A 57671-nucleotide genomic window follows, 5' to 3' on the forward strand; every position below is an offset into this window, starting at 1 on the left:
TCTGGGATGAGGTGTTCTAATTCCAGGTAGTATAATCCTATCATGACAAGGTTTTGAGCAACTTCTGTGAATATAAATTCCAATCAATTTGAGATGGGAAAGTCCAAATTATGGTCCGTTAATCTCCATAATCGCGTGGAGGGAAGGAAACGGCAAACTGTCGTGGTAACAAAGGGAAGACGAGACCCCGCAGGCACGAGGAGGCTCGGCTTTTCTTCCACAACAGGCTTGCCGTTTCACTGACCGGAACAAATTACACAAAAGCAACGGACTCCTCTCAGTTTCAAGTCTTCAACATAACTGCCATAAAGCTGAATAAGAAAATAGTGTAACCCCGAAGGATTACACTATTCCACAAGATACAGAACCGTTTTTCTGCAAATATTTTTGATGATATTCTTCTGCTTCATAAAAGTCGGAAGCCTGTGTAAGTTGCGTTACGATTGGTGTTTTAAATATACCTTTATTATTCCATTCTGTAATTTTTTCTTCAGCAATATGCTGTTGGGTCTCATCAGAGAAGAAAATTACGGAACGATATTGAGAGCCAACATCTTCTCCCTGGCGATTCTTCGTGGTTGGATCATGACATTCAAAGAAAAGATCCAATAACTCCTGGTAGGAGACAATATCAGAATTGTAATCAATTTTGGTTACTTCAGCATGACCAGTTTTCCCTGTTTTCACCTGTTCATAGGATGGGTTCTCAACATCTCCACCCATAAAACCTACCCTTGTTGCTTCTACACCATTTATGCGTTCAAAAAATGCTTCTACTCCCCAAAAACATCCTGCTGCAAATACTGCTGTTGCCATTTCACATCAATTCCTTTCCCTAAAACGCGAAACTTCATCTAAGAGAGAGATTGTAGCAACACAAAACCCCTCTCTTATCCAAGAAAGGGGTCGTAGTTATATCCGTACGATCCTCTCATCTCCCAAGATCACGTAGATCCTGCAGGAATTGGCACCGTCCCAACCATATCTTCGAGATACGATCGGGTGGTTGCCGGGCTTCAAAGGGCCAGTCCCTCCACCTCTCTGGATAAGAAGTTACCGTTATTCAAATTTTCGTTACTATTCATCATACATACATTTGTTAGCGAAGTAAAGTGATAAACACACAAAAATTTTATTTGTTTTATAGTATTCCATTATGCTTGCTCCTATGATTCATTTTATAATGAAATTAGATTTAAATTAAAAAGGAGTTTTTCATATGTTCAATCCAATAGCTACTGATCAAGCACCAGAAGCGATCGGTCCATACTCTCAAGCAGTCGATTTAGGTAACCTTGTTATGGTCTCAGGACAGATCCCTTTAGATCCGAACACACAACAATTCGTATCTGATGATGTAAAAGAACAAACGAAGCAAGTCATGAAAAATGTAGGGGCCATTCTAGAAGAAGCTGGCCTTACGTATAAAAATATTGCAAAGGCAAATATTTATTTAGCGTCTATGGATGATTTTGCTGTTGTAAATGAAGTGTATGCTAGCTTTTTATCAGAACCTTACCCAGCGCGTGCAGCAATTGAAGTCAGTCGCTTACCGAAGGGTGCAAAAGTGGAAGTAGAGGCAATTGCAGTAAAAGGGTAAAAGTGAAGTTTTGAGTCAGCCTCACGTTTATAAGAGAATGACTCTTTACCATTAATAAAACCAACTAAAAGATCCCATGCATTCACATGGAACGCATGGGATCTTTTAACTTATGTAACCTGCCACCCTAAGGGTTGGTTAAGTTCCCGCAGTCGTATTATAACGAGGGTGGCATTAATGTAACGATAGCATGGGCCAAGCTGTAAAAGCAACTTAGCTTTTGTGAATCTTTTAATCTTCATCTTTCACATCTGGATCTTCAGGAATCGGTTCATTGAGATATTCCTGAATTTGTTGTCGGTACTTCTCCATTTGCTCCAAGTGAGTGTTGAACTGTTCCTTGTTAATTAAGAACTGCTCACCATCATGAATGGCACGAATTCGATTATATTGTACGAGACTTTCTATATAGTCTTCAGGAAGGGAAAGAAACTCTGCAGTCTCTTTTATGGTTAGGTACATGGATTTCACCTTCTTCAATAAACTCTACTACAAGTGTATCAGGTTTATCTTGCATTCTCATCCATATGAACAAATGGTAACTCTGTATCCACTTCTCCTTCAATTCGCTTCTGAAGAGTAGAGTTTCCTTGTAACCATTCACCAAAATCAAATTCGATCGGCTCTTGATCTCCACCTAAGGCGATCCATGTTTTCATTTCTTTAGGGAAATAAGCAGATGTATGTATAGTTCCTGACCAATTTTTATACTGCTTTGAGAACACGCCCTGATCTGTATCGTTTAATAAACGAAATGCATGATACCCTTCTGATATTGTTTCCTTCTTTTCATTCATGGCATCCAATCTTTTATATGAGTCTTTAAGGTAGTTACGATTTTCATGCTTCATAATCTCATAATGATTGGTACATACATCTGATTGTCTTACTTCGACACCTCTAGGAGTTGCTTCTACTACATACGTTTCACCGCTTGCATCATACACAACATAACTAAATGAATGACGGTGAGGAATTTCCTTCAGCATTTCAACCGCTTCCTGAACGTTTGCACAACTTTCTAAAATCAATCGACCGATCATACAGCAAATAAACCCATCACCTGGCTTTTTGCGATGCATGAAGTTATATCCAAGCACGAGGCCTTTTTCATTCATTCCATCCATTCTACCTGTAATACGTTGTGTAGGCCCTGCTATGGCATAACCTTGGTCGGTTGGTTGGAAAAAAATATAACGCCCCTCATACGTTTTCGGCTGATAATCATAGTTTCGTATCAAATAATTTTCTCCCGTTAAAATTGAGCAACCTGAACGGACATACTCTAAACGATAGCCTCCAAACTCCATTAACACACGTTCCATTGGCCACTCCAGAGCATCACGTATACCTAGAAGCTCGTCCCATACACCAGGGGCAAACTTTGTAATGGTATCTTTCACTTCTTGCTCCTCAACCGTAAAACGCGGCTTCCGAATTCTCCATTGTTTTTCGCGATTCAGTACCGTTAATGAATCTTTTAAAAGCTCCCCTTGCATATATCCAAAGTCATAATGCGTTCCTCGAAATTGTAGAATATCACTATAGATTTTCTTCATGATGAATACCTCTTTTTGTCAGTTTCAATTATGTAGAGAGTATATATGATTGAATTCACGAAATAAAGTAATCAACTACAAAAAAAGCGCAATCCTTTTATAGGATAGCGCTCAATTATTAGCTCATGCTATATTCCAAGACTTCTACCTTTCTTAAGTTGGTATCGATCATTCTAGACCTTGTATCATTATGAGAAACCAATACATCTTGACCCTCTTCATCAAAACAATAAGCTATAGGAATCGAAAAACCACAATTTCTATAAGATCCATCAGCATGACTAGCCCCAATCACTAATGCTTTCCTAGACTTAGCAATTTTTCGAGCTTCAGAAGTCCACTCAACAAATTGCTCCTCACTAAACATTCCCACACCAATTGGGTTAAAGATGATGTCGTATTGATCTTCTGTTGGTAAGCCCTCTTCTCCTTGAAATACTTCTCGGCATAATAAATACCCCATATTTGCTTGCTGATCTATAGCTTTTGAAGGCATATAGAGATTATCATTTTCTGGAGTTTTTGCTCGATCTAAAATTACTTCTCCATCCGCATTTACAATAAAGGAACGGTCCAAGTTTTGATCATCTTTATACCCTGTAACAATAGTGGTTTCTATCTTCTTAGCCAAGCCAGCCACTTCATCTAATTTGCCACTCTTCACATAACTTTCTGGATACAAAATTACATCCACATGCTCATGCTTTTGTATTTCATATGTAAGTTGTTCTAAGTTTTCTTCTCTTTTAGGTTGTCCAACAAGAATTTTTATTGTGATTCACTCCTTCATTCCAAATTTAACGGATAAATCTACTTCCTCTTTAAACACGCCATCCTCATGAATGGTTAACAGAGTTTCCCTCACAGCGCGTTCGAACGATTCAACATGGTCTCCTAAAAATCGCCTCAAGCCATAGGATGTGGAATACAAGTTTCCAAGAATTGAATCTATTGTCCACTCTCTTTCAAATGTAGGGAATCGATATATTTCTAGAGTAAATGGAGATTGACGAATCACCTCTTCATGACTTTTAACGGGATGGGAGTACGTTGTGTTCCCCGCTCTTCTTTCCTCACCGTACCAATGTGTGATAATTTCATTAAGCTTTTTTTGCCATGATGCTAGTTGCTTTTCAGGATTATAATCATCAATAACGGCTACACCCCCACCTTGATTCACTCTACCGTATAAATCATCAAGCACTTGAGGTCGATCCATCCAGTGAAACGATTTAGACATAATAACAAGGTCAAAAACATCGTCATATTGTTCTTTAAATGAGCTAAGATCTCCTTGAAACCATTCTATATTCCCCATTCTTATTTCTTCATGAAGCCTCTTAGCCTCCGCTAACATTTCAGGTTCTAAATCAGCGCCTACAATTCGCTCACACCAATCGGAAAACCTCATCGTTAATTGCCCCGTGCCACATCCAAGGTCTAAAAGTGTTTGCTCTCCATTCAAATCGAATTTCTTAACCAAATACCTAACTAGTGATGAAGGGTACATTGGTCGATACTTTGAATAATAACCAGCCGCTCCTTTAAATAAATCATTACCATATGTATTCACTTGTCCCACTCCTGTGCTCTCATGATTTTTCCAAAACTATATCCACCTCTCTATTATTCAATAAAAAAGCACCACTTCCTTCCAAGAAGTGATGCTCACACTAAAATTATTATCATGTTCAATCATGCAAAATACTCTTTCTTCCGATAAACCGTTCCATCAGCTGTTGCCAGAAGCTCTCCGTTTTGATTGTTAATCGTCATTCGATAATGCCCGAGTTTAGGGTTTTTCGATACTTCTTTAGCCGTAGCAGTGAGAACATCTCCCTGTTTACCAGCTTTCATATAATTGATATTCACATTAATTCCCACGGCAATTTGGCCATGTGAATTACTCGCAATCGCAAAGACAAAATCAGCTAAAGAAAACATGACCCCACCATTAGCTGCTCCATGAAAATTTAAGTGCTCTTCGTTTATTGTCATCGAGGCAATGGCAAACCCTTCATCTACCTTTTCGATTGTTATACCTAGCTCTTTTGCGTAAGGGTCAGCATGTACAGTTTCTAATATGGTTTCGTTCATGATGAGCCCCCTCTCTACACCTCAACCTTTTCATCCGTGCGGTCTATAATTCTTACAGCTTTCCCTTGGGACCTTGGAATTGTCTTAGGAGGATGAACCTTCACATCCAGTGAGACGAGACAGTTACTCTTCATACAGCGCTGAATTTCTTTGGATAAAGATGTGACGCGCTCATGATCCATATCCCTTTTGATTTCATTATAGAATTCATCTTCAACTTCAACCTGTAACTCAACATGCTGAAGGCTTCCCTTCTTGTAAAGGTAAAGCTGATAGTGGGGCACAATTCCCTGAACAGGTAACAGATGATGTTCAATTTCAGAAGGGAATACGTTCACGCCACGTATGATTAACATATCGTCAATACGTCCTTTTACGCGTGACATTCGTGCTGTCGTACGTCCACAAGCACACTTTTCACGTGTAATAGAAGCAATATCTCCCGTTCGATATCGAATAACAGGAAAGGCTTCTTTCGTTAAGCTCGTAAATACCAACTCACCGTCTTCACCATCTGGAACAGGCGCTAATGTTTCTGGATCGATGACTTCAACAAGGAAATGATCTTCAGCGATGTGCAGACCATCCTGTGCTTCATGACATTCCATAGATACACCAGGACCTAGCACTTCACTTAATCCATAAATGTCACATGCCTTTAGGTCCAGTTTTTCTTCTAACGTTTTACGCATTTCCTGTGACCATGGCTCAGCACCAAAAATCCCGTATTTGAGTGACGTTTCACGAGGGTCTTCCCCTTGCTCTTCCATTCGCTCAGCTAAATTCAAAATATAAGAAGGAGTTCCACAAATAACGGATGGCTTAAAATCTTTAATAAGCTGGATTTGTCGATCAGAATTCCCACCAGATACAGGTACTGTAGCCATGCCAAGCTCTTCTCCACCGTAATGAAGCCCTAATCCACCAGTAAAAAGACCGTACCCATATGCATTGTGCAGGACCTCGCCAGGTTTTCCTCCAGCAATTGAAATAGCACGTGCAACGAGCTCGCTCCACATTTGGATATCCTTTTTCGTGTATCCTACTACCGTCGGCTTACCACTTGTACCAGATGAAGCATGAATACGTACTACTTCACTTTGATCAACTGCAAATAAGCCAAAAGGATAATGCTCACGCATATCTTTTTTGCTTAAGAAAGGAAGTTTTGTTAGATCTTCTAATGACGTTATATCTCTAGGGTGTACGCCAAGGTCATCAAATTTCTCCTTATAAAATGGAACATTCTCATAGACTTTATGTAATGTTTCATGCAATCTTTCTAATTGCAGTTTATCCATCTCTTGTCTGGAAACGCTTTCATTTTTGTGTAAAAACATACGGGTTTCCTCCTCAGCTTAGTGAATGTGAAAACTTATGAGAAATACTATATTTTTATGTCACAAATCCTATAATCCGTTATGAAATTGTAATGCCATTTGTACATAATGTAGCGCTAAGAAGAAAGAAAGTCAATATATTATTTTGAAATTTTATTATTTTCTGACAAAATAACAGAACCTGTACCATCCTGAAAATCGACATAATCCGGGTGGTGACAGGCACTTATTTAAAGGTAACTTTGTTTTTTCTCATAATAATTTCGAATCCCGTTTCCTAATACATAGAAACCAACTACAAATAACGTGATTGCGACTGCTCCTGAAAAAGGAATCCAGGGGCTGATAAAAATATCGTACGTTGCTTGCTTAAACAACACCGGCCACGCATGAGAGGTATTAACCATTTTAAAAGCGGGAGCCATGGTGGGAAGAGACTCTAGTTTATGTCGAATAAACACATGAATGAGCCCTAACTGACCAATTAAAAACATAACCCGACTAATATCTAATGTAAAATTAACAGCGACTTGTGGAAACAACTGAGGGAAAAAGTATCTCCTCAAGATCTGCATAGGAGAATTCCCTGAAACAATAGCCGTTTCAATGTAAGGCTTTTGAGAAATTTCAACGGTTTGTTTCAAGATGACATCTGCCACTCGCCCCACTTCAACCAAAGCAAGAATTAGGATCATCCATACAGCACGATACTCTGAATAGATCAAATAAGGCATATTTATAAGAAGAAGCACAATAAAAATCACGGGCACAAAAGAAAGCACTTGATTCAAAAACTGAAGTAAGCGATTCGCTGAACGATAATAATATGAAGACAATCCTAGTGGAACCGCTACAATATACCTTATTAAGACTACTGATAAAACCACTACGAGAACCTCTTTTGTCCCTATTATAAGTCGACTCACTATGTCTCTTCCGAGGTGGTCCGAACCAAACCAATATTCACCCGATGGGGGAAAAGGAGGAATAAGCATCTCCCCATCTTCCGCTTGGAGCATACCTTTGGTTTCTAGTTCTTGATCTACAAAAGGAAGATAAGGTCCTACAAAGGCTAATAAAATGAGAAAGACTAAAAATCCGATACCTATTTTCAATTGCCTATTACGCTTCATCCATACCACCCCTTTGTAGCATGATTCCAGTTGCAATTTTACTCACGATTTGTGTGAGCATCACAATCGTTGTAAACACTACAATAAATTCAATAACAAGAGCAGTTTGAATCGATTGATCCGCTCCAATTGCAAAGGTACTCCTTACACTTAAAGCCTTATAAAAAGAATAGGCAGCCCCTCTATAAGAGGTAATCAACTCTACTACAAACAAGTTCGATAGTATGTACAACATAATCGTATTTAAATGACTAATAATAGACAACCAACAATTACTTAACATATGGCGCCAAACAATCTTCCGCTTCCCCGTCCCCTTGCTCATCGCTGTTCGAATATAGTCCTGACTCGCTTGCTGTTCTAAACTAGCAAACGTAAGCCTTGCGATATAAAAGGTTGGGTAAATTGATAGAAAAATAATACTCACAATCTTATTGGATGCCTGCTCACTTCCATAAAGACTAATATGGGGTAACCCATAAGACGACAAGGTAATAATAGCAACCTGAATAAATAAAAGCAGAAAGAAATCAGGAACAGAAAGAAAAAACACCGTTGTTGGTTTGCCTAGAGGATCGTAACGCCTTGTTTTCACATTAAAATCATAAACACCTTTTAACAAGCCTACAACTGCACTAATGATAAAACTCGGGATAATCAACCATAAACTCTTCTTCACATAACGCCAAACCTCATACTCCACCGAATGCGTGTATTTGGTTGTACCAAGACTCTTGTTTTCCCAAGCATAGGTTACGATAGAAGATATATTATCTCCATAATCCTTCCAAGAAAATGTTGTAATACTCTCTTCATATTGTTTCACTTGATCAACTCGAGACATAGCAGGATCCACCTGAGGGTTCCCTCTTGGTAATAGTACGATAAGCAACAAAATGACTGTAACAAACAACCACATCAATATCGTTCGAATTCCTTGTAAAACCATCACTTTGTATCCCCTTTTATTTCCATATCATAGAAATGATTGTACTACTCACGAATAAAAATTGCTACAATTCTGACATTTTATCTTTAATTTATCCCTGTCTATAAGATACAAATTAGATGAATGATAGAAGGGGGGGGCCATTCATTTTTTCTAAACAAAACTTAAATTCTATATAAAAAGGAGCCCCTATTTGGACTCCTTTACCAGCTATTTTCTTGCTTCATGTACTTTAAGTTTCTTTCCTTTTACAGTAGTATTTTTCATGGCTTGCAATACACGTGGACCTTTCCCATTTAATATTTCAACATACGAGAGGTTTTCTTGTATCGTAATGATTCCAATATCATCTGCAGAAACGCCTTCTATATTAGAAATCGTTCCTACAAAATCAACAGCTCTTATTTTCTTTTTCTTCCCACCATTAAAATAAAGTTTCATAATATCTTTATTCAAATGAGCCTTTCGATCTTTTTCTATAGCAGGCTTCTGATCCAATTTCTTTTTAAAATCGTCACTCGCTTTTGCAATGGCTTCATTAGAAGGTGGAGTGACTTTAGGAATGGAGAACCCAATATAGTCTTGGATGTTTTCCAAAACCTCTCCCTCACTCGGTGTTACAAATGATATAGCTATTCCTGACTTCCCTGCACGTGCCGTCCGTCCTGTTCTATGAACGTAGCTTTCTTTTTCCAAAGGCATATCATAATTGATAACGTGTGTAATGTTCTCAACATCAATGCCTCTAGCAGCAACATCTGTCGCGACTAAATATCGAAATTTCCCCTCTTTGAAATCATCCATTACTTCAAAACGGTCTTCTTGAACCATTCCACCATGTAGTTTATCGACTGGATAATGCAGTCGATCTAATTCATCCATTAATTGATTTACATGCTCTTGCGTTCGGCAAAAGATGATACAACGATCAGGGTTTTCTACTGTGGTTATATCCTTTAAAAGTGAAAGCTTATCTTCTTCTAGGACTTCAATATAAGAATGATCAATATTATCAGTTGTCATTCTAGTTGCTTCTATCTCAATATGAAGGGGTTGTCTCATGTAATTCCGACTCAACGCTTCAATATCTTCTGGTAATGTTGCAGAAAACAGATAAGTCGCTCGATCTTTAGGAAGTTTTTGAATGATGGCTTCTACTTGGTCAATAAATCCCATGTTAAGCATTTCATCTGCTTCATCAATGACAAGGTAATCTAGTTTTTGAGTAGAAAGTGTTCCTTTTTCAAGGTGATCCAGCACTCTTCCAGGTGTTCCAACTACAACATGTGACTTTTGTTTCAACTCTAATTTTTGCCTTTGGAAAGGTTGCTTCCCATAGACTGCAGTTGCCTTAATCCTTTTAAATCGTCCTATATTTGTTATATCTTCTTTTATTTGTGCGGCCAGCTCACGCGTTGGGGTTAGAATTAAAGCTTGTGGTTTGTTCTCTTCCCATAACACCTTTTCACAGATTGGGATGCCAAATGAAGCCGTCTTTCCACTTCCCGTTTGTGATTTTACAACGAGATCTTTATTCATCAAGGCTTGTGGAATAACCTGATCCTGTACTTCAGTCGGAGTATCATATGCTAAACCCGAAAGAGCCTTTAGGAGGTCTTCACTTAATCCATAGTTTTTAAAATCTACATTCATTTTGTAGCCTCATTTTCTATATAGTCTACTTTCTCCTAACATCATACCATCAATCGATAGTAAAAAAGAGCCCTATCATGGACTCTCATCACAGAATATAAGTAGCTTATCGTTAATCTCGATTCTCAACTTTTGAAGATAAGAAACCTAATAGCCCTCCTAATAATGCACCACCCAGTACTTCAACGGGCTGATGCCCTAATAATTCCTTTAACTCCTTTTCACGTTCCACAAATTCAAAGCTTGGAAAATCTCCTGAGATCTCAGCCATACTATCTTCTAAGTCATTAACAAGCTGGGCAATTTCACCGGTATGGCGTCGAATCCCTTGTGCATCGTACATAACAATCACACCAAAAACAGTAGCCAATGCAGTTTCAGTATGACTGGCACCTTTATTCGTTGCGATATAAGTCGCAAGGGCTGACACACCAGCTGAATGCGAGCTTGGCATGCCTCCAGTAGTCAATACCTGCTTCAGATCCCAATCCCCACTAACTCTTTTATGAGTAAGGATTTTCAACCCTTGAGCAATTCCAATAGATGCAATCGCTGTTACAATCCCCTTGTTCATTTTTTGCATGAATTACACCCTCCGTTCTAAAACAAACTTCTCATTATCAATTACCCTGTTTAAAGAGTTTTATTCAGAACAGTGGGCATGCAAACATTATTCTATAGTATAAATACTAGATTGTAGTAAGAGCGCCTCAAAATCTTTTTCTGAAACTGGCCTGGAAAATTGGTAGCCCTGACCACTACTACACCCTTGTTCCACTAGCTTCTTAACCTGATATTCGTGCTCAATTCCTTCAGCCAAAACATGAAGATTTAAATTTAGTCCTAAATCGATAATTGTTTTTATCATAGATAAGTTTTTTGAATCAGTGAGATTATCTATAAAAGATTTATCAATTTTGATTACATCAATAGGGAGTTCTCTAAGCACATATAGTGATGAATAACCTGTTCCAAAGTCATCAATAGACAGTTTCACTCCAATTGACCTTAAACGATTCAATACTTCTTTTGATTCACTGACATTTTGTATAATACTCTCTGTAATTTCTAGCTCAAGATATTGTGGACTTAAGCCAGTTTCGTCTAAAGCTTTACTAACTGCATTAATAAAATCACTATGTTCGAATTGGCGTGCAGAAACATTAATTGAAATACAAAGAGGATCAAATCCTTTTTCCTGCCAATGCTTATTTTGTTTACAAGCTGTTTTTAAAACCCATTCGCCTATTGCTACAATATTACCGGTCTCTTCTGCTAATGGGATAAACTCTTGTGGTGATATAAACCCAAGTTTTGGATGCTTCCAACGTAACAATGCCTCCATACCTGTAATTTCCTTTGTGTACAAATCAACTTTAGGTTGGTAATAAAGCTCCAGTTGATCTTTTTCAATTGCTTTACTCAACTCGCTTTCAATGTAAACCCTTCGATTTATAATTTCATGTAATTCCGCATTATAAAATTGAAAATTGTTTTTCCCATTTTCTTTGGCAAGATACATTGCCATATCAGCACTTATAAATAAAGATTCTTGATCGCTTCCATTTTCGGGATAAACACTTATACCAATACTAGGTGTAACTGAAATTTCATATTCATTTACTAAAAAAGGATTAGTAAACTCTTTCAATACAGCCTCTGCTGTTTGCTGACAATAAAGGGCAGATGCATTGGGGAGGATTATGATATATTCATCCCCACCTAATCTGTATAAGTTATCGTAAACTTCTAATCCATCTTTTAAACGATTTGATACCTCTTTTAATAAGCCATCTCCAGTGTAATGACCAAGGGTATCATTTACATATTTAAAGCGATCTAAGTCAATTAAAAGAAGACCTACCTTATGATTTCTAAGTTGAGCTTCATCAATAACATTCATTAAATCTTTTCTAAATTTTGTTCGGTTTTTTAGTCCAGTTAATGGATCATGATAAGCCAAGTCTCTATATTCGTCTGTTAGATTTTCATTTTTTTTCATAATCAAAAATTGTCTTATAATGATTAGAAGAAAGATAATACACGCACCGATACTAAGAGCATTGAATTTCCATTGATAACTTTCTATTGCTAATAAAATAAAAAGTAATACACCTAAATAAGGCAATATTACCTTTTCTTTCTTGGAATCATCATTTAATGACCAATTTTCCTCTGGTTTTCCACTTTCTTTTCTAAAAACTCCCGCAAGGCCAATTAACATTATTGCAATGAGCCATAATGGTTCGATCAAGCCACCTACTTTGTATTCTCCAGTGAGGCGGAGGAAAATTAAACTTGAATCACAGATCACTTGGATGAAGAACCCACTTATAAGAATTAAAATAACCTTTCTATTATTACTAGTTTTCGATAGGTAATAGAGAGTTACTGTAACAAACAAGATGCTTAAATTTAACATTGGGTAAATTAAAATTATAGTTGAAATGGATATTGAACTATTTGTAATAGATATAATTGGTTTTATTAAATAATAGACACTAATAGATGAAAAAATCGTCATAAAAATAAGAATATAAAAGATATAATGATTATTAGAGTGCCTCATACTTAACAGTTGTGTTTTATAAATTAAAGCACCTAGAAAGATGATATACTCAAGAATCCATATCCAATTGGATACCCTAGGAAATTGGGAAGATCCCCCCCATATTTGAAAACACAGCCAAATACCATTGGAAATTACGTAAAGTAATGTACCAAGACATAATAATAACCAAAAGTAACTTTCTTTCTCAGAAGTTGAAGAATACACTTTATATAACCACGTAGAACTTAATGTACCACCAACTATTGAGATAATAGATACTCCTAATAACCTAATACTAGAATTATCACTAAATGTTATAATCCAACCATAAAATACAATGCTACTAATAATTAAGGTAAGTATTGCCAAACCTCTTGATGCTAACATAGTAATCCCTCATTATTTTTAAGTGTTTAGTATTCTAATAGAGACTCTAAATTCTCAATTTTGAGATATAATTTATAAGATAGCCATATATGGTCCTAAATCCCTATAAAGATGTAGGTCTTATTTTATCATATAAATAATACATATAATTGTATTTTTATTTAATTTTCAACAAAAAATAACAAAAATGCCTATTGCTCCCGATGCCTGTCAAATATAAAGAACTCGACAAACCCGGGGAATGATAGGCACTTTGATTGGCACTGTAATTTATCGCGCTAAATTATCCCACAGTTCATAAAAAAAGTAGATGTTCTCCATTACTGCTTGGTCATCTTTACCTTTAATCCCACCCTTTATTTGTGCAAAAACTCCACTTATTTCAAGTATAAATTCTTTCTCAACACTAAATTGAATTCGCCTAGTTACTTTTTTCCACGCTTCTTCTATGTATTTTATATGCTCTTCAGCATTTTCCCACTCTTCATTAGCCACTTCTTTTTCTATCTTCTTGACCGTTTCAACTAATCGATCATCATGGCCATAGGATTTCTTTAATATAGAGCCACTGTTCATGATAACGATAAAAATAGCAAGTGTAAGAATAGGGATGAGATATAATAAAAATTTCTTCATAACCTTCACCTCAAACTTTAATAAGGACCATCATAATCACTAAGGTCTGAATCTTTACCTACATGGTCTTCATATTGATCTGTGTACAATTGACCATTGGGTAATATTAAAGCGTAAGAAACGTTTTTTACGTCATCAATACCTTTTGATTTCAATTGTTGGTATAACCAATTTTCATCTTTATGCCTTTGTTTTAAATTCTGTTCAATGATAATCCCATCTTGAATGACCTCAGTTGATAAACCATTTGGTGTACTAGGTATCCTTAAATCCTTTGGTGTTACCGGGAGATATTCAGGCTTGGGTAGGACTGTTAAATTACCATTAATCTCTAAAATGGCATATTCAACTTCTGTTATATCAAAAATTCCTCTGTCACGAAGGAGCATCATTAATTCACTCAATTTAATGCGCATCTTCCTTAAGTTTTTCTCTAAAATTCTACCATTCTCAATAACGACAGTTGGTTCTCCATCCATAACCTTGCCTAAGTAACGATTCTTGATCGTAATGTATTGTAAAACACCAGTCAAAAGCGCATATCCAGCTAATCCCACCCAATGAGCCCAGGCTTTTGAAGAAAGGTCTGTAGCTAAGGTGGCTGCAATCGAACCAATTGTAATTCCGTTTATATAATCAAAGAATGTTAATTGTCCTACCTCCTGTTTACCAAGTATTCTGGTGAAAATTAAAAGTGTAAAAAAGGAAATAATAACCCTTACGATAACAACTAGCGCTTCATCGATCATGAACAAACCTCCTATCCATTTAGCCTTTTACTATTATTCCCAAAGTATATGAAGATAAGTCATAATAAAGAGTGCCTGTCACCTCCCGGATATTGTCGAACCTTTCGACAAACCTCGGATGGTGACAGGCACTGATAAAATACTATTTCTTATACCCTTTAAATAACCTTCCGCCAAAGGGTGCTAATTGATGGTCCACAAACCTGATGAGTTCATCTTTATTTTTGGATTTATGATACTCATGAATACAATTTGTAAAACCCTTAGCGATATTTGGATCAAAGTGTTTTAAACACCGAAACATCCACTTTCCTTCACCGATCCACTCTTGATTCGCTCTAAGGATAAATTCAGGAAGTTTTCTTGTGAGTTCACCCACACTATATGTATCTTCCATTTCTACTCTAGACCCCTCTAAGTCATAAAGCAGATCTGAAATGAAGTATCGAAACTCATCCATTTTGCTCGAGGACAAAGGACTGGGCCCTTCTTTTAAGTTTTCTTCCCCTTGTATCTTCAAAGTACTTGCATCTTCCTCACCTTTGATTACCACACCTTCAGAGCACATTCTACTCAATAGAGGAATTCCATACTGCTTTTCAAGGAATAATTCCAACTCAAGCGAATCGTCATTATATACAAAAGCTTCAATGGGTTTATCTAGAAATATATAAGATTTTCTAAACGTATCCTCATCTAGGATGACAATATCTAAATCTGAAGAAGGGGTATTATCTCCTCGAACAAAACTTCCGGCCAATAAAGCAGCACGACTACCAGGAAAATGAGTTCCTATAAATTCCCTTGCTATATGAAGGATCTCTTTGTTCATCGTAACCATCCTTTCTTTTATGGAAGCTTTAATACATCATTCTTATATGTATATTCAACTTACGTGTATCGATGTGCCAGGCACTTTTTTTAAGCGGATAAATGTTCTAAACTAATATATATGAATGATCTAAAGGAGAGTACTATATGAATAAGGAAGAAGTTAATCAAAAGATTGCAGAATTAAAAATGGAATATTTGAGGTTACAAGATGATATGGAACGATTAGAGTCATTTGGTCGATCCGTTGATAAACAAGAGCAAAAGTTGCTAGAAATTGAAAATGAGTTACAGTATTATAACAACTTACAAGATCAGTAAAGCTACTTTAAAGTGCCTGTCACCACCCGAGTTTTGTCGAATAGTGTACGACAAATTTCGGGTGGTGACAGGCACTTTTCTTAACCTCTATATAAAACCGTTAATCCCTTCAGGAAACTTCTAGCATACTTGTCCCCACACTCTTGATAATTTTTATGCCCCTGTTTTCTTAATAGAGCGCTTAATTCTCCTTTTGTCACGCTGACGCCTGCTTTATTAAAGACATCAAGCATATCCTCACTTGTTAATTTGAGTGCAATTTTCGATTTCTTAAGCAGGATATTATTGATATTTTCATCACCAGACAGCGCGGGTCTCTCAGGTTGTCCTGGTTTTGGCTCCTGTTTTCCTCTTTTCAAAATAATGAGGCCATTTAAAAATAACTCTATGGTCCCATTATCCACTGTTGAATCCTCTTCGTCATCAAGATTGTCATCATTACTATCTTTGGTGAGCATTTCACGTACTTCTTCTAATGTTACTTCCATATCACCAAGTTTAAATATTTTTACCATATCCTGATCTTTTATATCCAGAGCATATCTTAATCGAATTAACCGATCTTTATTATTCATCTATTATACCACCTTTACTATAAAGCGAAGTCCCGAGAAACTTTTATTACTCTCGGGACTCCTGCATACGATATTTCTATTTTCTTTTAAGCCATGACACACACTCAATATGCCCAGTCTGAGGAAACATATCGACAGGCTGTACTTCCTGAGTCTCAAACCCACCATCTTCTAAAATACGTAAGTCACGCGCTAAAGTAGATGGATTACAGGAAACATATACAATCTTGTTCGGCTTCATTTCAATCATCGCCTGAAGTAAACTTTCATCGCAGCCTTTTCGTGGCGGATCGACTACGATTACGTCTGGGTCAAGCCCTTGAGACTTCCACCATGGAAAAACCTTTTCTGCTTCGCCAACAAAGAATTCCGCATTCTCTAATCCGTTTAGTTTTGCGTTTTTCTTCGCGTCTGATACTGCTGGTCCAACGACCTCTACACCGTACACTTTCTTTGCCTTTTGAGCTAAGAAAAGGGAGATGGTTCCGATACCGCAATAAGCATCAATCACCGTTTCATGTCCTTGTAGATCAGCATATTCTAACGCTTTATCATATAATTGTTTCGTTTGATTCGGGTTGACCTGATAGAACGACTTTGGAGAAATCATGAACTCGATGTCACCAATACGGTCTTTGATATATTTTTCACCCCAAAGAATCGTCGTTTGGTCTCCCATAACTACATTTGTACGTTTTGGGTTCACATTGTGGACGATGGATTTTACATCAGGATAGGTTTGTCGGATTTCCTCTACAATGTCATTCTTATGAGGAAGCTCTTTTGTTTTCGTAATGATAACAACCATTACATCGCCAGTTGTTTGACCTGTACGAACCATAATGTGGCGAAGTGTGCCACGATGTTTCTCTTCATCATAAGCTTGGAGCCCGTGTTTCTCTGCGATACGACGAACAGCTTCTACCATACGATCATTCTTTTCATCTTGGATCACACAGGTATCCATATTGATGATGTCATGACTCCGTTTTCGATAAAATCCAGTTTTAAGGCCATCACCGTCTTTGCCAACAGGAATTTGAACCTTGTTGCGGTAACGCCATGGATCTTCCATCCCAATTGTCGGATGAACAGGCACATGACTCAGATGACCAACTTTATGCATAGAGCTTTCCACTTGATTGCGTTTCATGCTTAACTGCATGTCATAGCTCATATGTTGAATCTGACAACCGCCACATTGATAAAAGACATCACAAGGCGGTTCTACACGTTCCGGGCTTGGCTCCTCAACTTCAAGGAGCTTACCGAAGCCAAAATTCTTTTTTACCTTAATGACTTTAACCTTTCCTTTTTCTCCTGGTAAACCATAAGGAACGAAGAGTGGATAGCCATTAACTTTGCCTACACCATTGCCTTCATGTGTTAAGTCTTCAAATGTGAGCTCTACAGTTTCATTTTTCTGCACAGGTGGCTGTGGTTTTGACATCTATATAACTTCCTTTACCATCTTGTTATGGTACCGTGTTACGCTCGGATATTGTCAGTTTTGACAAACCTCGAGCGTAACAAGACACCTACTTTTTCTTTTTATTACTCCCATCGATCTCTTGGGACAAAAAATTCGAGGTGGCGATATAAATTGACAAATTCCCCGGGTAATAATCCGCCAAATTCCCCATCTATATTTAGCTGCATTTTTTCGTCTGTTATAACCTTTATACGATTTGCTTTTGCATAGATGACATTAGGGTCCTTAATATGGTTGCCTTTCATAGCTAAGGAAGCAAGGCGAATAAGTTCAGCTAGATTTACTTTCTTAATAATGAGTAAATCAAACATACCATCATCCATATAAGCGTCAGGAGCTAATTTTTCCAAGCCACCAACTGAGTTTGTATTGGATACAAGAAAGACCATAACTTCCCCTTCATACCATTTCCCATCATACTCAATTTGTACATGAGTTGGTCTAAGGGAAGGAATCATTTCGACCCCTTTCAAGTAGTACGCCAATTGACCAAGCATGGTCTTGAGCTTACTTGGTACTTCATAGGTTAACTCGGTTAGCTTCCCGCCACCAGCGATATTCACGAAGTATTGTTCGTTAACCCGTCCAATATCCAGTTCTTTTGAATAGTCGTCTAAAATGACATCAATCGCTTTTTTAATATTTCGCGGTACACAAATTGCTCGAGCAAAATCATTTGTCGTTCCAACAGGGATAATCCCTAACTTTGGTCGATGCTCATTTTCAGCAAGGCCATTAATTACTTCGTTAATGGTTCCATCTCCACCGGCTGCGACGACGACATCAAACTTTCGCTGAGCGGCTATTTCTGCTGCATGTGTCGCGTCTCCTGATCCTACGGTGCAGTGAGTAGATGTTTCATATCCCGCTTGTTCAAATCGTTGCAATATTTCTGGGAGCTCTCTCTTAACGGCTTCTCTGCCAGAGGTTGGATTGTAGATAATCCGTGCTCGCTTCATAGGTCTTACCCCCATCCAAGCCATATTTCCTTTCATCATCATACTTCTTTTTCCTTTATTTGAAAAGTTTAATCCTTTTATAGGATTTCCGATGATGAGGTATTTAACACATAGAAAAGCACGCCATAAAAGCGTGCTTTCCCTCATTTGTGACATGTTCTTATTCTATCGTTTTTCGATCTCTTCTAAGATGATTTTGTTAACCATAGGTGGGTTAGCCTGACCTTTGGTTGCTTTCATCGTCTGTCCAACAAGGAAGCCTAGGGCACGGTCTTTACCGTTCTTATAGTCTTCAATGGATTGTGGATTTTCATCAAGAATACCTGTGATAATCTCGCGAAGTTGTCCTTCATCCGAAATCTGCACAAGACCTTTGTCCTTAACGATTTTCTCTGGATCGCCACCGTTTTCAACTAGCTCAGCGAATACTTTCTTCGCAATTTTAGAAGAAATGGTTCCGTCTTCGATCAATTTGATCATTTTCGCAAGGCCTTCTGGTGTTAATGCAAGTTCATGAACCTCTTTGTAATTTTTATTCATGTAAGCAGATACTTCACCCATTAACCAGTTGGAAGCTTGCTTCACGTCAGCTCCAGCGTTGATCGTTTCCTCAAAGAAATCAGATAGATCTTTATTATTCGTAAGAACCATCGCATCGTATTCTGGAAGCTCTAGTTCTTTTACATAACGCTCTTTACGAGCATCTGGAAGCTCAGGAATTTCAGCACGAATGCGTTCTTTCCAGTCATCGTTAATATATAGAGGAACAAGGTCCGGCTCTGGGAAGTAACGGTAGTCGTCTGATCCTTCTTTAACACGCATTAAAATCGTCTTCTTAGAAGATTCATCAAAACGGCGAGTTTCCTGTAGGATTTCTTCGCCTGCAAGTAATGCTTTTTCCTGACGTTGTTCTTCAAACTCTAGTCCTTTTTGAACAAAAGAGAAGGAGTTCAAGTTCTTCAATTCTGTTTTTGTACCGAATTCCTCTTGTCCGATTGGACGGATGGATATGTTTGCGTCAGCACGAAGAGAGCCTTCCTCCATCTTACAATCCGATACGCCTGTATATTGAATGATATTCTTCAGCTTTTCCAAGTAAGCATATGCTTCTTTTGGCGAGCGAATGTCTGGCTCAGATACAATCTCAACAAGTGGTGTACCTTGACGGTTGTAGTCAACTAGGGAATAGCCATCATCACTGTGCGTAAGTTTACCCGCATCTTCTTCAACATGAAGACGAGTAATGCCGATTCGCTTTGTTTTGCCGTCTACTTCAATATCGATATATCCATTTTCACCTAGTGGCTGATCAAACTGCGAAATTTGATAAGCTTTCGGATTATCAGGGTAGAAGTAGTTCTTTCGGTCAAATTTCGTATCTGTAGCTATATCACAGTTTAAAGCCATAGCTGCTTTCATGGCGTAGTTAATAACTTCTTCATTTAAAACCGGTAAAACACCTGGGTACCCTAAGTCGATTGGATTCACGTTTGTATTCGGCTCGTCACCAAACATATTCGGACTCGGGCTGAAAATTTTCGATGCAGTTTTTAATTCTACGTGGACTTCAATTCCGATAATCGTTTCGAAGTTCATTATTGGGCACCTCCCAGGGACGGTTGTTGCTTATGGTAGTCAGTCGCTTGTTCAAAAGCATGCGCTGCACGATAAACTGTGCTCTCGTCAAAGTGCTTTCCGATGATTTGTAGTCCAATCGGTAAGCCTTCTGAAGAGAAGCCACAAGGTACTGAAATACCAGGAACACCTGCTAAGTTAACAGGAATCGTCAGGATGTCGTTTGCATACATCGTCAATGGATCATCTGTGTTTTCGCCAACTTTAAAGGCTGGTGTTGGTGTTGTAGGTCCAATGATCACATCGTAGTTTTCGAAAATGTCGTCAAAGTCCTTCTTGATTAACGTACGTACTTGTTGTGCTTTTTTATAGTAAGCATCATAGTAACCAGAGCTTAACGCAAATGTACCAAGCATGATACGGCGCTTCACTTCGTCACCAAAACCTTCACTACGGGAAAGCTTAAACATGTCTAGCATGTTTTCTGCCTTTTCAGAACGACGACCATAGCGAACACCATCGAAGCGAGCAAGGTTTGCAGATGCTTCTGAAGATGAAATGAGGTAATACGTTGATAGAGCATACTTAGAGTGCGGAAGTGTAACCTCTTCCCATGTTGCACCCATCTTCTCATATTCTTTGATTGCATTTTGAACAGCTGTTTTAACTTCTTCAGATACACCTTCACCAAGGTATTCCTTAGGTACAGCAATTTTTAGGTCTTTTACATCGCCTGTTAATGCTTCCGTGTACTTCGGTACATCAACATTTGCAGATGTAGAATCCATTTTGTCATGTCCAGCAATGGTTTCAAGAATATAGGCGTTATCCTCTACGTTACGAGTTAAAGGTCCAATTTGGTCAAGGGATGACGCAAAAGCAATCAAACCAAAACGAGATACACGACCATATGTTGGTTTAAGTCCTACAACACCACAATAAGCTGCTGGTTGGCGAATAGATCCCCCCGTATCTGACCCTAGGGAGAATGGAACCTCACCCGCAGCTACAGACGCTGCTGATGCACCACTAGATCCTCCTGGAACATAATCTGTGTTCCATGGATTACGTGTTGGGAAGTAACTGGAATTTTCGTTAGAAGAACCCATCGCAAATTCGTCCATGTTCAGCTTTCCAACTGTAACAGATTCAGCGTCATTTAACTTTTGAACAACATGAGCATCGTATAAAGGATCATATAGGTTGTCCAAAATCTGGCTTGCTGCGGTTGTACGTAAGCCTTTTGTTACAATGTTATCTTTAATCGCGATCGGCATACCAAATAACAAGCCACGTCCTTCTTTCGTGCCTCGTAATTCATCTAGTTCTTTTGCACGCTCGCGTGCGCCTTCTTCGTTCAGTGTTAAAAAGGATTTTACTTCTCCATCAACTTCTTCAATACGCTTAAAGGCTTCATCTAAAAGATCATTAACGGAGATCTCTTTGTTATGTAGCCACTCTTGTATTTCTGAAAGCTTGTGATCAAAAAGAGACATGCGTTGTACCTCCTATTCCAAAATGGATGGCACTCGGATTTGGCCATCTTGTTTTTCCGGTGCGTTTTTCAATGCTTCATCTTGCGTAATCCATTTCTTCGGTTCATCTTTACGCATGACATTTTTCAAATCTAAAACGTGTGTAGTTGGTTCTACACCCTCTGTATCTAATTCATTTAACTGTTCAGCCATCGAGATGATATCGTCTAGCTGCTTTGTAAACTTATCAGCTTCTTCTTCAGAAACATGTAAACGCGCTAAATGAGCAACGTGCTTTACTTGTTCTTTATCAATGCGTGACATTGTTTAACCTCCATTCGTATCGAACATCACATAATATATGATGATACCAAAATTACCGTATAACAATCAAGAAGACAGATGTGAATGAGAACTGTCAAATTCCTACTTATTTAAATGTTTATGTTTTTTAAAAGTGGATACATAATAAAAGACCCCTTCTTAAATAGAAGAGGTCTTTATGTGAAATAGAGATATTACATATTTTTCGCTTGGTCGAATTCAGCAACGATTTCATTACTTGGACGACGGCTCATAAGACTAACAACTATAGCAACTAGTGCACATAGAATGAAACCTGGAACAATTTCGTAAAGCCCTGTCCCTAATTGTTTCCAAATAACTACCGTAGCTGCACCTACAATAATACCTGCGATCGCTCCTGGTGCAGTAAGACGCTTCCAGAATAGTGAAAGCAAGATTATTGGACCGAATGAAGCTCCAAATCCTGCCCATGCATAACTTACAAGGCCAAGCACTGAACTTTCTGGGTTGTAAGCAAGTAGGATAGCAATTAGTGCGATTACACCTACAGAAATACGACCTACCCAAACAAGTTCACGTTCAGATGCATTTTTACGAAGGATAGCTTTATAGAAGTCCTCCGCTACAGCTGAAGATGATACAAGTAACTGAGAGTCAATTGTACTCATAATTGCAGAAAGAATTGCTGCTAATAGAATACCTGCAATGACTGGGTGGAATAAGATTTGAGAGAATGCAATAAAGATTTTCTCAGGGTCATCTAACATCTGAACTCCACCATCAGTTACAACTTTCACACCAAATTCAGCTAAGTTTCCAGCATTAGCAACATCACTTACATAAGCTAAACCAACAAAACCAGTAAAGATAGCACCGTAAAGACCAAGGATCATCCAAGTCATACCGATGAAACGAGCTTTTGGTACATCTTTAGAAGAACGTAATGCCATAAAACGCGTTAAAATATGTGGCTGACCAAAGTAACCAAGTCCCCAAGCCATAGAAGAAATAACGGCTAATACGCCAACACCTTTAACCATATCAAGACGGCTAGGGTCGATTTCCCCTACTGTTTGCATAACTTGATTCCATCCACCAAGTTCGCTAATAGCAACAATTGGTACAGCGATAAGAGCAATGAACATTAGGATTCCCTGAACGAAGTCCGTCCAACTTACTGCTAAGAATCCACCTAAGAATGTGTACGAAATAATAACAATAGCACCGATCCATAGGGCTTGTTCATACCCTAAACCGAAGGATGCTTCAAATAATTTTGCTCCGGCAACCATACCAGAAGACGTATAGAATGTGAAAAATAGTAAAATAACAAGTGCGGAGATAACGCGCAAAACGTGCGAGTTGTCACGGAAGCGATTTTCAAAGAAGTCTGGCACTGTGATTGAATCGTTGGCAACCTCCGTATAATTACGTAGTCGACGCGCAACAAATTGCCAGTTTAAGTAGGCACCAATAGCTAGTCCGACACCAATCCAAGCACTGGATAAACCTCCAGCATAAATAGCTCCAGGCAGTCCTAGTAGCAACCAACCACTCATGTCTGATGCTCCGGCACTTAATGCGGCAACACCTGGTCCTAGGCGGCGTCCTCCTAATACATAGTCTGATAAATTACTAGTCAAGCGATAAGCTGCTAGACCAATTAAAAGCATTCCAATTAAATAAATAATAAACGTAACTAACGTAGCAGTACTCATTGGGTACTATTCTCTCCTTCCAGTAAATAAAGTAATCGTTGATAGAATAATTAAAATTGGCATTGGAACAAATAACCAAAACCATGTAGCTCCTGAAAGAGCAAATTCTTCTCCCATTTAAGATCCTCCTTTTCCCACTTTACTTGAATAAATTATACATCGCCATACAATTTTCCTTCAATTCAGAAAATAATATCATAATTATTATTGACGATGCACTTAGGAAATACAAAAAACACTATAACATATTAATATTATTCGAACATTCAAAAAATTTAAATAATCGTAAGTGTACGTATAAATATTCATAACATGTATTATATATGTCCAATATACACACTTTCGCCTATATTTATAGACTAAAACGAATAAAATTAAATCAAAGTTTTTCAGATTTCATTGTTTTTCCAGTAGATTATAAGATTTTAATAAGAAACGGGTACACCCTGCGCTAGCTAGCAATAATCACTTAACATGAATTCGTTTATAAATAGTACAAAATCCCCCCTTTCTAATTAATCTATGAAGAAAGAGGGGGTTTATGACTTTATAACATTTCAGATGTTGTTTTACCTTGCATATGATGTAGAAGGTATCCAGGCCCACCAGCCTTGGAGTCTGTACCGGACATATTGAATCCACCAAATGGATGATAGCCTACAATTGCCGCTGTACATCCACGGTTGAAATATAAATTACCTACCATAAAGTCTTCACGAGCTTGCTCAATATGAAGACGGTTATTTGAAATAACAGCTCCCGTTAAACCATATTCGGTGTTATTTGCAATATCGATCAACTCATCGAAGTCTTTCCCTTTAGTAAAACCTAAAACTGGCCCAAAAATCTCTTCTTGCATCACAACGGCTTCTGGATCCAGGTCAGCAATAATCGTTGGTTGAATGAAGAATCCTTTTGAGTTGTCTCCCTCACCACCAGTCATTAGCTTCCCTTCTTTACGCCCCGTTTCAATATAACCCATGATTTTATCATAAGCACCTTGATCGATTACAGGCCCCATAAATGTTTTTCCATCGTGTGGATCTTTTACCGTAACTCGTTCTTCTGTTAACTCAACAACACGCTTTAGTAAGTCATCATATACATCTTCATGCGCTACAACACGTGAACATGCAGAGCATTTCTGTCCACTGAAACCGAATGCGGAATAAACAATTGATTCTGCAGCTAATTCAAGATCTGCTTCATTATCGACAACGATAGTATCTTTCCCACCCATTTCAGCAATAACGCGCTTCAACCACTTTTGCCCTGGTTGAACTTTCGCAGCACGCTCATAAATACGAGTTCCAACTTCACGAGATCCTGTGAAAGAAACAAGGCGAGTACGTGGGTGATCAACTAGATAATCCCCTACTTCAGCACCTGGTCCAGGTAAGTAGTTTATGACACCAGCTGGTAATCCAGCCTCCTCTAATACTTCCATCATCTTATAGGCAATGATTGGAGTCAGGCTTGCGGGTTTTAAAATAACCGTATTTCCGGAAACCATCGGCGCTACTGCTGTTCCACACATAATCGCAAAAAGGAAATTCCATGGCGAGAATACTACACTCACACCTAGTGGAATGTAATCGAATTGGTTGTTTTCAATAGGTCGGCTATTAGCATGTGCCCCGTCTTTAATTTCAAGTATCTGCCGTCCGTAGTATTCCATGAAATCGATCGCTTCTGCAGTATCAGCATCAGCCTCTTTCCAAGGCTTACCGCCTTCTTTTACAAGATGAGCTGTGAATTCATGTTTACGACGACGTACAATAGCTGCAGCTCGGAATAAAATATCTGCTCGCATTTCCGGTTTTGATTTACGCCACCACTGGAATGTATCGTCCGCGACCTTCATAGCCTGCTCAGCTAATTCTTTGTTAGCTTTAGATACATACCCGATTATTTCCTCTTTGTTAGCAGGGTTAAAAGATGTGATTTTGTCATCAGTGTAGATGCGCTCTCCGCCAATAATAAGAGGATATTCTTTCCCAAAATCCGCCTCAACTTTCTTTAATGCTTCTTCCATCGCTTGACGATTTTCTGGTAGAGAAAAGTCAGTGAATGGTTCGTGTGTGTAAGGTACTACCATGTTTAACAGCCTCCTTAGAATAATAATTCCAATATACTGCTTCCATGTTGCTATAAGTATTGATGAAGCGCTTTCAAAAAATTGCTCCACGCACTAAGATTCTTTGATGAATCCTTATGTGTAAAAACAGCAGTACATCTTTGAAATTAGACGTTTTACAACTTTTTACACGTCTAATTAGATTTTAGCACAACTTTATGTGTATGGCGTGTGAGAAGGTTTTAGAAGAGAAGAAAAGAATACTTTTAACCTTCTATTAAACCAAGGTACCTTAGTCGTTCTCCATTCATTTCTGCTAAATAGACTTGACCATGGTGTCCTCCCTTTACCCACCTATTTCTTCATAGGTCGATTGCTTAATCCACTTATCTAATTTTGTTTTACTAAAATAGAACTTTCCATTGATTTGAACATACGGAATATAATCATAAGTGGGATATGAAGAACGCTTCATTCGTATTAACCTTTGAGAAACAATAATTTTATCAAGCTCTTTTGATGTTAGGCTTAAATAAGCAGCAGCTTCCTCAAGTGTCCATAATCCCTTTTCCATATTCAGAATGGAAGGTTTTGAGGGATCTTCTTCATGCTCAACAGCTTCCGCCTTGTTATCTACTTTTGCTACACCATGCAACTGAAACCCTAAATAAAAGATTGATATACATAATAATAAAATTGTTCCACTAATAAAGTGTTTAGCCATATTCCCGCCGCCTTTTCTATTTTCTAATTTAAGTTGATTTGAGTATTTGTTAAATGTAACATATATCTTGAATTATCTGTAAATTTTATAAAGGAGGATTCACATGGGGGTTTTGAATTACTAATATCTGAAGTTACTCAATAGGCAAGCTAATTCATAACCTAAAGGAGTGCTTCAAATGGAATGGACGCGTGAGTTTTACGGTAAGATGTTTAGTTGGGCTGAATCCGAAACAGTTGGCATCTTCAATGATTTAAGAGAAGATTTGGTAGATAAGCTTGAAGTTTATGGCGACCAACCTATTGAACATATTTTAGAGTTAGGGGCTGGAAGTGGACAATTTGCAGTGGCTGCAGCCAAACGAGGATATAAAGTTACGGTTATTGAACTTGTCCCTAAAGCGATTAACCTCATGGAAAAACTTGCTTCTGAACATGGGGTAGAACAAAACCTCCATATTATATACGGAGACTTTTATAAGGTGGATATAGCAGGTCAGTTTGATGTGGTTTGCTATTGGGATGGTTTTGGAATCGGTTCAAATGAAGACCAACAGCGATTATTAAATCGTGTCTCCCAATGGTTGAAGTCTGATGGTATGGCTTTAATCGATATCTATACACCTTGGTATTGGGCGAAAGTTGCTGGAGAGGAGATGGAGATCGGCCATATCGCCAGACGATATGACTTTGACCCTGTGGGATGTAAAATGATCGATACTTGGTGGCAAAAGGGTGAGCCTGAAAGTAAAGTAACTCAATACCTTCGTTGTTACTCACCTGCTGATTTAAACTTATTAATGAAAGAATCTGATTTACAATTAGATAGAATCAAAGCTGGTGGAGAGATGAATTATGAATCTAGAGAGTTTATCTCAGAAACCTCTTTAGAACGCGCTATGTCTTATTTAGCAATATTGGTTAAATCGTAAAGGAAAAGAAGGGGGATGGCCCCTTCTTTTTTCAGGCTAATTATTCTATGTATTTGTTTAGTAAGTCTTATTGATTTTTTTCATCTGTTTTCTTTTTTGCAATCCAAAACGCCAAGATCATTAGAGGAATTGCAATAATCCACGGAATATTAATATGACTTTGTGTAATGATAGCTAATAAAAATAAAAGCGCAAAAGCTACAATTATGTATAAACAACCTCTTCCAAACGTCTCCACCTAACTCCCTCCTATCTATAAAAACCTCCGTTAAGAACCATTCTATAATAATAGTTATATTTTGGTAATCTCGTACACATGTATGTTGATTTTACTTTTACTAAATAAATTTTATTATTTAACCTTAAATACAGCAGCTTTTTCAGGTGCCTGACCCCCACTGCTTTAACGCATTACTACAGCGGGGGTCAGGCACCAAAAAAGGCACCAAAAAAAGGCTAGCTTGATAGCTAACCTCTTAATGCTTGTGCGAAGTCTTCTTTTAGGTCTTCGATATCTTCAAGTCCAATGGAGACGCGGACAAGTCCATCTGTGATGCCTAGTTCTGCTCGGCGTTCTTTTGGTATGGAGGCGTGAGTCATTTTAGCAGGTACAGAAATTAAACTTTCTACCGCTCCTAGACTCTCAGCTAACGTAAAGTAGCGTAAGTTTCGCAGGAGCTTATCAGCATTTTCTGAGCTTCCTACGTCAAATGAAATCATTCCGCCTCCACCACGTGCTTGTTTTGCGTGTACATCATGACCACCATGCGATTCAAGGCCTGGATAATAGATATTGGATACTTCAGGATGCTCTTGTAAGAAGGATACGAACTCTCTTGTATTGGATTCGATCTCTTCCATGCGAATCCCTAATGTTTTAATACCGCGCATTAATAACCAAGAATCCTGTGGTCCAAGCACGGCTCCAGAAGAATTTAGCACAAAGTGAAGCTCTTCTGCTAGTTGCTGAGAATTTACCACAACTAATCCAGCAACAACATCACTATGGCCACCAAGGTATTTTGTAGCACTGTGTAACACGATATCTGCTCCCTGATCGATTGGGTTTTGCCAATACGGTGTACTGAATGTGTTGTCTACGATAAAGGTAAGATTATGCTCTTGTGCTAGTTCAGAAACAGCCTGAAGATCTGTAATTTTTAATAATGGATTTGTCGGCGTTTCTACATAAACTGCTTTTGTATTCGATTGAATTGCGCTTTTTACATTCTGAACATCTGATGTATCTACAAAAGAAACCTCAATGTTAAAACGATTCAAGACTTTGGAAAGTAAGCGATACGTTCCACCATACACATCATCTGTGAAAATAATATGGTCGCCGCTCTTGAACATCATTAAAACGGAATTAATGGCAGCCATTCCGGAAGCAAAAGCGAATCCAGCATGCCCACCTTCGATATCCTTAATTAATTCCTCAAGTGCAAAACGAGTTGGATTTCCAGTACGAGAATACTCATACCCTTTGTGCTGACCTACACCATCTTGTTTATACGTACTTACTTGGTAGATCGGTACTGAAACCGCACCAGTTTGCTCATCACCGGTAATTCCACCATGTATTAGTTTTGTCTTCCGTCTCATATCATCACTCCTCATATATCCCTGTACTTAAATAACGTTCACTGCTATCTGGAAAGACGGTTACGATATTGGTTCCTGGCTTTGCATGTTGAGCTTCCTTTAGAGCTGCTACAAAAGCAGAACCAGAGGAGCTCGCTACGAGTAATCCTTCTTTTCTTGTAAGTTCTTTTACAGCACGAAAAGCATCATCATCTGAAATCGTATGAATGGCGTCAAAGTGATCGGGTTCCATATAACTCGGTAAAAATTCCATCCCGATTCCTTCTGTTCGGTGTGGACCGGGTTCACCACCATTTAAAATGGAGCCTTCAGGTTCGACGATAACCGTTTTTGTAGAAATGTTTTGTTCCTTAAGATAGCGTGCGGTTCCAGCAAATGTTCCACCTGTACCGCCACCCGCTACAAAAACATCAATACTTCCATCCAGTGCTTCATAGATTTCTGGTCCAAGCGTTTCATAATACGCTAAAGGGTTTGCATCATTATTAAATTGCTGTGGGCAATACGCATTTGGTGTGTTTTCCGTTATTTGCTTTGCTTTATCTATAGCACCCTTCATCCCCAGTTCAGTTGGGGTATTAATCACTTCAGCTCCAAGAGCGCGCATTAATGTTTGTTTTTCTACACTGAACTTTTTGGGAGTAACAAATATTATTTGAAACCCTCTTCCAATTGCAGCAAGCGCTAGACCAATACCTGTATTTCCTGCTGTTGGTTCAACGATTGTTCCACCACGCTTTAATTTCCCGATTTCTAACGCATGATCAATCATTTTTTGTCCCAGTCGATCTTTAATACTACCTCCGGGGTTAAAGTACTCAAGTTTAGCAAAAATACGAACCCCCTCAGGGATGTCGACATTGGTCAACTCAATGAGAGGGGTTTTGCCAATCAATTCTTGAACGCTTTTTACATAGTTCATCGAACAAGCTCCTCACTTTTCGTCTGCAAAAACTTGTGTCCACTCGTTACGTTTATCAAGCATATCTTGAGCTAGCGCTTTTGCTCCTTCAAGACTGTGACTTGCTGCAAAACCGCACTGAACTTCGTTGCAGGCTGGAACTTCTGTTGCCTGGAGAACATCTTTAAGTGTGCTCTCAATTACACTCAAGATATTTTCGTAGCTATCGTCATTTAAAAGTGCAATATAAAACCCTGTCTGACATCCCATCGGTCCAATATCCAAAATGTGATCGTGATGGTTTCGACTGAACTCTGCCATCATGTGCTCCAAAGAGTGAAGAGATGGCATATCCATGTGCTCTTTATTTGGTTGCTTAATTCGGAAATCGTACTTATAAATCTTATCTCCACTAGGTCCTTCTGTAATTCCAACTAGTCGGACATAAGGTGCGGCAACTTTCGTGTGATCAAGGTTGAAACTTTCCACATTCATTTTTGGCATTCTCTAACCTCTCCCTTTTCATTTAATTGGTTTACTCTATATCTATTTTCGTGTTGCAGTCATAACCCACACGTATTTGTTTTTTTGTTCAAACTTCACTTCAAAGTCATGTTTTTCGCAAATCGATTGTAGTGTGCTGATTTCGGAGTAATGCTCTTCTGTTAAATCATCGGCAAGATTGTGGTGATAAGAGGCAATCGCAGTCTCAATCATTTTTCGTTTTGCTTTCTGATCTTCAAAGGATGTATCAGCAAAAACGATCACACCGTCCTCTGGCAAAAGTTCACGATATTGTTTAATCGCGACTTCCTTCTCTTCATCTGTTAAATGATGAAAAGCATAAGAACTTACGACGGATTGAATTGGGGTATCAGGTAATTTGAAATGAATGAAATCTCCGTCCTGAATCTTAGCTTCAGGTACCTTCAACTGCCCGATTTTCAGCATTTCCATAGACGGTTCAACACCGAATACGTTGTAGCCTTTATTTATAAGTTTCCGTGTTAGATTTCCAGTCCCAACACCAAACTCGATGACATTTGGACCTACTGTATGTTCAACAACAGAATCTAATATATGGTCATAGTTCTCGAATACTTCACGATATTCTATATCTTCACCAGAGACAGTTTTGTCGTAAGATTTAGCCCAGCCATCAAATAGGTCAACAAATTCCCTACCCATGTCTCCACCTCATTTGATTTGGTTTTATTTTTGACAATCCCTATAAGTTTACTATGTTTTAAAGGATTAAGATGAGTATAGCATAATTTTTTATGGAACGTAAATGGGCAAGGGCCTAAATTGGAGGTATTGATTACCTCTTTATGAGCGAGATGCGATAGATTTGAGCGGAGTTTTTTTATTATGAGCGATGCGGGCTAGGTATGAGCGGCTATCCTTTTTTATGATCGATCTGTAAGCTTTATGAGCGGAGTCTCCTGTTTATGAGCGATGCGAATAAAATATGAGCTTCAGGCGATCTTCATGTGATTGCAGGCGCTCTCATTTCATTTTCGGGCGACACTTGTTGAATTGCGGGCGATAGCTAGTGAGATTCAGGCGATTTATTCTTATTTGCAAGCGATAATCAAATTTTTCAGGCGGTCCGCCTAACAATAGCATCAGAACATACAAAAACCCCCTCTCAGCTTATTAGCAAAGAGGAGGTTCTAGTTATTGCCCGTAAATGTGGACGGTTGGTTTTTCATCACCTGGTTCTCGGAAGATCAGGCTTTCCTGTCCATTGTGGGATTCGATATTCACTTCTAAGGCAAAGTAGGTCGGAAATTTCTCAACAATAAGGGAATACACATATTGGGAGATTCCAATCACTTCAGTTTTTCCTTTAAACTCGATTGGGATATCAATCGTGAGTTTGGCGAGTTCATCGTCCTTATAAAACCCTTTTCCTACAACACCAATGTAGTTCGGGAAGTATTCTGCAATTTTAGCTTGAAAATCTGCAATCAATTCTGAGTCATCACGATGCTCTTCTTTTGCTTCATCTGAAGGGAAAAGGACATAGTCTTCCTGAATTGGCTGCCATTCTTTAATCGTCATATCGCTGCCCTTGACAGTTGTCTTCGTCATGAAATTACCAGGGACCATAGAGCCGCGCTCCTCTTGGCGATACAATGCAATCATAATAGGGACGTCGGTTAACGCTTCTATTTTGCGAATACGTTCAAGAACGGTTTGTGCCAACTGCTTCCCTTGTTTTAGTGATTCTTCACGACTTATTTGTTCATAATGATAAGCACCGTATTTAACTGGCTGAAAGCGATACGTCGAACGTAAAGCTAGCCCTATCGAAATGCCTTCAACCTCAACGGTTCCGTCTTCATTTTTCTGAAGGAAGTTATGCTCAAGAATGTGGGAGAGATAGCGAGGGCGATCTCGGTAATCTTCCTCTGTAGCGTCATCCTTAAGGGAAGGATTTAACCCCCTTTGTAATTCTTCTGCAGATAACTCTTGGCTTGCTCCTTCTAATAACTCATTCACTTGTTGTTGCGTTAATTTGCGCTCCAACCAATCATAGAGCATATCTTCTGTCAGATACTGACCTTCCTGAAAGAAGTAATCTTCAGGGTCAAATACATCTTTGGAATGACGTCTTAAACCAATTTCCATCTCTTCAATATCAAGGCGATTTGCAACTTGGTTCATGAGCACACCCCTGGCTTTACCAGGCTTGTATTTTTCTAATGGGCGGTAATAATCCTTTGATATGCTGTACTTCGCCACAATCGCCTTTTCTCGTTTATCATTCTTTTGATTTTCCTGTATGACTTCCTCTTGCTCGTCATAATCGGGAGCACATCCTGTTACCAACAGGAATAAGCTTAACAAAATAAATGCGACCCGCTTCATGGTCCCCACTCTCCCTATTCTTTTAACGCTTCAATAAATCGCTCTTCATCCCAAATATCTACACCTAATTGTTCCGCTTTATCATACTTGGAGCCCGCATCTTCACCAGCTAAAAGAATATCGGTGTTTTTGCTGACGCTACCGGTTACTTTCCCACCGAGCACTTCCACTTTTTCTTTTGCTTCGCCACGTGAATACTGCTCCATTTTCCCCGTGATTACAACGGTTTTCCCCATAAAAGGTGAATCTTCAGGTTGATCGGATTTCTTTCTTCCTAAGTACTCCATATTCAATCCAAGCTCTTTTAGCTCTGCAATTAATTCAGTTACTTGAGGCTTTTCAAAATAGCGAACGACTGAGTCTGCCATTTTTTCCCCGATTTCATTTACTGCAATTAAATCATCAAAGCTTGCATTCAACAATCCATCTATCGTTTCAAATTCTTCGGCTAACGTTTGAGCCGCCTTAGAACCAACAAAACGGATCCCAAGCCCGAATAAGAGACGTTCTAGCGAGTTCTGTTTGGATTCGTTAATCGCTGATAGTAAGTTATCAGCTGATTTCTCACCCATACGCTCCAACTTCAACAGTTCCTCTTTATCTAACTTATAAAGATCAGCTATATTGTGAACGAGATTCTCACGGAAAAGTTGTGCAATCACTTTTTCGCCTAAACCATCAATATTCATGGCATTACGAGAAACAAAATGGATCAAGCCTTCACGTAATTGCGCTGGACAGTTTGGATTCAGACAACGAAGGGCCACCTCTTCTTCTAAATGCTCTAGCTCACTTCCGCACTCAGGGCAATGATCAGGCATATGATATTCCTCTTCATCACCTGTACGCTCTTCCGTTACAACACGAACGACCTCAGGAATGATGTCACCCGCTTTTTTAATGACAACTGTATCTCCAATTCGAATATCCTTCTCTCGGATCAGGTCTTCATTATGTAGTGAAGCTCGTTGTACAGTCGTTCCGGCAACTTTCACTGGGTTCAGAAGTGCTGTTGGTGTAACAGCTCCAGTACGACCAACGCTTAGTTCAATGTCATAAAGCTTGGTAACCGCTTCTTCCGCAGGGAATTTCCAAGCAATCGCCCAGCGTGGATTTTTCGCTGTAAAACCTAATTCCTCTTGTTGATCTAGGTTATCAACTTTAATTACAATTCCATCGATTTCATAACTTAACCCTGGACGATCTTCAGTCCATTTATTTACATAGTCAATCACTTCATCGATGTCGTTACACTTTTTCCACTCTGGATTGGTTTTAAACCCTAATTTTTGTAAGTATTCTAAACGCTCACTATGAGATTCTAGTTCACCTGCATCCCATTGGCCTACACCATACAAAAAGATATCCAGATTACGGCTAGCAGCAATTTTCGGATCAAGCTGACGTAACGAGCCAGCTGCTGCATTTCGTGGGTTAGCAAAAGGCTCTTCTTCACGTGCTTCACGCGCTTCATTTAATGATAAGAACGAACGCTGGGGCATAAATGCTTCTCCACGCACTTCAATAGTTTCATCTTCTTTAATGCGAAGAGGAATGCTTTTGATGGTTTTTAGATTTTGCGTAATATCTTCACCTGTTGTTCCGTCACCACGAGTAGCCCCTTGTACAAACAAACCATCTTCATAACGTAACGAGATGGCAAGACCATCGATTTTAAGTTCACAGACATAATTGACGTCTCCATCTACACCTTCTCGGACACGTCGGTCAAAATCACGAAGCTCTTCCTCATTAAACGCATTTCCAAGACTCAGCATTGGGATGGCATGCTGAACTTTTCGGAAAGCATCAAGTGGTTTTCCTCCAACACGCTGAGAAGGAGAATCCGGTGTTAGCAGTTCCGGATTCTCTTCCTCTAGCTTTATGAGTTCTTGCATTTTTTGATCATATTCATAGTCCGACACAGATGGTTGGTCTAGCGTGTGGTATTCATAATTGTATTGTTCGAGTTCTTCTCGTAATGCTTCAATTTGTTGTTTTGCTTGATCTTTACTCATCTATTCACTCACCTCAAGGTTTACCCTTTCGTAATTGGGGCAAATTTCGCTAGGACACGTTTGATTCCGGTTGGCGCTGGAAAGGCGATATCTAACTCCATAGAGTCTCCAGATCCTTGTACTTTCACAACGGTACCTTCTCCCCATTTTTTATGGGAAACTTTATCACCCGTTGCCCAAGAGACACTCTCTCCACCAGTAGATGGCTTCTTGTTCATCGTTGCTTTACGTTTAGGCTGCTGTTTCGCTTTTGGTGCCTGGTTCATGCCACCGTTCAGACCGCCACCTGACATAGAATTGAATCCTTTTGGGGCTGGGTCGCTGAAACCTCCTCCACCAAATGGAGACGAGCCAGCTGATTCATCTCTTCCTTCAATCAGATCCGCTGGAATTTCATCAATAAAACGACTGATTGGGTTCATATTCGTCTTACCAAATAGCGTGCGCATTTTCGCATGAGTTAAAAACAGTTGTTTCTCAGCGCGCGTAATGCCTACATAAGCCAAACGGCGTTCCTCTTCCATTTCCTCTTCGTCCATTATTGAACGACTATGAGGGAAGACGTTTTCCTCCATACCAATTAGGAATACGATTGGGAACTCAAGACCTTTTGCAGAGTGAAGCGTCATGAGTGTTACTTTGTTATCAGCAAATGGGTCATCGTCCACTTTATCGATATCTGCAATAAGGGCTAAGTCTGTTAGAAATGCAATTAAACTCTTGTCCTCGTTATTCTTCTCAAAGTCCTGTGCAACAGACAAGAACTCGTTAATGTTTTCAAGACGGCTTTGAGCTTCAAGAGACTTTTCATTTTTTAGCATCTCTTCATAACCGGTTTTCTTTAAAACATCTTCGACTAGATCTGTAGCCGAAAGAAAGTCCTGTTGTTGGTGCCAGTTCTTAACCATGGAGCCAAACTCTTTTAATGCATTCGTCGCCTTTTTGCTCAGACCAACGAATTCAACTTCTCCTACGGCTTCGTACATCGATAAGTCATTTTGCGCCGCGTACATTTGCAAGTTTTCTAAAGAAGTTTTTCCAATGCCTCTCTTCGGTTCATTGACAATACGAGAGAAGGAAATATCATCATTCGGATTCGAAACTAGACGAAGGTAAGCTAGAATGTCCTTAATCTCTTTACGATCGTAGAACTTCGTGCCTCCGATTATCTGATAAGGTACGTTTGCTTTTACAAACGTTTCCTCAATCGTACGAGACTGCGCATTCGTACGATATAAAATTGCTACATCTTTGTATTTATAATCGCCTGAGCGGATATATTCTTCTGTTTTATTCACTACATAAAGAGCTTCATCACGCTCGGTTGGGGCCTGATAGTATTGAATGTTTTCACCATCATCATTATCCGTCCAAAGATTTTTCGGCTTACGACCAGAGTTTTGTTGAATAACCTCGTTCGCTGCATTAAGGATGCTTTTCGTTGAGCGATAGTTCTGCTCAAGCATAATAACCTTAGCGTTGGGATAGTCACTTTCAAAGGATAGAATATTTGCGATATCCGCTCCACGCCAACGATAAATAGACTGGTCAGAGTCACCAACAACACACAAGTTTTGAAAACGATCTGCTAAAAGTTTTACTAGTTGATACTGTGCGTGGTTTGTATCTTGGTACTCATCAACGTGAATGTATTGAAAGCGACGTTGGTAGTATTCCAAAACCTCTGGAACACGATCGAATAACGTAAGCGTCTGCATGATGAGATCATCAAAGTCGAGTGATTGGTTTTTGCGAAGTGTTTTTTGATACTTCTCATAAACTTTACCCGTTTGCTGATCGTAGTAGCTTCCAACGGTCTTATTGTAATCTTCAGCTGTTTTTAATTCGTTTTTGGCACTACTGATTGTACCCAGCATTGCGCGTGGATCAAACTTTTTAGGATCGAGGTTTAAGTCTTTAAGGACCTGCTTAATGACGGAAAGCTGATCAGTCGTATCGAGAATAGAAAAGTTACGATCAATCCCAATACGATCAATATCTCGACGTAAAATGCGTACGCACATGGAGTGGAAAGTCGAGATCCACATTTCATTTGCGTCAGGTCCTACGATATCTGCAACACGTTCTTTCATCTCACGGGCTGCTTTGTTCGTGAAGGTAATGGCGAGTACATTTCGTGGAGATACGTCTTTTTCACCGAGAAGATACGCAATACGATGAGTCAGAACGCGTGTCTTACCACTCCCGGCGCCTGCCATAATTAGGAGAGGACCTTCTGTTTTCTTTACGGCTTCCTGCTGTTCTTTATTCAAACCACTAAGTAAATCATTTTGTAACGGGTTCAAGGGAAACACCTTCCTTTAATCTCGTTCTTTTATCGCTTTAACTGTTTTAAGGGCTGCTTTTTTGTTTTCATAAATAATATTGCCAACCACAATAACGTCAGCATGTTCCTTCATTTCAAGAGCTTGCTCTTTGGATGTGATACCTCCGCCATAAAACAGGAGTGTATCGTCTAGCTTGTCCTTTACTTTTTTGACGAGTTCAGGATCCCCATAGGTTCCGCTGTATTCCATATAAAAAATCGGCAATCGGAACATTTTTTCAGCCATTTGCGCGTAGGCTATGGTATCTTCCTGGTCTGGCATTTTGCTGTTGGTCACCTGATAGGCTTTCGCTTCAGGATTCAAGATGCAATAACCTTCAACAAAAATTTCGTCCCAGTCCATAATGTCTCCGTATTCTTTCACGGCCCGATGGTGAAGATCCATCGTCCACTTTTTCTCTGAACTATTAAGGACAGTAGGCACAAAATAATAATCGTAGCCAGGTGTAATCGATTCAAGGTTAGATACCTCTAGAATCACCGGTACAGTGTAGCGACGAATGCTTGCTAAGAGGGAGAGAACTTGATCGAGCGTAACGTTGTCCGTTCCTCCTACAATAATCGCATCCGTTCCAGACTCACAAATTTCTTCTAAATCTTTATCTGATATCTCTTTATTGGGATCAAGCTTAAACACATGCTCCCATTGCTTCATGTCATACATGGGTGTAGCCTCCGTTTTACATTTTCCATCTGTTTATTATATCAAAAATCGGTGTAGCAATCGAAAGGGGAACGGTAGGAATTTGTAGAATTAATAAATAAGGATTGATATTTTTTCCAAAAGAGTGAGGAGGTGGAGGATCATGAAACGGTTTTTGTTTTATTTTGGTTGGACGATTTTGATAGGAGTCATAATGTATCAAAATGGATACCAGCTATATCGCCTCAGAATGCATATGAATGTAGAATATGAACGTCTCCCTTATGTTATAGGTGTTACGCTGTTTCCAATACTTTTAGGCTTGGCTATGAAAATACCTGGAAGTTGGTTAACTAGAAAAGAAACAAAATGGGGATTTGATTGGATTAAATTCTTAGCAGTTGGAATCCCTACCGCTTATATTGCCTTACTCTGGGTTTGGACCCATCTGCAAATCGAAGAATATTTACCTTTTATTACGACTAAGTGGTATTATTATAGCACTTATCAAAGGTTAGCTGGCATCGTTTTTGGTTACATTCTTTTAGACAGCCTTCGTGTTCCAAAAGATTAAAGCTGTTCGAGTGCAGACTTGTGCTAGCGCAGGAGCTGTGCTACTATAGATTCACCAAAATCAATATTTACATATGATGACGGAGAAATAGTACTTGATCCCTCTTCACAAAAGCGATCCAGGGGTGGTGAAAGCCTGGAGAACGGATGAAGGAAACGGCACTCCCGAATATGCACGTATAAAGTGGATGCTTTTTTATAGCATCAATCAGGGTGGAACCGCGGGTATAACTCTCGTCCCTGGGCAACACGACGCCCAGCGATGAGAGTTTTTTTATGGTCTCGTGTTGCACCCGTATCTTTTTGTTGGTTCGATTTATAATACTTAATTAATAAGGAGGACATGAATATGTCAGTAAACATGGAACAGTTAGTATCTCATTCCAAGCACCGTGGTTTTATTTTTCAGGGGTCTGAAATCTACGGCGGACTTGCGAATACGTGGGATTATGGTCCATTAGGCGTTGAGCTTAAGAACAACTTAAAACGCGCTTGGTGGCAAAAGTTCATTCAAGAGAACCCAATGAACGTTGGTTTGGATGCTGCAATCTTAATGAACCCGAAAACTTGGGAAGCTTCTGGTCACCTTGGTAACTTCAATGACCCAATGATCGACTGTAAAGAGTGTAAATCCCGTCACCGCGCAGATAAGCTGATCGAAAACAAGCTTGAAGCAGAAGGTAATGAAATGGTAGTCGATGGCCTTCCTTTTGATGAAATGGAAAAGCTAATCGAAAAGCATGACATTGTATGCCCAACTTGTGGCGAGCAAAACTTCACTGGAATTCGTCAGTTCAACCTGATGTTCCAAACGCAACAAGGTGTTACAGAAGGTGCTACGGATGATATCTACCTTCGTCCTGAAACAGCACAAGGTATCTTTGTGAACTTCAAAAACGTTCAGCGTTCTATGCGTAAAAAGCTTCCGTTTGGAATTGGCCAAATCGGTAAAAGCTTCCGTAACGAAATCACACCTGGTAACTTTATTTTCCGTACTCGTGAATTCGAACAGATGGAAATGGAATTCTTCTGTAAGCCTGGTGAAGAACTTGATTGGTATAAGTACTGGAAAGACTTCTGTCACAATTGGCTAACATCTCTAGGCATTGCGGATGAAAACCTCCGTCTTCGTGAGCATGATGCAGATGAGCTATCCCACTACTCTAATGCAACCACTGACATTGAGTATAAGTTCCCTATGGGATGGGGCGAGCTTTGGGGCATTGCGTCTCGTACCGACTATGACTTAGGTAAGCACGCTGAACATTCTGGCGAGGACTTCAAGTACATTGACCAGGAAACAAACGAACGTTACATTCCTTATGTAATTGAGCCAGCTCTAGGCGCGGACCGCTTAGCACTAAGCTTCATTGCGGACGCATATGAGGAAGAAGAGCTTGAAGATGGATCTTCTCGTACCGTTATGAAGTTCCACCCAGCTGTTGCGCCATATAAAGCAGCGATCTTCCCTCTTTCTAAGAAAATTGGAGATCAAGCGAAAGAGATCTTCGCTGACCTAAGCAAGCACTTCATGGTCGACTACGATGATGCAGGATCTATCGGTAAACGTTACCGTCGCCACGACGAAATCGGCACACCATTCTGTATCACGTACGACTTCGACTCTCAAGAAGACGGTCAGGTAACTGTACGTGACCGTGACACAATGGAACAAACCCGCATGCCAATTAGTGAGCTGCGTAGCTTCTTAGAAGGTAAAATGGATTGTTAATTTTTGGGAAAGCTTTCGATCTGAGGGGACTCAGGTCGAGAGCTTTTTTTTGCTGGGTGGAGGGCTCTTTGCTTCCGTGCGGAGCTCCCCTACTTCTGCGCTGAGCTCCCCCTCTTCTGCGCGAATCTCCAAATCTTCTGCGCGGAGCTCCCCCCTATCTCATCCAAAAGTCGTAGAATCCATCAGACCTATGAATGGTTGGATGATCTCATAGCAGTTGATAGGATAAAAAGTAAGAAGGAGTGACCAGCATGAGTGAATATCAAGAATTACTAAAAAATAAGGATTTCGTGAAATTTTGGATTGGAGGAACGGTTTCGAAGCTTGGAGACCAACTTAATGTTGTTGCAATCTCATGGCTGATTTTAGAGGCGACAGGTTCAGCTAGTTTTATTGGGATTGCGCTTTCTGCTTTTGCTGTGCCCATGATTGTAACAAGCTTTTTTATGGGAATATTACTTGATCGTTTTTCCCGAAAATACTTGCTCATCCTTGATAACATAGCTAGGGGAATCTTATACTCCTCCATCACAATAATCTATTGGTTAGAATTATTTTCTCTCCCTGCACTGATGATCATTATGTTCATGGCAGGAATTCTATCAACCATTTCACGCGTAGGATCTGCTACGGTTATCCCTAATCTAGTTCCAGATGAGCAACTAGAAAAAGCAAATGGATTATCCCAAATTACTTGGCAGCTCGCCTACTTAAGCGGACCAGCGCTTGGCGGTGTGTTAACTAGTATTATAGGACCTTCCTACACTCTGATCGTTGACTCATTAACATTCTGGATTTTCAGCGGACTTATGCTAACTATTCCTGCTTATAAATATTACGAAAAAGATAACCAACAAGAGGATGAACATAAGAGTTCAGATTGGTTCCAAGAAGGTTTCCGCTTCCTGATAAAACGAAAAGATCTCCTTATCATCACAATCGCTACGACAATGTTTTATTTTACATATGCGCCAATGGAACCTGCGCTACCTCTATTTACACAGGTAGAGTTAAACCAAGGAGCTAGCATATATGGCGTGATTAAGTCTGTAATGTCAGTTGGGATGATTGTTGGAACGTTGATTTGGGGGTACTTTAAAATAAAAGCAAACCCCTTGTTCACAGTGAGTGTGATTATACTCTTATGGGGCATTACCAATATGGCATTCGCATACTCGAACACTATTTTTCTAGCTTTTATTACAATCTTTTTCGCGGGATTTGTCTTTGGTCCTTATAATCTAGTGGTTACAACTTATAAACAACGTACCATTGAAGACAGGAAACATGGTCGCGTCTTTGGCGTTATGAACAGTGTATCTGCAGCAGGGCTCCCTCTTGGGCAGGTTGCCGGAGGTTTCCTGGTAGATGCGACTACGGCTCAGTTCACCCTATTTGCAGCAGGGTTGTTAAGCGTCTTGGTCGCTATTCTTGTCGTGTTCAGCATAAACGCGTTTCACATTAAGCCAATGACAACAGATAAAAAAACGCTCTAGGCGACATAACACCAGAGCGTTTTAATGATAAAAACTATTCTTCTTTATGAATACGATCAAGCGCCATCGTATAAGCATCGTTTCCGTAGTTAAGACAGCGTTTTACGCGGGAGATTGTTGCTGTTGATGCGCCTGTGTCATTCTCAATTTTATGATACGTATGGCCTTCACGTAACATGCGTGCAACTTCTAAGCGCTGAGCTAGTGACTGGACTTCATTCATAGTTGCCAGATCATCGAAAAATTCATAGCATTCTTCTACACTTTCTAGAGCAAGAATGGCTTGAAATAGTTGATCCAGTTCTTTTCCTCTTAATTTATCAATTTGCATGTTGGACACTCCTTTAATTATTGCGGACTCGTGAATGTTACAGACTGTTGAATACCAGGACTTTCTGGTACGATGTTTACCCATGTCTTTCCTGGTACAAAACCGAGCTTCTTCCCATCCTTAAATGGGATGATACGCCCATCTACGTTCTTCCAAGAAACTTGTTGCACTTTCCCTTTTTGAATCAGATAACCATTACCGCCTGATTCTGTATCAATGGCACGGCGTAATTTACTATCAATCACCTGATGACCCGTTTCTACGATAAATACATTATCAACTGTTGTGGGTTCTTTAGAATTTAAATCGGCTGTTTTAGAGCCATCGTTGAAACGTGTATATTTTTGTGTATCTTGATTATATTCGAATTTCACGGTTTCACGAGGTGAGTCCGAATATGTAATATTGATCGTTGTAGCCTCATTCCCACTGATATTCTTGATTTGTTCATCATTCAAGAATGGAAGTGGTTTATGCTCTTTCTCCACCTCGTATCCTTTTTGCTTCGCAACGTCATACACATTACGAATCATTAAATAAGAGTTGTGAGGCGCATAGCGGAAGCTTTCACGCTTAAATAAATGGCGGTCATTATCATAATACATCCCATTGATATGATCAATATAGCCTGCTTTCAACTTATCTTCAATGTATTGAGCTGCTCCGTGATAAAGATACAGGGCATTATATCCTTTAGCGATTCTGAAATAATATTCTCGCGCACTACGGACAGGTCCTACAAGCGGAGGCTTTTCAGTATGATAAAAAGCTAAAAACCTGGTGATCGGTCCTTCTGCTAATATTTCATAAACCATGTCTGCCTGATTTAGACCTGTTTGAGGTCGTGCTTTTGAATGGTTGTTAACCATAACAGAGATAATTCGATGATTTACAGGCTCATCAGTCCCTTTCCCTGTTAAAGGATAAATATGAGCAAACTCAGGCTCTTTCTTTTCTTCTTTCTCTTCCTTATTCTCTTGCTCATCTTTATCAACAACTTCTACAGGATCCTCTTTTTCTTGATTTTGTTCCTGCTTTTCATTATTGTCTTTTTGACTTGATTCTTCATTTTCTTTACTCGATTGTTCACTACAGGCTGCCAGTACCAATATGGTTACCATTGCCAACAATAGCATCCATCGTTTTTGCATTGTTTGTCACACCTTCTTGTAAGACTTTCTCTTTGTAGAACTTGTCCAAAGAGGCCCCTTCCTCTGTGAACAACATTTTATACTTTAATCCTCTTCTATTTTAACGCATTATCGCAGGAAAAAGTACCTCTTTCTTTTTAACATCAATAATTCCTTTAGGTGTTATGCGAATAAAAGGTAAATGCGTTGATGATAAAAATAAGAGTGTGTACACCGGATCCTGATATGGATACCCATGCTCTTCTAAAAGCTTCTTCAAGCCCTTCTCTTGTTCAATTAATGCTTCCATTGGTACATCAGACATCATACCTGCAATATGCAGCGGAATTTCGTAGACGACTTGCCCTTCATGGACAGCTACGATTCCTCCACCAATTTCTTTCATCCTATTGAAAGCAAGTTTCATATCCTTTTTATCTTTACCGATTAACACCAAGTCACCCGTATTGGAATAAGAGCTAATCAGTCCACCAAGCGACGTTGTAAACCCTTTAATCATAGAATTTACTTTCCATTTCCCTTCTCGATCTAACAAAGTAAGATAGGCTTCGTCTTGTCCGGGTGGGGTTTGGACAGTATAGGGCTTTAATATGACTTCATTTTGCATATGTAAGCCAACGGGAATTGAAAACTGAAGATCATGATCGGTCATATCCCAATCTAATTGTAACTTATCCATTCCATGCTCTGCCCAAGGGAACGAGTCTTTCCACTTTTGAACATCTCCGTAACCTTTCACCCATTTCCCTCTTGCCATAACGGACACTGGTCTCGGTTGATCCTTCGCTTCGAGAAAATTGATATGAGCAACACGACCCGGACCAATTGAGCCGATTCGATGCTCCATCCCAAAATATTTAGCTGCATTATAAGAAGCCATACTATATGCTTCATGCGCAGGAATATTGTTCTCTAATGCAATTTCTATACATCGATCCATAATTCCTTGTTCATAAAAGGAAGGAGTTGATCCATCAGTCGTAAGCATGATGCGATCATAGGTATCAATGCCAAGGTCATTCATTTCTTTTAAAATCTTTGGAAGATCAGGACGAATTGATGAATAGCGAAGAGCAGCTGTGTATCCTAGACGGAGTCGCTCAAATACTTCTTCACCTGTCATGGCTTCATGATCACCATCCGTACCTAGAAGTTTCATTTTTGTTAAAGTTCGTTCTGATGCTCCAGGGAAATGACCTTCCACTGGTTTACGAGCTCTTTTCGTTTCTTGCATCCAATGGAGTACGCGGTCATCATCCTTTAATACGTTTGGCCAGCATGTCAGTTCTCCGCCTTGTAGTACAGCGTCATGTTGCAGCCAATCTAATACATCTTGATCTCGTAAAAATACTTCGTCATTTTGTAATGAGGATTGGGAGTCAAACCTGCTCCACCAGTATAATGAAACGGGTAAATCGTTCAATCCTTCCAATAAAGAAAACGCTTTCTTTTTCTTTAATAAAAAAAGCAACACAAGGTTGTCATTAATTAATGTGGTTGTCCCAGATTGGGATGCATATTGTGCCAATCGATGGGGATTATATAACTGAAACGGATGCGCGTGTGGCTCAATGTAACCTGGAACGAGGTACTGATTGGAGCAATCAACGTATTCTGTCTCGTCACTCTGAGATGGCAATTGATCTCCTACATAAACAATGCGATCTTCGTAGATCCATATATGAGCCTTCATCCAACGTTTCATGTACACATTTAGATACGTAGCATTTTGCAGCACAATCGAAGGAGCAATGGAACCATCCATAACAGCTACATGCTCTCGAAGTTGTTTGTTGCGCCAGCGGTAACGGTGTTCATTCATCGGCCTTCCTCCATTGTTTGATTCGTCTTTTGGGAGTGTGCTAGGCATTATAGACCTAGTATTTTCCATACATTAGTTTTATTTTTTAATGGTAACATAATTTTCAATTTAACGCATTAATGTTTTGAAGGGAATGGTTTATTGATGGTACGTCCAAACATTGGAATCATTAACGCAATGATTCGCATAACAATAGGGTTAACTGTAGTGGCATACTCAACAGCACGTATGGTGCGCCAACCATGGAGACAGAGTTCCATGATGTATGCCATGATTGGGGCTATGAAAGTAGCAGAGGGGATCGTTCGTTATTGCCCTGTTACTGCTATGGTACAACAACAAGCCGATCAAAAGAAAGAAAAACATGATGAAGACAGTGGAATTAATCCATCGTAAATGAAAAAAAGAGTACCGTGATGCTCTTAACTCAAAAGCATCACGGTACAAAAAACGAAGGAGGTAAATCATATGAATATAGCTGAATATATGACAGATATGACATTTGTAATCGCTTTGATCATCGGTAGTATTGTCGCTATTTTGTATATTTATATCCGGAAACGGAAGTCCTAATGGCCTTCCTTGCAATATCTCTACGATAAAAAAACGTACTCGGTACTTGTGATTCTTGAAGTGTGTTATAAATGGATTCGATTGTTTCTTCCAGCGTCTCACCTTGAGCACTTAATAAAAACACACGTCCTCCATCACTCACAAGCTGATTATCCTCTTTTCGAACACCAGCATATATAGGAATTACAGAGTGACTCCCTTTTATATCAGGTAAAAGGTTTCCTTTTTGATATTCCCCTGGATAACCCGCTGAAGAAACGACAACACCTGCACAGAAACCGTCTTTCCAAGTTAGTTGAGGGTCTTTGCCTGACTGAACATCCTCTAATACTTGTATCAAGTCATTTTTAAGCAGAGGAAGAACGACCTCTGTTTCTGGATCCCCAAATCTCGCATTAAACTCAATTACCTTTGGACCATCTTGGGTTTGAATACATCCCGCATAAAGAATCCCGGTAAACGAACGATTTTCTTTTTCAAGAGCATTTGCCGTTGGTTCAAGAATTTCTCTAATAGCTGTCTCGATTACCCCATGGGATAAATGAGGTACAGGAGCATAAGCCCCCATTCCTCCTGTATTGGGTCCTGTATCTCCATCAAAAATTCGCTTGTGGTCTTGAGATGGAAGTAAAGGATATACGTTACGACCATGAACAAAAGCCATTAATGAAAATTCTTCACCTTCTAAAAACTCTTCTATGACAACTTCTTTCCCAGCATCTCCAAACTGACTTTGTTCCATTATGATATCAATTGCTTCAATGGCTTCTTCTACACTCGTCGCTACTGTGACACCTTTACCAGCAGCAAGCCCATCCGCTTTTATAACAATGGGCGCACCTTGATCTTTTACATAAGTTTTGGCTTCATCCGAAGAAGAGAAGGATTCATATTTTGCTGTAGGGATATCGTACTTCTTCATAATATCCTTAGCAAAAGCTTTACTGCCTTCTATTCTCGCAGCTTCTTCAGTTGGGCCAAAGATCGCTAATCCCGCTTCTCTAAACTGATTTACAATCCCATTCATTAACGGTACTTCTGGCCCAACAACTGTCCAGGCCACCTGATTCGTTTTAGCAAAACGGATTAATTCAGCCACATCTGTTTCTGAAATAGAGACAAGCTCAGCCTCTGTCATTCCTGCATTCCCCGGAGCTGCATAAACCGTATCCACTCTAGGACTTTCCACTATTTTCTTCACAAGACAATGCTCTCGACCACCACGGCCAATAACGAGAATATTCAAGCTCCCCACTCCTTCACCTAGTGTTTGAAATGACGCATACCTGTAAAGACCATTGCTATACCATGCTTATTACAAGCATCGATTGAATCCTGGTCACGTTTGGAGCCACCTGGTTGAATAATCGCTTTCACACCCGCTTCCGCTGCTGCTTCAACTGTATCTGGCATTGGGAAAAATGCATCACTAGCAAGAGCACTAGCTTCAGCTTTTTCACCTGCTTGCTCAAACGCTATTTTTGCTGCTCCAACCCGGTTCATTTGACCTGCTCCAACGCCAACGGTTTGTTGTCCTTTCGCTAAAACGATCGCATTCGACTTCACATGCTTCACAACTTTCCAGGCAAATTGCAGATCTTCCCACTCTTGCTCTGTAGGGCGTCGATCAGTTGGCACCGAAACCGTGACATCTTCTAATGTACCTTGATCAGCATCCTGCACAAGTACGCCTCCACGAACACTTGTGATAAGTGAAGTAGCATCATCACTATGATCTGTATCAATTTTCAATAAGCGTAAGTTTTTCTTCTCTGTTAATAACTCCATCGCTTCTTCTGAAAATGAAGGGGCGATTATGATTTCTAAAAAGATTTCTTTCATTTTAGCTGCAGTCTCTTGATCGACTTCACGATTTAAAGCAACGATGCCTCCAAAAATCGAAACTGGATCCGCTTCAAAAGCTCGAGAGTATGCTGTGAAAAGATCATCTCCTACGCCTACACCACAAGGATTCATATGCTTCACGGCAACAGCTGCTGGCTGTTTATATTCAAGCACCATTTGTAAGGCTGCATTTGCATCCTGGATATTGTTATAAGAAAGCTCTTTTCCGTTTAATTGTTCAGCATTCGCAAGGGAAGCCCCTTTATATAATGGATCTTTATAAAATCCAGCTTTCTGATGTGGATTTTCTCCGTAACGGAGATCTTGGACTTTTTCATATGTAACAGAGTATTGCTCAGGTGCCTGTTCACCTTGCGACTCTTGAAAATATTGCGCTATCAAAGTGTCGTAGGCTGCTGTATGCTGATAAACCTTCCCAGCCAAACGTTTACGCTCTTCATACGTTAAATCTCCTTCTTTCATACGCATGATCAGCTCAGGATAATCACGAGGATCAACTACTACTGTCACACTTTCAAAGTTTTTAGCCGCAGCACGTAACATAGTTGGACCACCAATATCGATGTTCTCTATCGCTTCAGCTTCTGTTACCCCTTCTTTAGAGATTGTTTCTTTGAAAGGGTATAAGTTCACAACCACTAAATCAATCAGATTAATATCTAACTCATCTAACTGTTTCATGTGATCCGATTCATTACGTTTCGCTAATAAACCTGCATGTACATTAGGGTGTAACGTTTTAACGCGACCTTCCAAAATCTCTGGGGAATTAGTCACATCAGAAATAGACATCACATCGAGTCCCGCTTCTTCTAGCGTTCGTTTCGTTCCTCCAGTTGATATTAATTCATACCCCAATGTAATCAATTGCTTTGCAAAATCTACAATTCCTTCTTTATTGGATACGCTTAAGAGTGCACGTTTCGTTTGTGGCATGGTTTAATCTCTCCTTCTACACATCTATGAATAACGATTGGATATAACTCGTGCTCGATTTTTTGTATTTTACGTTGTAAGGATTCTCGATCATCATCAGGCGTGACATCAACAGATTCCTGTTGAATGATCGGCCCAGTATCCATCCCCTCATCAACAAAATGAATGGTTACACCAGTTACCGTCACCTTCGCCTCAAGCGCTTGCCCAATGGCATCCTTACCAGGAAAAGAAGGAAGTAATGATGGATGGACATTTAGAATCTTCCCTTGATAAGCCTCAAGCATCGTTTCACCCAGCAAACGCATATAGCCTGCTAAAATCAGCCAATCCACTTCGAGAGCTTCTAATCGTTGTACAATCATTTTTTCATAAGCTTCCTTATTCGAAAAGTTTTTTGGCTGAAAAACTAGAGTTTCAATACCGAGCGTTTCTGCTTTTTGGATAACTGGAGCATCAGGTTTATCGCATACCAATAACTTCACATTACATGGTAATTCTCCCCCTAAAGCTTTTAATGCGATCGTATCAAAATTCGATCCACTACCTGAGGCAAAAATCGCAATGCTTTGTTTCATCGGTAACGAACCCCCGAGCTGTATGTTACTTGGCCGATCGACCATGCTTTTTCCCCTGAAGCGTGTAATTCTTTTAACGCATCCTCCACATCATCTGGTGAAACTGCCACTACCATACCGATTCCCATATTAAATACACTGTACATATCCTGTTCATTCAATTCACCTGCTTGTTGCAAAAAGGAGAATACGCTTGGAACTTCCCAGGCTCCTTTTTCAATTAATGCCCCATAAGAAGACGGAAGAATCCGAGGAATATTCTCATCAAAACCTCCACCTGTTATATGGGATATCCCTTTCACATACACTTCTTTTTTCAAAGCTTTAATGGCTTCCGCATAGATCTTTGTAGGGGTTAGAAGTACTTCAGCAAGTGATTGATCAAAAATACCATAGTCTTGATTGAGATCCATTCCTTTGTCATGAATCACTTTTCGAACAAGGGAGTAACCGTTGGAATGTATGCCGCTTGATCCTATTCCGATCAGGACATCCCCAGGCTCAATTTCATGACCTGTAATAATATTCTGTTTCTCAGCAATACCTACCACAAAGCCAGCAAGGTCATATTCCCCTTCAAGATACATCCCAGGCATTTCTGCTGTTTCACCGCCAATAAGGGCACAGCCTGATTGAACACAACCTTCTGAAATGCCTTTTACGATTTCTTCTATTTGTTTGGGATCATTTTTTCCACAAGAGATATAATCAAGGAAAAAGAGAGGGTCAGCACCTTGAGCGATAATATCATTCACACACATCGCTACGGCGTCAATCCCGATGGTGTCATGTCGATGAGTATCAAAAGCAATTTTCAGCTTCGTACCTACACCATCTGTCCCTGATATCAGAACAGGTTCATCATATGTCAGAAAAGATAGATCAAACATACCTCCAAATCGACCGATCTCCCCCATAACTTCCGGTCGTTTTGTACGCTCGATATGTTTTTTCATTCCTTCAACGGCTTTGTATCCCGCTTCTACATCTACTCCAGCTTGTTTGTATGATTCTCTCACAACGTCACCCCTCTACGCTTTTTCATATGGATGGACTGTTTCCGGGAAGATTTCAGTAGGATAAGATCCTGTAAAACATGCCTGACAATGTCCATGCATAAGGCTTTCTTCACGTTTTCCAATCGACTGTTGCAAGCCCTCAACAGATAAAAAGGCTAAACTATCTGCGCCAATCATGTCCCGAATTTCTTCCACATTGTGCTTACTAGCAATGAGTTCCTCTTTTTCTGAAGTATCGATTCCGTAATAGCATGGATTTTGTATGGGAGGTGCACCGATTCGTACGTGCACTTCTTTAGCTCCCGCTTCTTTCAGCATTCTTACAATTCGTCTACTCGTTGTACCACGTACAATAGAATCATCCACCATCACGACACGTTTTCCTTCTACGATTCCTCGCACAGCTGAAAGCTTCATTTTGACACCTTGTTCTCTTAATTCTTGAGAAGGCTGAATAAAGGTACGTGCGACATAACGATTTTTGATTAAACCGAGCTCATAAGGAATACCTGAGTATTCTGCATATCCAATGGCTGCTGAAATACTAGAGTCTGGTACCCCTGTTACAACATCCGCTTCAATCGGAGCTTCAATGGCTAACTCTTTCCCCATTCGCTTACGTGCAGAATGAACATTAATGCCATCAAGATTGCTATCAGGACGAGAAAAATATACATACTCCATCGAGCACAACGTTCGTTGAATAGGAGCAGCAAATCGCTCAGATTGAATGCCATTTTCATCAATGATAAGCATCTCGCCTGGTTCAATCTCCCGAACATAATCCGCACCAACTACATCAAACGCACAAGTCTCTGAAGACACAACATAGGAATCTCCCATTTTCCCAAGCGACAACGGGCGCAACCCTCTTGGATCAAGAGCTACAAACAATTGGTCCTCCGTCATCACAACAAAAGCATAGGCCCCTTTCAGCATTGTGAGTGCCTGCTTAATACTTTCATTAATAGGAAGGGACCCACTTCGACGAATAAGGTGAGCCACAACTTCTGTATCTGAAGTCGTTTGTAAAATACTTCCCTGCGCTTCAAGTTGACGTTTAAGCGCATGTGCATTTACGAGATTCCCGTTATGAGCTAAGGCAAGGCTATTTTGTTGAGAGCGAAATACAAGGGGCTGCACATTTTCATATCCGTCCCCACCTTGAGTGGCATAGCGAACATGTCCGATTGCTCCATGGCCATTCAGTCGCTCAAACCTCTGCGCATCAAATACGTCTGTAATTAAGCCAAGACCTTTTTCAACTTTCAATTGCTCTCCATCTGTTACGACGATTCCAGCACCTTCTTGACCACGGTGCTGAAGGCTATGCAATCCATAATAGGTGATTTGTGCAGCATCCTCATGACCCCATACAGCAAAAACGCCACATTCTTCATTTAACCCTTTGATTTCAGTTGGCACGGAATCGCCTCCTTCCAGGCTTGTTTTAATTCGTGTGTGGAAAGGTTAAGAACAGGAAGATCGTTATGGCTGATGCTCATGTTTGACTCATCTTTCACTGTCCCAACCAAACGTGCATCGTCTACCATTTCTTCAAACTTTGAAGCGTCCTGCTTTGAAACCGACACGATAAAGCGAGATTGTGTTTCAGAGAAAAGTTCAGCCCCTAAGTCTCCAGAAAGAGCCACCTCACAGCCAAGTTCCTGATCAAACAAGCTTTCAGCTAGAGCAACAGCTAATCCGCCTTCCGCAATATCATGAGCGGACTGGACAACTCCACCTTGGATGGCCTGTAGAAGTTGATCTTGTCTTTTTTGTTCTATTTCTAAGTCAAGATATGGGGCTTTGCCAAAGTATCGTCCTTCTCGAAGCTTCTGCAGTTCACTTCCACCAAACTCCGGTTTAGCCTCACCAATTACATATATTAGATCTCCAGACTTTTGAAAGCTTTGTCGCGTTACATGCTCGAGGTCTTCAATAAGCCCCACCATACCGACTACAGGGGTTGGGAAAATCGATTGCTGATTGGAACCGTTATAAAGCGAAACATTTCCGCTGATTACAGGTGTGGATAACGATTCACAAGCACGACTCATCCCTTCCACTGCATGCTCCATTTGCCAAAAGTACTCTGGTATTTCCGGGTTACCAAAGTTTAAACAATCCGTTAAAGCTAGTGGCTTACCACCTGAACAAATAATGTTTCGAGCCGCTTCAGCCACTGCGATTTTCCCACCGGTATTTGGGTCTAAATAAATATAGCGAGAATTACAGTCTGTGGTCATGGCAATTGCTTTATTGGTTCCTTTAATGCGCAATACGGCAGCATCTGAACCTGGCGCCACCACCGTGTTTGTTTGAACCATGGTATCGTATTGGTCATAGACCCATTCCTTACTTGCGATTGTGGACTGTTTTAATAAATCCATAAGCGTCTCTTCTGCGTTGTCCACATGTGGATAATAGTCTTCCATGTTTTGAAATGTGGAAAAGTACGCTGGTTCTTTTGACGGTTGGTGATAAACAGGTGCATCTTCAGCTAAGGAATCAACCGGAACATCCGCAACGACTTCATTTTGATGAGTTAGTCGTAACACACGATCCTCAATCACTTCACCTACAGAAACAGCATGCAATCCGTGCTTTTCAAAAATCGCTTCAATTTCATGTTCGCGTCCTTTTTCCACAATGAGTAGCATGCGTTCTTGTGACTCTGAAAGCATCAGTTCATAAGGTGTCATGTTCTGCTCTCGCTGTGGAATTTGATCAAGGTTCATTTCGATCCCAGTTCCTGATTTACTCGCCATTTCACTTGATGAAGATGTAAGTCCTGCAGCTCCCATATCTTGCATTCCAACTAAGGCATCACATTGCGTCACTTCAAGGCAGGCTTCAATCAAAAGCTTTTCCATAAAAGGATCGCCGACTTGAACAGATGGACGTTTACTCTCCGATTCTTCGGAGAGCTCCTCAGATGCAAACGTAGCACCATGAATCCCGTCACGTCCCGTTGGTGCTCCAGCATACATCACCGTATTGCCGATTCCTTTAGCGATCCCCTTTTGTATATCTTGTTGGTCGATTAACCCTACGCACATGGCATTCACAAGCGGATTACCCTCATAACAGTCATCAAATTGAACTTCTCCACCAACCGTTGGGACTCCAACACAGTTCCCATAACCAGAAATTCCGTGCACAACTTCTCTGAACAAATACTTCACTCGCTCGGAAGTCAACTCACCGAAACGTAAAGAGTTAAGTAAAGCTATTGGACGGGCTCCCATAGAGAAAACATCTCGTAAAATGCCCCCAACGCCAGTAGCAGCCCCCTGATACGGTTCGATTGCTGAGGGATGGTTATGGCTCTCAATTTTGAAAACGACTGCCTGATTATCACCGATATCCACAATCCCAGCTCCTTCTCCAGGACCTTGCAAAACATGTGGAGCAGTTGTGGGAAACTTCTTTAATAGAGGTTTCGAATTTTTGTAGCTACAATGTTCCGACCACATGACGGAAAACAATCCCGTTTCTGTATAGTTAGGATTGCGCCCAAGAATGTTTTGTATAGATAAAAACTCAGCATCCGATAGACCCATATCCTGATAGATTTTTTTCTCAGCAATATATGCTGGTGTTAGCTCAACTATGGACTGCATGTGTTTCCCTCCAACTCTTTACAATGGATTGAAATAGCTTTAAGCCATCATCTGATCCTAGTAAACTCTCTACAGCTCGCTCAGGGTGTGGCATCATACCGAGAACATTTCCTCGTTCATTTGAGATTCCTGCAATGTTGTGGACAGAACCGTTCGGGTTATCCTCGTATGTGAATAAGATTCTCTCTTGATCTTTGAGACTCTTATACGTTTCTTCATCACAAAAGTAATTTCCGTCTCCATGAGCGACTGGAATACGAATGATCTGACCCTTTTCATATGAGGTGGTAAAAATACTTTTTGTATTCTCAACACGCAACTCAACTGTCCGACAAATAAACCGCTGACCTTCGTTTGATAGCATGGCTCCAGGTAAAAGACCTGCCTCTAGTAAAACTTGAAACCCATTGCATACTCCTAAAACCGGCTTCCCTTTTTCCGCTTCTTTTTTTATAGCGGATATAATAGGAGACGTGGCTGCCATAGCCCCAGACCGGAGATAATCCCCGTGCGAAAATCCACCAGGCAGAAGTATTCCATCAAAAGAAGCAAGGTCGGATTCAGTATGGCGAACAAAGTGTACTTCTTCTCCGATACCTTCTTGAATAGCATGATGCATATCGCGGTCACAATTCGATCCCGGAAATACAATTACAGCGAACTTCAATTGGAGACAACCTCCTCGACCTCATAGCGATAATCCTCTATGACAGGGTTAGCAAGCAATTGATCAATCATGCTATCAATTCTTTCATCAAGGTTCTCTGTCTCCTCTATGAACAACTCAATATACTTCCCAACACGTACTTCTTGAACTTCATCATAATTCATCGAAAGGAGTGAACCTCTTACCGCCTTCCCTTGTGGATCCAAAACGCCTTCTTTTAATGTTACATACACCTGCACTTTAAACATGCACCTTCGCCTCCAGTCGCTTCAAAATAGCTTCATAGATTTCAACCAAGTCTTCAATATCTTCACGGAATACATCTTTATCCATCTTGCGGTTCGTTTTCTTATCCCATAGTCGGCATGTATCTGGTGAAATTTCGTCTGCTAGAACAATAGATCCATCATGCAATTTGCCAAATTCTAATTTAAAATCGATCAGCTTAAGGTCCGCTTCGTCAAAGAAAGATTTCAAGTGAGCGTTAATCGATCGCGCATCCTGCTTAATGCCTTCTAAATCTTCTTGACTTAAACCTGTTAAGTAAGCAGCATGTTCATCATTGATAAGGGGATCCTGTAGCTTATCCTCTTTGTAATAGAATTCAACTAACGCAGGCTCTAAGATTGTACCTTCCTCGATTCCAAGCCTTCTAGATAAACTGCCTGCTGCTACGTTACGCACAACCACCTCTAATGGAATAATTCTTGTATGAGAAACCATTTGTTCTGTTTCGGACAGCGTCTCTATAAAATGAGTCTGGATCCCCTTCATATGCAAGTATTGAAAGACCTTTGAAGAGATCAAGTTATTTAAACGACCTTTCCCTCGAAACATTTTATATTTTTCACCGTTAAATGCTGTTGCCTCATCTTTATATTCCAAAATAAGTTGAAACTCTTCTCCTAGCATCGTGTACACTTTTTTAGCTTTTCCCTCATAAAGCAATGATCCCCTCATTACGTCACCCCTTTTGGTTTATCAAGACCTCTGAAAAGTTGAAAACCTCTGCCTTTTCAAGCGCTTCGTCTAAAGAATTGCCTGTTACCGTTACGTGCCCCATTTTCCGCTTCTCTGTTACTTTGTCTTTTCCATATAAATGGACATGTGCACCTTGGAAATATCGTTTATCTTGAATAACCTTGCTAACTTCTTCACCTAAAAGGTTCGTCATAACAGAAGCATAAGGTCTTGTTATTTTTAATAAAGGAAGCCCACAGATCGCTCGGATGTGCTGATCAAACTGAGATACATTACAACCTTCTATCGTAAAGTGACCGGAATTATGTGGACGTGGTGCCATTTCATTTACGTAAATCTCCTCACCAACCACAAACATCTCAACCGCAAATGTACCGATGAATTGAAGGTGCTCCGCAATGTAGCGAGCAGCATTTCGAGCTTTTTCGACTAACGTTTCTGAAATACGAGCCGGAACAATACTTCTCTTTAAAATATGATGTTCATGTTGGTTCTCTGGAACTGGGAACAATTCAAGCTCTCCGTCTTCCCCTCTGGTCATCACAACAGATACTTCTTGATCAAAAGGAAGCCATGCTTCTACAACACAGAAAGGATGAACATTTACAAATGCTTTTCCGTCTTCTAGATCTTTTGAAGAGTTTAATTTCAATTGTCCTTTGCCGTCATAACCTCCACGCGTTGTTTTGATTACGCAAGGAAAACCAAGTTCATCTACAACACCCTCTAGTTCCTCAGGGTTTTGAACCACACGATATGGAGCTACCGGAACTCCCGCTTCTTCCATCGCACGCTTTTCTTCAATTCGATCCTGTGTAATGCGAAGGGCATTTGCTCCTTGAGGCAACTTACCCTTCGCTTCAAGTTCTTGCGCTAACGTGAGATCCACATTTTCAAACTCATAAGTTATAACTTCGCTCACCTCAGCCAACTGAAGAACAGCTTTCCGATCATCAAATGAAGCCTGGATGTGTTGATCGGCAACTTGGGCACATGGTCCGTATGGTGCAGGATCTAAAACAGCTATACGATATCCCATTTCTTTTGCAGAAAGCGCCATCATTTTTCCAAGTTGGCCGCCACCTAAGATCCCTATCGTTTGTCCTGGATATACATTAGGATTGCTCATGCAATGATCCCCTCATTTCTTGAACATGTTGTTGAAGCCCCTGGCGATAATCTTCAAGCTTTTCCGCCACATTTGTATCAAAAACACTGATAATTTCTGCTGCTAAGATTCCTGCATTTTTCGCTCCAGCAGCTCCAATTGCTACCGTTGCAACTGGAACGCCACCTGGCATTTGAGCGATAGATAGCAGTGAATCCCAACCATCTATTTTTGTTTGAACCGGAACACCAATGACGGGTAATGTTGTTTTCGAAGCCACCATACCAGGGAGATGTGCAGCACCACCTGCCCCAGCAATAATGACACCTACACCTCTTTCTCGTGCAGTTTCTGCATAATTGAACATGTCATCGGGCGTTCGATGCGCTGATACGATGTCTTTTTCATACTCGATCCCGAATTCTTCTAACATCTCACAGGCAGGTTTCATCGTTTCCCAGTCTGATAAACTTCCCATGATCACTCCAACCTTCACCATCATCACCACTCCATTGTTATGATATAAAAAATGCGCCTACCGTCTTGTCTCTATAACGAGAGAAGACAGTAGGCGCATATCAATGAAGATACGTATCCCAGACTGGATACAGGTACTTCTGCAACCGATCTTCCCTCATAGTCCGACGATTAACGGTCGTCAGGTAGAGACTTACGGGCCATATTCCCGAGATTATATGAGGTCCTTTATTTAATTTCTATCTATAGCGTAACAAGGGGAGATTGTAAAAGTCAATGTAATTTTTCGAACGTTTTTAACTGAAATGTTTTTATTGTTCGTTTTTTGGTTTGATTCACTAATAAAAAAGCACGAAACCTCATTAAAGAGGTTCCGTGCCACATCATTCTCTTACAACCCAATTCGTTCAAATACGCGATCAACATTTTTCAAATGATGCGTTGGATCAAAGCAGCTATCCAGTTGTTCAGAAGACAACGTAGATTTGATTCTTTCATCTGTTTCAATTAACTCGCGGAAGGAGATCCCTTTCTCCCAAGCTTCCATCGCCTTAGGTTGAACGATGTCATAAGCCTCTTCCCTCGCCATGCCTTCATCAATAAGTGTTAAAAGCACGCGCTGGGAGAAGATTAACCCGTAGGTCTTGTCCATGTTTTGTTTCATATTGTCCTCATATACCGTTAAGTTTTTCACGATGTTACTAAA

At 39.9% G+C, this 57671-nt stretch carries 56 protein-coding genes and 2 riboswitches (1 of these 58 running past the window's edge); of the genes, 8 read left to right on the top strand and 48 right to left on the bottom strand.

Annotated elements, in window-relative coordinates; genetic code table 11:
- Positions 1-342: 342 nt before the first annotated feature.
- A complete protein-coding gene (gene msrA / locus H514_RS0108445) occupies positions 343-816 on the bottom strand; it encodes a peptide-methionine (S)-S-oxide reductase MsrA (RefSeq protein ID WP_027446571.1) in 474 nt (157 codons plus the stop codon).
- 112 nt (positions 817-928) lie between these two features.
- A riboswitch (SAM riboswitch) is annotated at positions 929-1052 on the bottom strand.
- Between the two features lie 167 nt (positions 1053-1219).
- Here msrA and H514_RS0108450 point away from each other — a divergent pair.
- The gene (locus tag H514_RS0108450) at positions 1220-1600 is read left to right on the top strand and encodes a RidA family protein (protein WP_027446572.1); all 381 of its coding nucleotides are present in this window, start codon (positions 1220-1222) and stop codon (positions 1598-1600) included.
- Between the two features lie 231 nt (positions 1601-1831).
- On the opposite strand, the gene H514_RS0108455 is transcribed toward H514_RS0108450, so the two are convergent.
- From H514_RS0108455 to H514_RS0108520, 14 genes are all read right to left on the bottom strand, one after another.
- Positions 1832-2062, bottom strand: a complete 231-nt coding sequence (locus H514_RS0108455) for an excisionase family DNA-binding protein (RefSeq protein ID WP_027446573.1) — start codon at positions 2060-2062, stop codon at positions 1832-1834.
- A 44-nt stretch (positions 2063-2106) separates the two neighbouring features.
- Positions 2107-3159, bottom strand: a complete 1053-nt coding sequence (locus H514_RS0108460; protein WP_027446574.1) for a C45 family autoproteolytic acyltransferase/hydolase — start codon at positions 3157-3159, stop codon at positions 2107-2109.
- A 118-nt stretch (positions 3160-3277) separates the two neighbouring features.
- A complete protein-coding gene (locus H514_RS0108465) occupies positions 3278-3841 on the bottom strand; it encodes a hypothetical protein (protein WP_231566587.1) in 564 nt (187 codons plus the stop codon).
- 96 nt (positions 3842-3937) lie between these two features.
- Positions 3938-4732 carry a class I SAM-dependent methyltransferase gene (locus H514_RS0108470; RefSeq protein WP_027446576.1) on the bottom strand — a complete coding sequence of 265 codons (795 nt, stop codon included), beginning with the start codon at positions 4730-4732 and terminating at the stop codon, positions 3938-3940.
- Between the two features lie 122 nt (positions 4733-4854).
- Complete coding sequence (locus H514_RS0108475; RefSeq protein WP_027446577.1) at positions 4855-5256, bottom strand: PaaI family thioesterase; 402 nt, start codon at positions 5254-5256, stop codon at positions 4855-4857.
- A gap of 14 nt (positions 5257-5270) precedes the next feature.
- Positions 5271-6596 (bottom strand): phenylacetate--CoA ligase family protein, encoded by a 1326-nt coding sequence (locus tag H514_RS0108480; RefSeq protein WP_027446578.1) that lies wholly within the window; start codon positions 6594-6596, stop codon positions 5271-5273.
- A 230-nt stretch (positions 6597-6826) separates the two neighbouring features.
- Positions 6827-7729, bottom strand: coding sequence for an ABC transporter permease (locus tag H514_RS0108485; protein WP_051255087.1), 903 nt, complete (start codon positions 7727-7729; stop codon positions 6827-6829).
- A complete protein-coding gene (locus H514_RS0108490; RefSeq protein ID WP_027446580.1) occupies positions 7719-8678 on the bottom strand; it encodes an ABC transporter permease subunit in 960 nt (319 codons plus the stop codon). The genes H514_RS0108485 and H514_RS0108490 overlap by 11 nt, the downstream gene beginning before the upstream one ends.
- Before the next feature lie 210 nt (positions 8679-8888).
- Entirely contained in the window at positions 8889-10331 is a 1443-nt protein-coding gene (locus H514_RS0108495) for a DEAD/DEAH box helicase (protein ID WP_027446581.1), read from the bottom strand.
- Positions 10332-10443: 112 nt separating this feature from the next.
- Positions 10444-10914, bottom strand: a complete 471-nt coding sequence (locus tag H514_RS0108500) for a divergent PAP2 family protein (RefSeq protein ID WP_027446582.1) — start codon at positions 10912-10914, stop codon at positions 10444-10446.
- Positions 10915-11001: 87 nt separating this feature from the next.
- Complete coding sequence (locus H514_RS22785; RefSeq protein ID WP_027446583.1) at positions 11002-13269, bottom strand: putative bifunctional diguanylate cyclase/phosphodiesterase; 2268 nt, start codon at positions 13267-13269, stop codon at positions 11002-11004.
- Positions 13270-13539: 270 nt separating this feature from the next.
- On the bottom strand, positions 13540-13905 hold the full coding sequence (locus H514_RS0108510; protein WP_027446584.1) for a DUF4363 family protein: 366 nt from the start codon (positions 13903-13905) through the stop codon (positions 13540-13542).
- Positions 13906-13922: 17 nt separating this feature from the next.
- Positions 13923-14654, bottom strand: coding sequence for a YetF domain-containing protein (locus H514_RS0108515; RefSeq protein ID WP_197063069.1), 732 nt, complete (start codon positions 14652-14654; stop codon positions 13923-13925).
- A gap of 142 nt (positions 14655-14796) precedes the next feature.
- Entirely contained in the window at positions 14797-15486 is a 690-nt protein-coding gene (locus H514_RS0108520) for a nucleotidyltransferase domain-containing protein (RefSeq protein ID WP_027446586.1), read from the bottom strand.
- 146 nt (positions 15487-15632) lie between these two features.
- On the opposite strand from H514_RS0108520, the gene H514_RS24955 reads away from it, so the two are divergent.
- Complete coding sequence (locus tag H514_RS24955) at positions 15633-15806, top strand: SE1832 family protein (RefSeq protein WP_169449751.1); 174 nt, start codon at positions 15633-15635, stop codon at positions 15804-15806.
- Between the two features lie 80 nt (positions 15807-15886).
- On the opposite strand, the gene H514_RS0108530 is transcribed toward H514_RS24955, so the two are convergent.
- From H514_RS0108530 to H514_RS0108575, 9 genes are all read right to left on the bottom strand, one after another.
- Positions 15887-16381 carry a YehS family protein gene (locus H514_RS0108530; protein ID WP_027446587.1) on the bottom strand — a complete coding sequence of 165 codons (495 nt, stop codon included), beginning with the start codon at positions 16379-16381 and terminating at the stop codon, positions 15887-15889.
- Between the two features lie 76 nt (positions 16382-16457).
- On the bottom strand, positions 16458-17831 hold the full coding sequence (gene rlmD, locus H514_RS0108535; RefSeq protein WP_027446588.1) for a 23S rRNA (uracil(1939)-C(5))-methyltransferase RlmD: 1374 nt from the start codon (positions 17829-17831) through the stop codon (positions 16458-16460).
- Positions 17832-17935: 104 nt separating this feature from the next.
- The gene (locus H514_RS0108540) at positions 17936-18832 is read right to left on the bottom strand and encodes a diacylglycerol kinase (RefSeq protein ID WP_027446589.1); all 897 of its coding nucleotides are present in this window, start codon (positions 18830-18832) and stop codon (positions 17936-17938) included.
- A 165-nt stretch (positions 18833-18997) separates the two neighbouring features.
- Positions 18998-20428 (bottom strand): Asp-tRNA(Asn)/Glu-tRNA(Gln) amidotransferase subunit GatB, encoded by a 1431-nt coding sequence (gene gatB / locus H514_RS0108545; protein ID WP_027446590.1) that lies wholly within the window; start codon positions 20426-20428, stop codon positions 18998-19000.
- A complete protein-coding gene (gatA, locus tag H514_RS0108550) occupies positions 20428-21903 on the bottom strand; it encodes an Asp-tRNA(Asn)/Glu-tRNA(Gln) amidotransferase subunit GatA (protein ID WP_027446591.1) in 1476 nt (491 codons plus the stop codon). Before gatA ends, gatB begins: the two co-directional genes overlap by 1 nt.
- Before the next feature lie 12 nt (positions 21904-21915).
- Positions 21916-22206 (bottom strand): Asp-tRNA(Asn)/Glu-tRNA(Gln) amidotransferase subunit GatC, encoded by a 291-nt coding sequence (gene gatC / locus H514_RS0108555; protein WP_027446592.1) that lies wholly within the window; start codon positions 22204-22206, stop codon positions 21916-21918.
- A 194-nt stretch (positions 22207-22400) separates the two neighbouring features.
- The gene (gene putP, locus H514_RS0108560; protein WP_027446593.1) at positions 22401-23906 is read right to left on the bottom strand and encodes a sodium/proline symporter PutP; all 1506 of its coding nucleotides are present in this window, start codon (positions 23904-23906) and stop codon (positions 22401-22403) included.
- Between the two features lie 547 nt (positions 23907-24453).
- Positions 24454-26004: an L-glutamate gamma-semialdehyde dehydrogenase gene (gene pruA, locus H514_RS0108570; protein WP_027446594.1), complete on the bottom strand. Its 1551-nt coding sequence runs from the start codon at positions 26002-26004 to the stop codon at positions 24454-24456.
- A gap of 325 nt (positions 26005-26329) precedes the next feature.
- The gene (locus tag H514_RS0108575; RefSeq protein ID WP_027446595.1) at positions 26330-26707 is read right to left on the bottom strand and encodes a MerR family transcriptional regulator; all 378 of its coding nucleotides are present in this window, start codon (positions 26705-26707) and stop codon (positions 26330-26332) included.
- Positions 26708-26885: 178 nt separating this feature from the next.
- Between H514_RS0108575 and H514_RS0108580 the strand changes: the two genes are divergently transcribed.
- Positions 26886-27638: an SAM-dependent methyltransferase gene (locus H514_RS0108580; RefSeq protein WP_027446596.1), complete on the top strand. Its 753-nt coding sequence runs from the start codon at positions 26886-26888 to the stop codon at positions 27636-27638.
- 67 nt (positions 27639-27705) lie between these two features.
- Here H514_RS0108580 and H514_RS24960 read toward each other — a convergent pair whose 3' ends face one another.
- The 9 genes from H514_RS24960 to pcrB form a co-directional block, all read right to left on the bottom strand.
- Positions 27706-27876, bottom strand: coding sequence for a hypothetical protein (locus tag H514_RS24960; RefSeq protein ID WP_169449752.1), 171 nt, complete (start codon positions 27874-27876; stop codon positions 27706-27708).
- A 230-nt stretch (positions 27877-28106) separates the two neighbouring features.
- On the bottom strand, positions 28107-29243 hold the full coding sequence (locus tag H514_RS0108590; protein WP_027446597.1) for a bifunctional cystathionine gamma-lyase/homocysteine desulfhydrase: 1137 nt from the start codon (positions 29241-29243) through the stop codon (positions 28107-28109).
- Between the two features lie 4 nt (positions 29244-29247).
- Complete coding sequence (locus H514_RS0108595; protein ID WP_027446598.1) at positions 29248-30165, bottom strand: PLP-dependent cysteine synthase family protein; 918 nt, start codon at positions 30163-30165, stop codon at positions 29248-29250.
- A 12-nt stretch (positions 30166-30177) separates the two neighbouring features.
- Entirely contained in the window at positions 30178-30648 is a 471-nt protein-coding gene (locus H514_RS0108600; protein ID WP_027446599.1) for an S-ribosylhomocysteine lyase, read from the bottom strand.
- Between the two features lie 42 nt (positions 30649-30690).
- Positions 30691-31332: a class I SAM-dependent methyltransferase gene (locus tag H514_RS0108605; protein ID WP_027446600.1), complete on the bottom strand. Its 642-nt coding sequence runs from the start codon at positions 31330-31332 to the stop codon at positions 30691-30693.
- Between the two features lie 492 nt (positions 31333-31824).
- Positions 31825-33021, bottom strand: coding sequence for a CamS family sex pheromone protein (locus tag H514_RS0108610; RefSeq protein WP_027446601.1), 1197 nt, complete (start codon positions 33019-33021; stop codon positions 31825-31827).
- 14 nt (positions 33022-33035) lie between these two features.
- On the bottom strand, positions 33036-35039 hold the full coding sequence (gene ligA / locus H514_RS0108615; protein WP_027446602.1) for an NAD-dependent DNA ligase LigA: 2004 nt from the start codon (positions 35037-35039) through the stop codon (positions 33036-33038).
- A gap of 20 nt (positions 35040-35059) precedes the next feature.
- A complete protein-coding gene (gene pcrA, locus H514_RS0108620; protein WP_027446603.1) occupies positions 35060-37345 on the bottom strand; it encodes a DNA helicase PcrA in 2286 nt (761 codons plus the stop codon).
- A 15-nt stretch (positions 37346-37360) separates the two neighbouring features.
- Positions 37361-38050 (bottom strand): heptaprenylglyceryl phosphate synthase, encoded by a 690-nt coding sequence (gene pcrB, locus H514_RS0108625; RefSeq protein ID WP_027446604.1) that lies wholly within the window; start codon positions 38048-38050, stop codon positions 37361-37363.
- 142 nt (positions 38051-38192) lie between these two features.
- Between pcrB and H514_RS0108630 the strand changes: the two genes are divergently transcribed.
- The 3 genes from H514_RS0108630 to H514_RS0108645 all read left to right on the top strand — a co-directional run bounded on the left by H514_RS0108630 (position 38193) and on the right by H514_RS0108645 (position 41830).
- Positions 38193-38603 carry a hypothetical protein gene (locus tag H514_RS0108630; RefSeq protein ID WP_027446605.1) on the top strand — a complete coding sequence of 137 codons (411 nt, stop codon included), beginning with the start codon at positions 38193-38195 and terminating at the stop codon, positions 38601-38603.
- A gap of 348 nt (positions 38604-38951) precedes the next feature.
- Positions 38952-40334 carry a glycine--tRNA ligase gene (locus tag H514_RS0108640; RefSeq protein WP_027446606.1) on the top strand — a complete coding sequence of 461 codons (1383 nt, stop codon included), beginning with the start codon at positions 38952-38954 and terminating at the stop codon, positions 40332-40334.
- 251 nt (positions 40335-40585) lie between these two features.
- The gene (locus H514_RS0108645) at positions 40586-41830 is read left to right on the top strand and encodes an MFS transporter (protein ID WP_027446607.1); all 1245 of its coding nucleotides are present in this window, start codon (positions 40586-40588) and stop codon (positions 41828-41830) included.
- A gap of 34 nt (positions 41831-41864) precedes the next feature.
- Here the strand turns inward: H514_RS0108645 and H514_RS0108650 are convergent, their stop codons facing one another.
- From H514_RS0108650 to H514_RS0108660, 3 genes are all read right to left on the bottom strand, one after another.
- Positions 41865-42161 carry a YerC/YecD family TrpR-related protein gene (locus H514_RS0108650; protein WP_027446608.1) on the bottom strand — a complete coding sequence of 99 codons (297 nt, stop codon included), beginning with the start codon at positions 42159-42161 and terminating at the stop codon, positions 41865-41867.
- A gap of 17 nt (positions 42162-42178) precedes the next feature.
- Positions 42179-43312 (bottom strand): DUF3048 domain-containing protein, encoded by a 1134-nt coding sequence (locus H514_RS0108655; RefSeq protein WP_027446609.1) that lies wholly within the window; start codon positions 43310-43312, stop codon positions 42179-42181.
- Positions 43313-43412: 100 nt separating this feature from the next.
- Positions 43413-45134 carry an adenine deaminase C-terminal domain-containing protein gene (locus H514_RS0108660; protein WP_027446610.1) on the bottom strand — a complete coding sequence of 574 codons (1722 nt, stop codon included), beginning with the start codon at positions 45132-45134 and terminating at the stop codon, positions 43413-43415.
- A 144-nt stretch (positions 45135-45278) separates the two neighbouring features.
- On the opposite strand from H514_RS0108660, the gene H514_RS0108665 reads away from it, so the two are divergent.
- Entirely contained in the window at positions 45279-45530 is a 252-nt protein-coding gene (locus H514_RS0108665; protein WP_051255088.1) for a YgaP family membrane protein, read from the top strand.
- Between the two features lie 90 nt (positions 45531-45620).
- Positions 45621-45707 (top strand): EYxxD motif small membrane protein, encoded by an 87-nt coding sequence (locus tag H514_RS25365; RefSeq protein WP_324604037.1) that lies wholly within the window; start codon positions 45621-45623, stop codon positions 45705-45707.
- On the opposite strand, the gene purD is transcribed toward H514_RS25365, so the two are convergent.
- The 12 genes from purD to purB all read right to left on the bottom strand — a co-directional run.
- Positions 45670-46953 carry a phosphoribosylamine--glycine ligase gene (purD, locus tag H514_RS0108670; RefSeq protein ID WP_027446612.1) on the bottom strand — a complete coding sequence of 428 codons (1284 nt, stop codon included), beginning with the start codon at positions 46951-46953 and terminating at the stop codon, positions 45670-45672. The two genes, H514_RS25365 and purD, sit on opposite strands and share 38 nt — an antisense overlap.
- A 17-nt stretch (positions 46954-46970) precedes the next feature.
- Positions 46971-48509, bottom strand: a complete 1539-nt coding sequence (gene purH / locus H514_RS0108675) for a bifunctional phosphoribosylaminoimidazolecarboxamide formyltransferase/IMP cyclohydrolase (RefSeq protein ID WP_027446613.1) — start codon at positions 48507-48509, stop codon at positions 46971-46973.
- On the bottom strand, positions 48482-49087 hold the full coding sequence (gene purN, locus H514_RS0108680; RefSeq protein WP_027446614.1) for a phosphoribosylglycinamide formyltransferase: 606 nt from the start codon (positions 49085-49087) through the stop codon (positions 48482-48484). The genes purH and purN overlap by 28 nt, the downstream gene beginning before the upstream one ends.
- Positions 49084-50106: a phosphoribosylformylglycinamidine cyclo-ligase gene (gene purM, locus H514_RS0108685; RefSeq protein ID WP_027446615.1), complete on the bottom strand. Its 1023-nt coding sequence runs from the start codon at positions 50104-50106 to the stop codon at positions 49084-49086. The genes purN and purM overlap by 4 nt, the downstream gene beginning before the upstream one ends.
- Before the next feature lie 12 nt (positions 50107-50118).
- Positions 50119-51531: an amidophosphoribosyltransferase gene (gene purF / locus H514_RS0108690; RefSeq protein WP_027446616.1), complete on the bottom strand. Its 1413-nt coding sequence runs from the start codon at positions 51529-51531 to the stop codon at positions 50119-50121.
- Complete coding sequence (gene purL, locus H514_RS0108695) at positions 51507-53732, bottom strand: phosphoribosylformylglycinamidine synthase subunit PurL (protein ID WP_027446617.1); 2226 nt, start codon at positions 53730-53732, stop codon at positions 51507-51509. The genes purF and purL overlap by 25 nt, the downstream gene beginning before the upstream one ends.
- Positions 53716-54399 carry a phosphoribosylformylglycinamidine synthase subunit PurQ gene (purQ, locus tag H514_RS0108700; RefSeq protein ID WP_027446618.1) on the bottom strand — a complete coding sequence of 228 codons (684 nt, stop codon included), beginning with the start codon at positions 54397-54399 and terminating at the stop codon, positions 53716-53718. Before purQ ends, purL begins: the two co-directional genes overlap by 17 nt.
- Positions 54396-54647, bottom strand: coding sequence for a phosphoribosylformylglycinamidine synthase subunit PurS (gene purS, locus H514_RS0108705; protein WP_027446619.1), 252 nt, complete (start codon positions 54645-54647; stop codon positions 54396-54398). The genes purQ and purS overlap by 4 nt, the downstream gene beginning before the upstream one ends.
- A complete protein-coding gene (gene purC, locus H514_RS0108710) occupies positions 54640-55359 on the bottom strand; it encodes a phosphoribosylaminoimidazolesuccinocarboxamide synthase (protein WP_027446620.1) in 720 nt (239 codons plus the stop codon). The genes purS and purC overlap by 8 nt, the downstream gene beginning before the upstream one ends.
- 4 nt (positions 55360-55363) lie before the next feature.
- The gene (gene purK, locus H514_RS0108715; RefSeq protein ID WP_027446621.1) at positions 55364-56509 is read right to left on the bottom strand and encodes a 5-(carboxyamino)imidazole ribonucleotide synthase; all 1146 of its coding nucleotides are present in this window, start codon (positions 56507-56509) and stop codon (positions 55364-55366) included.
- Positions 56496-56987 (bottom strand): 5-(carboxyamino)imidazole ribonucleotide mutase, encoded by a 492-nt coding sequence (gene purE, locus H514_RS0108720; RefSeq protein ID WP_027446622.1) that lies wholly within the window; start codon positions 56985-56987, stop codon positions 56496-56498. Before purE ends, purK begins: the two co-directional genes overlap by 14 nt.
- A 118-nt stretch (positions 56988-57105) precedes the next feature.
- Positions 57106-57207, bottom strand: a riboswitch (purine riboswitch).
- A gap of 149 nt (positions 57208-57356) precedes the next feature.
- A protein-coding gene (gene purB, locus H514_RS0108725; RefSeq protein WP_027446623.1) for an adenylosuccinate lyase crosses the window boundary here: on the bottom strand, positions 57357-57671 show its end. Its footprint extends 978 nt past the window's final position; the window shows 315 of its 1293 coding nt (coding positions 979-1293); its start codon lies beyond the right edge, outside the window — the gene reads right to left on this strand; its stop codon occupies positions 57357-57359.

It is taken from the genome of Pontibacillus marinus BH030004 = DSM 16465, from assembly GCF_000425225.1.
Taxonomy (GTDB): Bacteria; Bacillota; Bacilli; order Bacillales; family BH030062; genus Pontibacillus; species Pontibacillus marinus.

Bases quoted from the DNA above. Each gene is read 5' to 3' on its own strand.
- msrA (WP_027446571.1), bottom strand. From the start codon at position 816: ATGGCAACAGCAGTATTTGCAGCAGGATGTTTTTGGGGAGTAGAAGCA.
- H514_RS0108450 (WP_027446572.1), top strand. From the start codon at position 1,220: ATGTTCAATCCAATAGCTACTGATCAAGCACCAGAAGCGATCGGTCCA.
- H514_RS0108455 (WP_027446573.1), bottom strand. From the start codon at position 2,062: ATGTACCTAACCATAAAAGAGACTGCAGAGTTTCTTTCCCTTCCTGAA.
- H514_RS0108460 (WP_027446574.1), bottom strand. From the start codon at position 3,159: ATGAAGAAAATCTATAGTGATATTCTACAATTTCGAGGAACGCATTAT.
- H514_RS0108475 (WP_027446577.1), bottom strand. From the start codon at position 5,256: ATGAACGAAACCATATTAGAAACTGTACATGCTGACCCTTACGCAAAA.
- H514_RS0108480 (WP_027446578.1), bottom strand. From the start codon at position 6,596: ATGTTTTTACACAAAAATGAAAGCGTTTCCAGACAAGAGATGGATAAA.
- H514_RS0108485 (WP_051255087.1), bottom strand. From the start codon at position 7,729: ATGAAGCGTAATAGGCAATTGAAAATAGGTATCGGATTTTTAGTCTTT.
- H514_RS0108490 (WP_027446580.1), bottom strand. From the start codon at position 8,678: ATGGTTTTACAAGGAATTCGAACGATATTGATGTGGTTGTTTGTTACA.
- H514_RS0108495 (WP_027446581.1), bottom strand. From the start codon at position 10,331: ATGAATGTAGATTTTAAAAACTATGGATTAAGTGAAGACCTCCTAAAG.
- H514_RS0108500 (WP_027446582.1), bottom strand. From the start codon at position 10,914: ATGCAAAAAATGAACAAGGGGATTGTAACAGCGATTGCATCTATTGGA.
- H514_RS22785 (WP_027446583.1), bottom strand. From the start codon at position 13,269: ATGTTAGCATCAAGAGGTTTGGCAATACTTACCTTAATTATTAGTAGC.
- H514_RS0108510 (WP_027446584.1), bottom strand. From the start codon at position 13,905: ATGAAGAAATTTTTATTATATCTCATCCCTATTCTTACACTTGCTATT.
- H514_RS0108515 (WP_197063069.1), bottom strand. From the start codon at position 14,654: ATGATCGATGAAGCGCTAGTTGTTATCGTAAGGGTTATTATTTCCTTT.
- H514_RS0108520 (WP_027446586.1), bottom strand. From the start codon at position 15,486: ATGAACAAAGAGATCCTTCATATAGCAAGGGAATTTATAGGAACTCAT.
- H514_RS24955 (WP_169449751.1), top strand. From the start codon at position 15,633: ATGAATAAGGAAGAAGTTAATCAAAAGATTGCAGAATTAAAAATGGAA.
- H514_RS0108530 (WP_027446587.1), bottom strand. From the start codon at position 16,381: ATGAATAATAAAGATCGGTTAATTCGATTAAGATATGCTCTGGATATA.
- rlmD (WP_027446588.1), bottom strand. From the start codon at position 17,831: ATGTCAAAACCACAGCCACCTGTGCAGAAAAATGAAACTGTAGAGCTC.
- H514_RS0108540 (WP_027446589.1), bottom strand. From the start codon at position 18,832: ATGAAGCGAGCACGGATTATCTACAATCCAACCTCTGGCAGAGAAGCC.
- gatB (WP_027446590.1), bottom strand. From the start codon at position 20,428: ATGAACTTCGAAACGATTATCGGAATTGAAGTCCACGTAGAATTAAAA.
- gatA (WP_027446591.1), bottom strand. From the start codon at position 21,903: ATGTCTCTTTTTGATCACAAGCTTTCAGAAATACAAGAGTGGCTACAT.
- gatC (WP_027446592.1), bottom strand. From the start codon at position 22,206: ATGTCACGCATTGATAAAGAACAAGTAAAGCACGTTGCTCATTTAGCG.
- putP (WP_027446593.1), bottom strand. From the start codon at position 23,906: ATGAGTACTGCTACGTTAGTTACGTTTATTATTTATTTAATTGGAATG.
- pruA (WP_027446594.1), bottom strand. From the start codon at position 26,004: ATGGTAGTACCTTACACACACGAACCATTCACTGACTTTTCTCTACCA.
- H514_RS0108575 (WP_027446595.1), bottom strand. From the start codon at position 26,707: ATGGCTAAACACTTTATTAGTGGAACAATTTTATTATTATGTATATCA.
- H514_RS0108580 (WP_027446596.1), top strand. From the start codon at position 26,886: ATGGAATGGACGCGTGAGTTTTACGGTAAGATGTTTAGTTGGGCTGAA.
- H514_RS0108590 (WP_027446597.1), bottom strand. From the start codon at position 29,243: ATGAGACGGAAGACAAAACTAATACATGGTGGAATTACCGGTGATGAG.
- H514_RS0108595 (WP_027446598.1), bottom strand. From the start codon at position 30,165: ATGAACTATGTAAAAAGCGTTCAAGAATTGATTGGCAAAACCCCTCTC.
- H514_RS0108600 (WP_027446599.1), bottom strand. From the start codon at position 30,648: ATGCCAAAAATGAATGTGGAAAGTTTCAACCTTGATCACACGAAAGTT.
- H514_RS0108605 (WP_027446600.1), bottom strand. From the start codon at position 31,332: ATGGGTAGGGAATTTGTTGACCTATTTGATGGCTGGGCTAAATCTTAC.
- H514_RS0108610 (WP_027446601.1), bottom strand. From the start codon at position 33,021: ATGAAGCGGGTCGCATTTATTTTGTTAAGCTTATTCCTGTTGGTAACA.
- ligA (WP_027446602.1), bottom strand. From the start codon at position 35,039: ATGAGTAAAGATCAAGCAAAACAACAAATTGAAGCATTACGAGAAGAA.
- pcrB (WP_027446604.1), bottom strand. From the start codon at position 38,050: ATGTATGACATGAAGCAATGGGAGCATGTGTTTAAGCTTGATCCCAAT.
- H514_RS0108630 (WP_027446605.1), top strand. From the start codon at position 38,193: ATGAAACGGTTTTTGTTTTATTTTGGTTGGACGATTTTGATAGGAGTC.
- H514_RS0108640 (WP_027446606.1), top strand. From the start codon at position 38,952: ATGTCAGTAAACATGGAACAGTTAGTATCTCATTCCAAGCACCGTGGT.
- H514_RS0108645 (WP_027446607.1), top strand. From the start codon at position 40,586: ATGAGTGAATATCAAGAATTACTAAAAAATAAGGATTTCGTGAAATTT.
- H514_RS0108650 (WP_027446608.1), bottom strand. From the start codon at position 42,161: ATGCAAATTGATAAATTAAGAGGAAAAGAACTGGATCAACTATTTCAA.
- H514_RS0108655 (WP_027446609.1), bottom strand. From the start codon at position 43,312: ATGCAAAAACGATGGATGCTATTGTTGGCAATGGTAACCATATTGGTA.
- H514_RS0108660 (WP_027446610.1), bottom strand. From the start codon at position 45,134: ATGAATGAACACCGTTACCGCTGGCGCAACAAACAACTTCGAGAGCAT.
- H514_RS0108665 (WP_051255088.1), top strand. From the start codon at position 45,279: ATGGTACGTCCAAACATTGGAATCATTAACGCAATGATTCGCATAACA.
- H514_RS25365 (WP_324604037.1), top strand. From the start codon at position 45,621: ATGACAGATATGACATTTGTAATCGCTTTGATCATCGGTAGTATTGTC.
- purH (WP_027446613.1), bottom strand. From the start codon at position 48,509: ATGCCACAAACGAAACGTGCACTCTTAAGCGTATCCAATAAAGAAGGA.
- purN (WP_027446614.1), bottom strand. From the start codon at position 49,087: ATGAAACAAAGCATTGCGATTTTTGCCTCAGGTAGTGGATCGAATTTT.
- purL (WP_027446617.1), bottom strand. From the start codon at position 53,732: ATGCAGTCCATAGTTGAGCTAACACCAGCATATATTGCTGAGAAAAAA.
- purS (WP_027446619.1), bottom strand. From the start codon at position 54,647: ATGTTTAAAGTGCAGGTGTATGTAACATTAAAAGAAGGCGTTTTGGAT.
- purC (WP_027446620.1), bottom strand. From the start codon at position 55,359: ATGAGGGGATCATTGCTTTATGAGGGAAAAGCTAAAAAAGTGTACACG.
- purK (WP_027446621.1), bottom strand. From the start codon at position 56,509: ATGAGCAATCCTAATGTATATCCAGGACAAACGATAGGGATCTTAGGT.
- purE (WP_027446622.1), bottom strand. From the start codon at position 56,987: ATGGTGAAGGTTGGAGTGATCATGGGAAGTTTATCAGACTGGGAAACG.